This is a genomic window from Streptomyces sp. NPDC056296 (genome assembly GCF_042268605.1).
In the GTDB taxonomy this organism is placed as follows: domain Bacteria; phylum Actinomycetota; class Actinomycetes; order Streptomycetales; family Streptomycetaceae; genus Streptomyces.
On sequence record NZ_JBHJRX010000005.1, the window covers coordinates 56,144 to 102,262 of the forward strand.

General features: G+C 69.7%; 46 protein-coding genes (1 of these 46 running past the window's edge). 24 read left to right on the plus strand and 22 right to left on the minus strand.

Annotation, left to right across the window (positions count from 1 at the left end; translation table 11 throughout):
* Both ACFCZF_RS05190 and ACFCZF_RS05195 read right to left on the minus strand, forming a co-directional pair.
* Positions 1–547, minus strand: partial view of a hypothetical protein gene (locus tag ACFCZF_RS05190; protein ID WP_376670491.1) — the 5' portion only. Its footprint begins 200 nt before the window's first position; only the first 547 of its 747 coding nucleotides appear in the window; its start codon is at positions 545–547; the stop codon falls past the left edge of the window.
* 326 nt (positions 548–873) lie between these two features.
* Positions 874–2,412, minus strand: coding sequence for an alanine/glycine:cation symporter family protein (locus ACFCZF_RS05195; RefSeq protein ID WP_376670492.1), 1,539 nt, complete (start codon positions 2,410–2,412; stop codon positions 874–876).
* Between the two features lie 534 nt (positions 2,413–2,946).
* On the opposite strand from ACFCZF_RS05195, the gene ACFCZF_RS05200 reads away from it, so the two are divergent.
* Positions 2,947–3,723: an SDR family oxidoreductase gene (locus ACFCZF_RS05200; protein ID WP_376670493.1), complete on the plus strand. Its 777-nt coding sequence runs from the start codon at positions 2,947–2,949 to the stop codon at positions 3,721–3,723.
* 87 nt (positions 3,724–3,810) lie between these two features.
* Here ACFCZF_RS05200 and ACFCZF_RS05205 read toward each other — a convergent pair whose 3' ends face one another.
* The 3 genes from ACFCZF_RS05205 to ACFCZF_RS05215 all read right to left on the minus strand — a co-directional run bounded on the left by ACFCZF_RS05205 (position 3,811) and on the right by ACFCZF_RS05215 (position 7,153).
* Positions 3,811–4,710: a LysR family transcriptional regulator gene (locus tag ACFCZF_RS05205; RefSeq protein ID WP_375918718.1), complete on the minus strand. Its 900-nt coding sequence runs from the start codon at positions 4,708–4,710 to the stop codon at positions 3,811–3,813.
* A 209-nt stretch (positions 4,711–4,919) separates the two neighbouring features.
* A complete protein-coding gene (locus ACFCZF_RS05210) occupies positions 4,920–6,149 on the minus strand; it encodes a cation:proton antiporter (protein ID WP_376670593.1) in 1,230 nt (409 codons plus the stop codon).
* 254 nt (positions 6,150–6,403) lie between these two features.
* Positions 6,404–7,153 carry a TetR/AcrR family transcriptional regulator C-terminal domain-containing protein gene (locus tag ACFCZF_RS05215; RefSeq protein ID WP_376670494.1) on the minus strand — a complete coding sequence of 250 codons (750 nt, stop codon included), beginning with the start codon at positions 7,151–7,153 and terminating at the stop codon, positions 6,404–6,406.
* Between the two features lie 141 nt (positions 7,154–7,294).
* On the opposite strand from ACFCZF_RS05215, the gene ACFCZF_RS05220 reads away from it, so the two are divergent.
* Together ACFCZF_RS05220 and ACFCZF_RS05225 are read left to right on the plus strand one after the other, a co-directional pair.
* Positions 7,295–8,254: an ATP-binding cassette domain-containing protein gene (locus ACFCZF_RS05220; RefSeq protein ID WP_376670495.1), complete on the plus strand. Its 960-nt coding sequence runs from the start codon at positions 7,295–7,297 to the stop codon at positions 8,252–8,254.
* A complete protein-coding gene (locus ACFCZF_RS05225; RefSeq protein WP_376670496.1) occupies positions 8,247–8,990 on the plus strand; it encodes an ABC transporter permease in 744 nt (247 codons plus the stop codon). Before ACFCZF_RS05220 ends, ACFCZF_RS05225 begins: the two co-directional genes overlap by 8 nt.
* 180 nt (positions 8,991–9,170) lie before the next feature.
* Here ACFCZF_RS05225 and ACFCZF_RS05230 read toward each other — a convergent pair whose 3' ends face one another.
* A complete protein-coding gene (locus ACFCZF_RS05230) occupies positions 9,171–10,010 on the minus strand; it encodes a 2'-5' RNA ligase family protein (RefSeq protein ID WP_376670497.1) in 840 nt (279 codons plus the stop codon).
* Between the two features lie 532 nt (positions 10,011–10,542).
* Between ACFCZF_RS05230 and ACFCZF_RS05235 the strand changes: the two genes are divergently transcribed.
* From ACFCZF_RS05235 to ACFCZF_RS05245, 3 genes are read left to right on the plus strand one after another with little or no spacing between them, the layout of a single operon-like run.
* Positions 10,543–11,943 carry a UvrD-helicase domain-containing protein gene (locus ACFCZF_RS05235; protein WP_376670498.1) on the plus strand — a complete coding sequence of 467 codons (1,401 nt, stop codon included), beginning with the start codon at positions 10,543–10,545 and terminating at the stop codon, positions 11,941–11,943.
* Positions 11,940–12,638, plus strand: a complete 699-nt coding sequence (locus ACFCZF_RS05240; protein WP_376670499.1) for a DarT ssDNA thymidine ADP-ribosyltransferase family protein — start codon at positions 11,940–11,942, stop codon at positions 12,636–12,638. Before ACFCZF_RS05235 ends, ACFCZF_RS05240 begins: the two co-directional genes overlap by 4 nt.
* A gap of 46 nt (positions 12,639–12,684) precedes the next feature.
* Positions 12,685–14,400 carry an ADP-ribosylglycohydrolase family protein gene (locus tag ACFCZF_RS05245; protein WP_376670594.1) on the plus strand — a complete coding sequence of 572 codons (1,716 nt, stop codon included), beginning with the start codon at positions 12,685–12,687 and terminating at the stop codon, positions 14,398–14,400.
* Positions 14,401–14,417: 17 nt separating this feature from the next.
* On the opposite strand, the gene ACFCZF_RS05250 is transcribed toward ACFCZF_RS05245, so the two are convergent.
* From ACFCZF_RS05250 to ACFCZF_RS05285, 8 genes are all read right to left on the minus strand, one after another.
* Positions 14,418–14,684, minus strand: a complete 267-nt coding sequence (locus ACFCZF_RS05250; protein ID WP_376670500.1) for a hypothetical protein — start codon at positions 14,682–14,684, stop codon at positions 14,418–14,420.
* Between the two features lie 371 nt (positions 14,685–15,055).
* Positions 15,056–16,099 (minus strand): serine hydrolase domain-containing protein, encoded by a 1,044-nt coding sequence (locus tag ACFCZF_RS05255; RefSeq protein WP_376670501.1) that lies wholly within the window; start codon positions 16,097–16,099, stop codon positions 15,056–15,058.
* Positions 16,100–16,192: 93 nt separating this feature from the next.
* Complete coding sequence (locus tag ACFCZF_RS05260; RefSeq protein ID WP_376670502.1) at positions 16,193–17,281, minus strand: glycosyltransferase family 4 protein; 1,089 nt, start codon at positions 17,279–17,281, stop codon at positions 16,193–16,195.
* Positions 17,282–17,304: 23 nt separating this feature from the next.
* A complete protein-coding gene (locus ACFCZF_RS05265; protein ID WP_376670503.1) occupies positions 17,305–17,841 on the minus strand; it encodes a deoxycytidine triphosphate deaminase in 537 nt (178 codons plus the stop codon).
* Positions 17,838–18,377 (minus strand): dCTP deaminase, encoded by a 540-nt coding sequence (gene dcd / locus ACFCZF_RS05270; RefSeq protein ID WP_376670504.1) that lies wholly within the window; start codon positions 18,375–18,377, stop codon positions 17,838–17,840. The genes ACFCZF_RS05265 and dcd overlap by 4 nt, the downstream gene beginning before the upstream one ends.
* Complete coding sequence (locus ACFCZF_RS05275; RefSeq protein ID WP_376670505.1) at positions 18,374–19,612, minus strand: metallophosphoesterase; 1,239 nt, start codon at positions 19,610–19,612, stop codon at positions 18,374–18,376. The genes dcd and ACFCZF_RS05275 overlap by 4 nt, the downstream gene beginning before the upstream one ends.
* The gene (locus tag ACFCZF_RS05280) at positions 19,609–20,925 is read right to left on the minus strand and encodes a UDP-N-acetylglucosamine 1-carboxyvinyltransferase (protein ID WP_376670595.1); all 1,317 of its coding nucleotides are present in this window, start codon (positions 20,923–20,925) and stop codon (positions 19,609–19,611) included. Before ACFCZF_RS05280 ends, ACFCZF_RS05275 begins: the two co-directional genes overlap by 4 nt.
* A complete protein-coding gene (locus ACFCZF_RS05285) occupies positions 20,925–21,365 on the minus strand; it encodes an ATP-binding protein (protein ID WP_376670506.1) in 441 nt (146 codons plus the stop codon). The genes ACFCZF_RS05280 and ACFCZF_RS05285 overlap by 1 nt, the downstream gene beginning before the upstream one ends.
* Before the next feature lie 176 nt (positions 21,366–21,541).
* On the opposite strand from ACFCZF_RS05285, the gene ACFCZF_RS05290 reads away from it, so the two are divergent.
* A complete protein-coding gene (locus tag ACFCZF_RS05290) occupies positions 21,542–22,813 on the plus strand; it encodes a helix-turn-helix domain-containing protein (RefSeq protein ID WP_376670507.1) in 1,272 nt (423 codons plus the stop codon).
* Positions 22,810–23,355 (plus strand): flavoprotein, encoded by a 546-nt coding sequence (locus ACFCZF_RS05295; RefSeq protein ID WP_376670508.1) that lies wholly within the window; start codon positions 22,810–22,812, stop codon positions 23,353–23,355. Before ACFCZF_RS05290 ends, ACFCZF_RS05295 begins: the two co-directional genes overlap by 4 nt.
* Before the next feature lie 217 nt (positions 23,356–23,572).
* Here ACFCZF_RS05295 and ACFCZF_RS05300 read toward each other — a convergent pair whose 3' ends face one another.
* Both ACFCZF_RS05300 and ACFCZF_RS05305 read right to left on the minus strand, forming a co-directional pair.
* Complete coding sequence (locus ACFCZF_RS05300) at positions 23,573–24,289, minus strand: 2'-5' RNA ligase family protein (protein WP_376670509.1); 717 nt, start codon at positions 24,287–24,289, stop codon at positions 23,573–23,575.
* Between the two features lie 203 nt (positions 24,290–24,492).
* Entirely contained in the window at positions 24,493–24,930 is a 438-nt protein-coding gene (locus tag ACFCZF_RS05305; protein WP_003974483.1) for a hypothetical protein, read from the minus strand.
* 563 nt (positions 24,931–25,493) lie between these two features.
* On the opposite strand from ACFCZF_RS05305, the gene hemL reads away from it, so the two are divergent.
* The 7 genes from hemL to ccsB all read left to right on the plus strand — a co-directional run bounded on the left by hemL (position 25,494) and on the right by ccsB (position 33,461).
* Positions 25,494–26,810 carry a glutamate-1-semialdehyde 2,1-aminomutase gene (gene hemL / locus ACFCZF_RS05310; protein ID WP_376670510.1) on the plus strand — a complete coding sequence of 439 codons (1,317 nt, stop codon included), beginning with the start codon at positions 25,494–25,496 and terminating at the stop codon, positions 26,808–26,810.
* 50 nt (positions 26,811–26,860) lie between these two features.
* Positions 26,861–27,508, plus strand: a complete 648-nt coding sequence (locus tag ACFCZF_RS05315) for a histidine phosphatase family protein (RefSeq protein ID WP_375918771.1) — start codon at positions 26,861–26,863, stop codon at positions 27,506–27,508.
* Between the two features lie 199 nt (positions 27,509–27,707).
* Positions 27,708–28,997 (plus strand): hypothetical protein, encoded by a 1,290-nt coding sequence (locus ACFCZF_RS05320; RefSeq protein ID WP_376670511.1) that lies wholly within the window; start codon positions 27,708–27,710, stop codon positions 28,995–28,997.
* 66 nt (positions 28,998–29,063) lie between these two features.
* Positions 29,064–29,759: a TlpA family protein disulfide reductase gene (locus ACFCZF_RS05325; protein WP_376670512.1), complete on the plus strand. Its 696-nt coding sequence runs from the start codon at positions 29,064–29,066 to the stop codon at positions 29,757–29,759.
* Between the two features lies 1 nt (position 29,760).
* Entirely contained in the window at positions 29,761–30,531 is a 771-nt protein-coding gene (locus tag ACFCZF_RS05330; RefSeq protein WP_376670513.1) for a cytochrome c biogenesis CcdA family protein, read from the plus strand.
* Positions 30,532–30,534: 3 nt separating this feature from the next.
* On the plus strand, positions 30,535–32,328 hold the full coding sequence (locus ACFCZF_RS05335) for a cytochrome c biogenesis protein ResB (RefSeq protein ID WP_376670514.1): 1,794 nt from the start codon (positions 30,535–30,537) through the stop codon (positions 32,326–32,328).
* Positions 32,325–33,461, plus strand: a complete 1,137-nt coding sequence (gene ccsB, locus ACFCZF_RS05340) for a c-type cytochrome biogenesis protein CcsB (RefSeq protein ID WP_376670515.1) — start codon at positions 32,325–32,327, stop codon at positions 33,459–33,461. Before ACFCZF_RS05335 ends, ccsB begins: the two co-directional genes overlap by 4 nt.
* A 30-nt stretch (positions 33,462–33,491) precedes the next feature.
* On the opposite strand, the gene ACFCZF_RS05345 is transcribed toward ccsB, so the two are convergent.
* The 5 genes from ACFCZF_RS05345 to ACFCZF_RS05365 all read right to left on the minus strand — a co-directional run bounded on the left by ACFCZF_RS05345 (position 33,492) and on the right by ACFCZF_RS05365 (position 37,552).
* Positions 33,492–34,892, minus strand: a complete 1,401-nt coding sequence (locus ACFCZF_RS05345) for a condensation domain-containing protein (protein ID WP_376670516.1) — start codon at positions 34,890–34,892, stop codon at positions 33,492–33,494.
* Between the two features lie 124 nt (positions 34,893–35,016).
* Complete coding sequence (locus ACFCZF_RS05350) at positions 35,017–35,766, minus strand: TioE family transcriptional regulator (RefSeq protein WP_376670517.1); 750 nt, start codon at positions 35,764–35,766, stop codon at positions 35,017–35,019.
* Positions 35,767–35,818: 52 nt separating this feature from the next.
* Positions 35,819–36,166 (minus strand): hypothetical protein, encoded by a 348-nt coding sequence (locus tag ACFCZF_RS05355; protein ID WP_376670518.1) that lies wholly within the window; start codon positions 36,164–36,166, stop codon positions 35,819–35,821.
* Complete coding sequence (locus ACFCZF_RS05360; RefSeq protein WP_376670519.1) at positions 36,163–36,864, minus strand: DUF6232 family protein; 702 nt, start codon at positions 36,862–36,864, stop codon at positions 36,163–36,165. Before ACFCZF_RS05360 ends, ACFCZF_RS05355 begins: the two co-directional genes overlap by 4 nt.
* Before the next feature lie 61 nt (positions 36,865–36,925).
* On the minus strand, positions 36,926–37,552 hold the full coding sequence (locus ACFCZF_RS05365; RefSeq protein ID WP_376670520.1) for a hypothetical protein: 627 nt from the start codon (positions 37,550–37,552) through the stop codon (positions 36,926–36,928).
* A gap of 113 nt (positions 37,553–37,665) precedes the next feature.
* Here ACFCZF_RS05365 and ACFCZF_RS05370 point away from each other — a divergent pair, with 113 nt between their 5' ends.
* The 4 genes from ACFCZF_RS05370 (at position 37,666) to ACFCZF_RS05385 (ending at position 40,755) form a co-directional block, all read left to right on the plus strand.
* Entirely contained in the window at positions 37,666–38,622 is a 957-nt protein-coding gene (locus ACFCZF_RS05370) for a Scr1 family TA system antitoxin-like transcriptional regulator (protein WP_376670521.1), read from the plus strand.
* Positions 38,570–38,683 carry a DUF397 domain-containing protein gene (locus tag ACFCZF_RS05375; RefSeq protein ID WP_376670596.1) on the plus strand — a complete coding sequence of 38 codons (114 nt, stop codon included), beginning with the start codon at positions 38,570–38,572 and terminating at the stop codon, positions 38,681–38,683. Before ACFCZF_RS05370 ends, ACFCZF_RS05375 begins: the two co-directional genes overlap by 53 nt.
* A 260-nt stretch (positions 38,684–38,943) precedes the next feature.
* Complete coding sequence (locus ACFCZF_RS05380; RefSeq protein WP_376670597.1) at positions 38,944–39,831, plus strand: helix-turn-helix domain-containing protein; 888 nt, start codon at positions 38,944–38,946, stop codon at positions 39,829–39,831.
* 15 nt (positions 39,832–39,846) lie between these two features.
* Complete coding sequence (locus tag ACFCZF_RS05385; protein WP_376670522.1) at positions 39,847–40,755, plus strand: hypothetical protein; 909 nt, start codon at positions 39,847–39,849, stop codon at positions 40,753–40,755.
* 76 nt (positions 40,756–40,831) lie between these two features.
* Here the strand turns inward: ACFCZF_RS05385 and ACFCZF_RS05390 are convergent, their stop codons facing one another.
* Entirely contained in the window at positions 40,832–41,149 is a 318-nt protein-coding gene (locus ACFCZF_RS05390) for a PLD nuclease N-terminal domain-containing protein (protein WP_376670523.1), read from the minus strand.
* Positions 41,150–41,237: 88 nt separating this feature from the next.
* On the opposite strand from ACFCZF_RS05390, the gene ACFCZF_RS05395 reads away from it, so the two are divergent.
* From ACFCZF_RS05395 to mqnE, 5 genes are all read left to right on the plus strand, one after another.
* Positions 41,238–42,695, plus strand: a complete 1,458-nt coding sequence (locus ACFCZF_RS05395; RefSeq protein WP_376670524.1) for a menaquinone biosynthesis decarboxylase — start codon at positions 41,238–41,240, stop codon at positions 42,693–42,695.
* A complete protein-coding gene (gene mqnP, locus ACFCZF_RS05400) occupies positions 42,692–43,597 on the plus strand; it encodes a menaquinone biosynthesis prenyltransferase MqnP (protein ID WP_376670525.1) in 906 nt (301 codons plus the stop codon). Before ACFCZF_RS05395 ends, mqnP begins: the two co-directional genes overlap by 4 nt.
* Before the next feature lie 31 nt (positions 43,598–43,628).
* Positions 43,629–44,309 (plus strand): UbiX family flavin prenyltransferase, encoded by a 681-nt coding sequence (locus ACFCZF_RS05405; protein ID WP_310871876.1) that lies wholly within the window; start codon positions 43,629–43,631, stop codon positions 44,307–44,309.
* Between the two features lie 67 nt (positions 44,310–44,376).
* A complete protein-coding gene (locus tag ACFCZF_RS05410; RefSeq protein WP_121748517.1) occupies positions 44,377–44,835 on the plus strand; it encodes an Lrp/AsnC family transcriptional regulator in 459 nt (152 codons plus the stop codon).
* A gap of 45 nt (positions 44,836–44,880) precedes the next feature.
* The gene (mqnE, locus tag ACFCZF_RS05415; protein ID WP_376670526.1) at positions 44,881–46,044 is read left to right on the plus strand and encodes an aminofutalosine synthase MqnE; all 1,164 of its coding nucleotides are present in this window, start codon (positions 44,881–44,883) and stop codon (positions 46,042–46,044) included.
* Positions 46,045–46,119: the final 75 nt, after the last annotated feature.

Genomic DNA, 46,119 nt, shown 5'->3' on the forward strand with positions numbered 1-46,119 from the left:
GGTTCTTGCCGCCCAGCTCCCAGGCGGCTTGGAAGTCGCGGTTGTTGATGGCCTCGAAGTACGCCGTCACCGTCGCCTCCGGCCCGTTCCCGTCCCCGTCCCCGTCCCCGTCCGTGAACGGGGAGTCGGCGGGATCGTCGGTCGCGTCGCCGGTGGCCGTGCCGTCGGCGGCCGTGTCGTCAGTGGTGTCGTCGAGGGGCGCGTCGGTCGTCCGCTCGTAGGTCCCGTCGGTCGGCTCGTCGGTCGTCCCGTCGTCCCAGGGCGACGTGTCCTGACCGGTCGGGCCGCCCAAACCGTCCGGGTTGGTCCCGTCGTCATCCATCCCGTCCACCCAGTCCGGCAGGGCCCCGCTGCCGTAGAGCCCGTCGGTGGAGGGCGCCCCTTCGTCGCGGCCGGTCGTGGCGAGCACGACGGCCAGCACGACTATGAGGACGAACGGGATCGCGATGACGGTCAGGGCCTGGTTGCGTACGGGTCCGGGCGCGAGTGCTAGCCCTGGTGCGGGGTAGGAACCCCGGGCGCCGGGCGGTACTCGTGTACTACTCATCTGTCACCTCATTGCCGCCGGTATCCGGCTGAGCGGATACGGCACGCGCCCCGAGTGGGCCGATGTGCCTTGTGCATCGCCCGATCCGACCAGGGGCAGCGCTTCCGAAACCAGATTTCTCGGCTTCCGATGCGCTTCCGATCGGCTTCCGCTATGAGGTGAGTTCCGGGCCGGCCGGACCTGGCGCCGAGTTCGGCGCGGCTCCTGCCCACGGGCAGGCTGAAGACGGCGAACGGGCCCGTACTCACCAAGGTGCGAGGTGAGTACGGGCCCTCCCCCAGCCTTCGGCCGGGGGCGCTCCCAAGGAGCCGGTCCGCGTGAGGCGGTCAGACGATGGTCTTCACCGACTCCTGGTCTTCGTCGTCGTCCCCGGTGCTCCCACCGGCGTTCCGGGTGCGGACGAACTCCAGGAAGGTGTTGAGTTCGCGCTTGACGACGGGGGCGAGGAGGTAGAGGCCGATGATGTTGATGACGGCGAGCGAGAAGAGGAAGGCGTCCGCCAGGTCGATCAGGGTCTGCAGCGTCAGCAGCGAACCCGCGATGGCGAAGAGGGTGTAGACGACCTTGTACGTGATCTCGCTGGCCCGGCTGCGGCCGAAGAGGTACGTCCACGACTTGAGGCCGTAGTAGCCCCAGGTCAGCACCGTGGAGATCGCGAAGAGCAGCACCGCGAGGGTGAGGATGTACGGGAACCAGGGCAGGACCGTCTCGAAGGCGTCGGAGGTGATCGTGACGCCGCCGATGTCCTCGCCCGCGCGGGCCTCGCCCCAGCTGTCGGGGTTGGCGATGACGATGGTCAGCGCGGTCATGGTGCAGACGACGACGGTGTCGATGAACGGCTCAAGCAGCGCGACCAGGCCCTCGCTGGCGGGGTGCTTGGTCTTGACCGCGGAGTGCGCGATGGGGGCGGAGCCGAGACCGGCCTCGTTGGAGAAGGCGGCCCGCTTGAAGCCGATGATCAGCGCGCCCAGCACACCGCCGACGACGCCCTGCGGGTTGAACGCGCCCTCGACGATGCGGACGACGGCGTCCGGCACGGCGGTGATGTTGACCAGGATCACGATCAGGCAGGCGAGGATGTAGATGCCGGCCATGGCGGGCACGAGCCTGCTGGTGACGTTGGCGATGGAGCGGATGCCACCGAGGAGCACGATGCCGACGATCGCGGCGACCAGGATGCCGAAGAACAGGGCACCGGCGGAGGAGCCCAGCGCGCCGTCCTCGCCGCCGGCGACCGAGACCAGCTGTGCGTAGGACTGGTTGACCTGGAAGAGGTTGCCGCCGAAGAGGCCGAAGAACAGGATCAGGAAGGAGGCGAGAACCGCGAGGATCTTGCCGAGGGTCTTGCCGTTCTTGCCGAAGCGCTCGGCCAGCCCCTTGGGCAGGTAGTGCATCGGGCCGCCGGAGACGGTGCCGTCGGCGTGCACCTCGCGGTACTTCACGCCGAGGGTGACCTCGACGAACTTGGTGGCCATGCCGAGCAGGCCGCACAGGACCATCCAGAACGTGGCGCCGGCACCGCCGATGGAGACGGCGACGGCCACACCGGCGATGTTGCCGAGTCCGACGGTGCCGGAGACGGCGGCGGTCAGCGCCTGGAAGTGGTTGACCTCACCGGCTGACCCCTCCTCGTCGTACTTGCCCCTCACCACGTCGAAGGCGAGTTTGAACTTGCGGAGCTGGATGAAGCCGAACCAGCTGGTGAAGACCAGACCGGCCACGACGAGCCAGGCGACGATGAGGGGCAGGTCGGCTCCGCCGACGGGGACGGTGTAGAAGACCACCTCCCCCAGCCACTCGGCTATGGGCTCGAAGAATCCGCTGACTGCTTCGTCTACGGACTGGGTGACGGAGTCGAGTGACACTTGGCTACCTCGATGACGCGGGGCTGGCGGGCTGGGGAGTCTCGCCGGGATGAGCGGTCTCTGAGTCTCTGAGCGAACGTCGTTGTCCGGTGGGCGAACCTGTACGCACGGTCCGGTTTCGGACCGTGATCGTTCCGGGCTGCGACGCGTATGCAGGCCGGCCCTCCGCGGAACGGCAGTCGACCGATCCACCTGCGGAGTTGCGTTGTTCTACCACGCCTTTGCCGAACTTTTAGTGATGCAAATCACGTAACGGTTCGTGACCAGCGAATGTCCCAGCAGGTGAGACCGGACCGTTATCCGGACCGCGGGATACGTGGTGTGGGCACGAATATGTGGGCCCGGGGTCGGGGCCCGGCCGAGGCCCGGCCGAGGACAGGGTCGGGACGCCATAGGAATCCCCTATAGCGCCTGCTTGAATTTCGTCTTTGCCTCTCATTCTTTTCCGAACGTACCGTGAAGCAGCTCGACGAAGTACTTCCGTCGAGCAGGATGAATGCGAATGCGAGCGCGAATGCGAAATCGAGAGGAATGATGGGCGTGACCACGATCGGAAAGAGCTCGGAAACGCGAGAACTCGCGGGGAAGCGGGCCCTGGTCACAGGTGGTTCTCGCGGAATCGGAGCGGCCATCGTGCGCCGGCTGCTCGACGCGGGCGCCGAGGTGCTCACGACCGCCCGGTCGGAGACGAGCACGGTGCCGGAGGGAGCCGCCTTCGTGGCGGCCGACGTACGGACACGGGCCGGAGCGGAGGCACTCGCCGCGGCCGCGCAGGAGGTGCACGGCGGGGTGGATCTCCTGGTCCACAACGCGGGCGGGGCGCGACCGCACCAGAGCGCCTCGATCATCCCGGACGAGGAGTGGCAGGACGCGCTGGACCTGAACTACCTGGCGTCGGTGCGGCTGGACTCGCTGCTGGTACCGGGGATGCGGGAACGGCGTTCGGGGGTGATCGTGCACGTCTCCTCGGCGGCCGTCCCCCTCACGCCACCACCGTTCCTGCACTACACGGCGGCGAAGGCGGCGCTGGAGAACTACAGCCGGGGACTGGCCTCGGAGCTGGCCCCCTTCGGAATCCGGGTCAACACCGTGACTCCCGGCAGAGTCGCCACCCCCGGCGGCGAACTGACGCGGGAGCAGTGGGCGCGCCTGGACCCGGCACAGGGCCAGAACGGCACCGCCGTGCCGCTGGGGCGCGACGGCCGGCCCGACGACATCGCCCACGCGGCGCTGTTCCTCATGTCCGACCGGGCGAGCTGGCTGACCGGCAGCAATCTCGTCGTGGACGGCGGTGAATTCCCCAGGGGCTGACGCCGGCGAATTTCCGCAACGCCAGTATCCGAATAGGAAAACAAAGAATCCAGGGCACCTGTCTCCCCGTCTCCTTCCTTCCCGCCGTCAGGAAACCGGCGAGAAGAAAGCGGATGTGTGCCAGGTCTCCTGGCGCAGGAGTTCGAGCAGGGCCGTCTCCGCCGCGCCCGCGCCGTGCCGGAGCGCGGCGACGACGGGCTGGGACACGACCGGGAACACCGGACGCACGAGGTGATCGTGCCCGTGGGGCACCGCGGACGCCGGAACGAGCGTCACCCCCAGCCCGTGGGTGGCCCAGCGCACGGCCGTCGCCGTCTGGGACACGCGGGCGACCGTGGTCGGAGTCAGCTCGTTGTCCCGCAGCACGTCCCGCAGGACGCCGTCGAGCGCGCTGTCGCGGTCGAACCTCACCCACGGTTCCCCCTCCAGTTCCCACAGCTCGACCCGGTCCGCGGCGAGCAGCCGGTGCCCGGCGCCCAGCACCACGACGAACTCCTCGTCGCCGAGGTGGTGGGCGTCGGCGGCACCCTCCTCGCACGGCGCGGCCACCAGGGCGAGGTCCACCACGCCCCGGCGCCCCAGCCGCTCCAGTTCGGCCGGGTTCGGCTCCTCGAAGACGGTGACCTCCAACCGCGGGAAGCGGCGCCGCAGCGCGCCCAGGGCGCCCGGCAACTGTCGCGCGCCCAGGCCCTCCTGCACGGCGACCACCAGCTCGCCCACCAGCTCACCGGCCCCGGCCCGCGCGGTCGCCCTCGCCCGCCGCGACGCGCTCACCGCGACCTCCGCCTCCCGCAGGAACGCGCGGCCGACCACCGTGGGCACCAGCCCGGTGGGCGTGCGGCTGAACAGCTCCACGCCGAGTTCCCGTTCCAGGCCGCGGATCTGCTGGGACACGGACGGCTGAGCGACGTGCAGCAGCTCCGCCGCCGCCGTCACCGAGCCCTCCTCGGCAACGGCCAGGGCGTACTCGTACTGACGAAGGCTCATCGGGCCCGGTCCCCTCCCTGCGGTGGACCGCGGTCCATCCCGTCGTGGTGATGAGTCCCACAACACGGGAGGCGGGGTCTTTACTCCTTGCCCGCGACTCCTTGCCCGCGACTCCTTGCCCGCGACTGCTTGCCCGCGATCGTGCGGTTCCGCGGGACCACGAGACGAAGCCGCGCGAGGTCTTCGCGGACCGAGCGCGTCCGCGCCGCTCACCACGCCTCCGAGTCGTCCACCGTCGGTGGGGCGGGCCGGGGTCCGTCCCGGGTCGCCCCGCCGCGTGCCGCCCGCAGCCGCATCGCGAGCAGGGGCAGCAGGAGTACGGAGATCATCGCGGCGCCGACCAGTGAGGCGGCCCGTTCCGTGCCGAGAATCCTCTGGTCCACGCCGATGGTCGTGATGGCGACGACGAGGGGCAGGCAGGTGGAGGCGAACAGCGCGAGGGCGGCCCGGTCCGTCCGGGACAGGTCCTTCGGGGCGAGGAGGTACACCGGTCCGCCGCGCACCAGCAGGCACAGCAGCAGGAAGCCCGGCACGAGCAGCAGGGTGACCGGGTCGTCGAACAGGGCGTCGAGGTCGAACTCGATGCCGGTGACCACGTAGAACAGCGGCACGAGGAAGCCGAAGCCCATGGCCTCCACCTTGCCGAGCACCTCTCCGCCGACCGCTGGGACGGACCGGTGCAGGATCAGCCGGGTCAGGACGCCGGCGGCGAAGGCGCCCAGCAGTACGTCGAGGCCGAAGACCTCGGCGAGGCCCAGCATGCAGGCCAGCAGCAGCATGACGAACCGGACCGCGAACTGCGCGCTGCTGTGCAGGGTTTGCTCGGTCAACTGGCCGAACCACGCGGGCCGGGGCCGAAGCGCCCAGAAGACGGCTACCGCCGTGATCGCCCCGAAGGCGACCAGCAGGGCCGCCGACTCCGCCGGCCGGCGTCCGCTGAGCAGCAGTGCCATGGCCACGACGGGGCCGAACTCGCCGACCGCGCCGAACGCCGACACCACCGTTCCGAAGCGGCCCTTCAACTGCCCCCGGTCGCGGAGCATCGGCAGAACCGTGCCGAGCGCCGTACTCGTCAGCGCCGTGCCGACGACGAACGCCTCGAACACCTCACCGCCGCTGATCAGGAAGCCCATCGCGATGCCGAGGACGAGCGAGAGGGGCCAGGCCCACAGGGACCGGCGCAGGGTGTCGCCGCGGACGGCGGCGAAGTCGATCTCGTAGCCCGCCAGGAAGATCAGCATGGACAGCCCGAGATCGGCGAGCGTGTCGACGACCTCGTCGGGATGCGCCCAGTCCAGCACCTGCGGGCCGATGAGGATGCCGAGGGCGATCTCGAAGATGACCAGCGGGACGCGGACCCGGCGCCCGGTGACGTGGACGAGGAGCGGCGCCAGTACGGCCACGGCGAGGATGAGGACGAGGGTGCCGGGGTGGGTCATGAGCGGCCGCCGGCCGCCGGGGGAGGGGGTGCCGAGGAGAACCGCGCGCCGGGAGACTTCTGGGGCATCGGCGCCTCCCTCGCGGACGGGCATGCGGAGGCCGTCTGTGCGCGCCGCCAGTGCCACTCTCACTCGCCGGGGCGGCCGGGACTACCCGGTGTACGCCGTCGGGAGGAAGAAGGAGAGGTCGCCTGGCCACGCGCCGTGATCACCGCCGGATGGCGTCCTGAGCAAGGCGGTGATCCGGACACCCCCTAGTCGCGCCGCGCGATCAGCGCCGCCACTCCGTCGAGCACGACCTCGAGTCCGAACTCGAAGTCGGCGTCCGGCTCGTCCGCCTGGTCCAGGGCGTTGGATTCGAGGACGCGCGTGACGGCCGGGTGGCGTTCGGGGTCGGTGAGGGTGGCGAGGGTGCGCCGGTAGCGGCGCATGACCTCTTCGGGGCTGTGCCCACGCGCCGTGATCGCGGCGTCCAGGTCGGACATCAGCATCGCCTCGTTGCGCACGTAGCCGCTGACCAGCATGAGCACGCCGAGTTTCGTGGCCTCGTCGAGCCCGGTGCCATCGAGGACCGCGAGGCCGTGCTCCATCCACGCCACCGACTTCGGGCTCGCGGGCGGCCCGGAGACCGGGATGCGCAGGAGCCACAGGTTCTCGTGGAAGACCGCGCGCTGCGCCCGCGCCCAGCGGGTCAGCCCCGTGCGCCACTCGGCGCCGTCGGGCAGTGGTCCGGGGGGCGCGGGCATGACGGTCTCCTGCATCAGGATGTAGAGCTCGTCCTTGGCGCCGACGTACCGGTAGAGCGACATCGGCGAGGCGCCCAGCTCCTTGGCGACGCGCCCCATCGACACCGCCCCGATGCCCTCGGCGGCCGCGACGCCCACCGCGGCGGCCACGATGCGGTCCAGGCTGAGTCCCGGCTTCGGCCCCTTCGAGGGACGGGCCTTGAAACCCCAGGCCGTCGCGAGGCTCGCCGGCAGGCCGGTGTCCTCGTCCGCTGCCATCCGCGTCGCCTCCCTCTGCGCCGAGGCCGCTCCTCGGGCCTCCGCCTTGACGTACATCCTAGTTCTGCGTAACCCTTACACAGTAATGCGTATGGATTACGCAGTAAGCAGTCAGGGAGAGGCAGTCAGGGAGACGTGGCCATGTCCGACGCACCCGCCATCGAGGCCACCGGCCTCCGCAAGACCTACGGAAAGGTCGAAGTCCTGCGCGGCCTCGACCTGACGGTGCCGCGCGGCACCGTGCACGCCCTGCTCGGCCCGAACGGCGCGGGCAAGACCACCACCGTGCGCATCCTGGCCACGCTCACCGAACCCGACGGGGGCACCGCCAGGGTCGCCGGGTGCGACCTGCGTACCGAGCGGGCCCGGGCCCGCCGCGCGATCAGCCTCACCGGCCAGTTCACGGCGGTCGACGAGATGCAGACCGGCGCGGAGAACCTGCGGATGATGGCCCGGCTCGCCCGCCCCCGCGGCGGCGCCCGCGCCTCCCGCGCCGCCGCACGTACCCGGGCCGTCGAACTTCTCGACCGTTTCGACCTCACCGACGCCGCCGACCGCCTGGTCAGGACGTACTCGGGGGGCATGCGGCGGCGCCTCGACCTGGCCGCGTCCCTGGTGGGCGATCCCGAGGTGATCTTCCTGGACGAGCCGACGACGGGCCTCGACCCGCGCAGCCGCCAGGAGCTGTGGAGTGTGGTGCGCGAGCTGTCGGCGCGGGGCACGACGGTCTTCCTGACCACCCAGTACTTGGAGGAGGCCGACCGCTTGGCGGACCGTGTCGCCGTGCTGCACGGCGGCGAGCTGGTCGCCGAGGGCACCTCCGAGGAACTGAAGCGGCGCGTCGCGGGGCACCGCCTCGACGTCGTCCTGACCGACTCGGCCGCCTATCTGCGCCTCGCGTCACAAGCGGTGTACAGCGAGCCCGAGACCCGCACCCTGGGCTTTCCCACCGACGGCGGCGCGCCCCAGGTACGGGCGCTGCTCGACGCGCTGGACCCCGACGGCACAGCGATCGAACGGTTCTCGCTGCACACGGCCACCCTCGACGACGTTTTCCTGGCCCTCACGACACCCGCGCACCAGGAGCCCAGCCATGTCTGACGCACTCATCATGACCGGCCGCTCCGTCCGGCTCAGCCGCCGCAACGTCGACGCGCTGATGACGGCCATGGCGCTCCCGGTGATGCTGCTCCTGATCTTCGTGTACTTCTTCGGCGGAGCCATCAACACCGGTACCGACTACGTCACTTACGTCGTCCCGGGCGTTCTGCTGCTGTGTGCCGGCTTCGGCTCCGCAAGCACCGCCGTGGCCGTCACCGAGGACCTCAAGAACGGCATCATCGACCGCTTCCGGTCCCTCGACATCGGCGGCACCCCCATCCTGGCGGGCCACGTCCTCGCCTCCACGGCCCGGAACCTGATCGCCACCGCCCTGGTCCTCGCACTCGCCTTCGCGATCGGATTCCGCCCCTCGGCCGGCCCCGGCGGCTGGCTCGCCGCGATCGGCCTCCTGGTCGCCTACATCGCGGCGCTCTCCTGGCTGTCCGCGGCAGTGGGCCTGCTCGTCAACTCCCCGGAAGCAGCCGGGGGTTTCACCTTCTTCGTCAGCTTCCTGCCCTACCCGAGCAGCGCCTTCGTGCCGACCGACACCATGCCGTCGTGGCTTCAGGGCTTCGCCACCCACCAGCCCATCACCCATGTCATCGAAGCGGTGCGCGGACTGCTGCTCGGGCAGCCGGTGGGCTCGACGGGGTGGGTGGCGCTCGCTTGGTGCACGGGCATCCTCGCCGCCTCGGTGGCTGTCTCGGGAGTGCTGTTCAAGCGGCGCGCGGTCTGAAGGCCGTCCCCTCACCGGGCATCGGAGGGCCGGCGGGGGAGATGCTGGTGCTTCCCTACGAGTGACACTGCGCTGCGGCGGCCCCGCAGGGCCCCGGCCGCAGCGGCATCCTGCGCCTGGCGCCCCCGCTCACCATCACCGAGACCGGCGTCACGGCGGCCCTCGCTGCCGGGATCGCACTCACCCGCCGTGCCGACCGCACCACGGAGCCGGCCGAAGCGGCGAACCCGCCCGGCGGGCACTCCGCTGCGCATGGCCGGCGTTGTTCTTGTCTCTCGACTCGATGGCTGGCGGTGTCCGCGTACCGGAAGCCGCCGCTGAACCCGCCGGCCGAGTCCGACCGTGCGCTGTGGCTCGTACAGGCACGGGCAGGCACTGGCACGGCGGTGGTACGTGGAGATCACCGCCGTCGGCAAGGCGGTCATTGCCGTCCTGCCGCTCAGGCCACCTACGATCAGCCAGCGACAGGCTCTTGACGACGTCCCACCGGTAACAGCGGCCCTCGCGCCGCAGCTCCACCAATCGCACCTCTTGGACAGGCAGATCAACCGGGGGAAGGTCCCGGAGCGCGGTGACGGCTTCGAAGACGGGGGCAGCGGGGCGTGACCGGTTGTTGTAGGCCAGGCTCAGGTGCGGGCGGAACAGCGCGGTCGGCTTGCGGGGAGGCAGCCCCGGCGGCGTCATGGCTTCGCCCAGGGCCGCGTGCAGCGCCGGCACGGGGATCCACGGTGCGACCGACAGGCGTACGGCTCCCCGAGAGCCCGCGAGCGGGACGGCTCGCAGCCGGAAGGCCGCCGGGAGCCGGGGCGTCGCCGCACTGATGACGTCATCGAGGCGGCCCGGCGACGCACGCGTCCGCGCCGTCCAGCCGGGCCGGTCCCAGTGATCGACCATGCTCTCCACGGCGTCGAAGGCCGCCTGGTCATGCGCCGCGATCACCGCCGGGTCGGTCAGGTCGGTCGGCGGGCGGGCAGGGAAGGTGGCGGGATCGGCGCTGAGTGGGATATGCGGCCAAGACACCCGGCGAACTCCTTACTGACACCCCGCCTCGGCAGACGGGAGCCGAAAGACCCGCCCAGACCCCGGGAAACCCCAGCTCAGGGCCACACCAGGCAATACGGCTGATGCCCCGCCTCATGCAGCCGATGGCTGAAGTCCTGCCACTCGTGCAGCGATTGAGGGCGGCGGGGCGCTGACCTGGGGCTTCTCGGCGAAGTGTGTGTTGACCTGGGAAAACATGTCTCCCGAGTTCTCACCGGTCAACGCCGTTTCACAGGCTCATGTGCCCCGGATGTGCCCTCGAAAGTGATCGGCTGGCCACGGGGGGTAGGTGCCGCGGTGTGGCTTGCGGGGCGGCAGTCCGCGGTCGTCAGCAGCCCGTGCGAAGGCTGGGGCGAAGCTATGCACCATCCCTGGGCCGAGTTGCCTAATCGCCGAGGGCGCGAGCTCCAGCGGAGAGGGCTGCGGCTTCGTCGGTTGGTGGAGGCCCAGTTGAGGGACCGGTCCGTGGATCATCTGTACCAAGTGGCCATGGACGCGTCATAATGGCGCGATGGGGCTTTCGTTACCTGACCCGAAGGGTCACCAGCGGGACGTCGTCTTCCTGAACGAACGCGGTCACTGCGTCGTTCTGGGCACGGCGGGCAGCGGCAAGACGACGATGGCGGTCCACCGGGCTCATTATCTGGCCACGGCCCCGGGTATCGGAGGCCGTACCCTGTTGGTCACCTTCAACAAGGCTCTCGTAACCTACCTCAGGGGTATGAGCGCCGCGTCTACGAACTTGCAGATCGAGACCTACCACACCTTCGCGCGCGGCTATCTCGCGCATCGCACCAAAGCGCCGGTGCGCATATGCAAGTCCAAGAAGCAAATGGTTGAGCGGGCGGTGGGGGAGGCTCGTGAGCGCCACCCCTCCCGGGCCGTGATTCACCGCCCGCTCGATTTCTTCCTGGATGAGCTGCATTGGATGGTCGGGCACGGCATAGTCGACCAGCAGACGTATGTGGAAGGCCGTGCCCGTCGGGTTGGCCGGGGCAGGCCACTTCAGCAGCCCGATCGTGAAGTCGTCTTCGAGGTCTACCAACGGTACGTGCAGTTGCGTGCCGAAGCCGGGTACGAGTACGACTTCGACAACATGGCGTCGACGGTCCTGGCCGCCCTGAAGGTTGATCCCACCAAGCGGCTTTACCGGCATGTCGTCGTCGATGAGGGCCAGGATTTTACGCCCGAGATGATTCGAAGCCTGGCAGCGGCCATTCCTGGCGACGGATCACTGACGTTCTTCGGCGATTACGCGCAGCAGATCTATGGGAGCCGGATGTCCTGGCGCGCCCTGGGCCTTCATGTGTCAAATGTCGTGGAGTTCGCCCACAACTATCGCAACAGCCGTCAGGTCGCCCAACTCGCCCAGTCCCTCTCGGATATGCCGCACTTCAAGGATGACGTCGATCTGGTCCAACCGACCGGTGCGGCGGCCGACGGCCCGAAACCCACGATCCTGGAGACCGCAGGTAAGGAAGAACAGCTCGTTCAGGCGGCGAGCAACGCCCTGGCGCTGGGCGCGGACCGCCAGGTCGCCATTCTTATGCGCACCCGGGACCACGAGGACAAACTAAGGTCTCTCCTCGACCGCGGTCGTGTCCCCATTCACCGCCTGCACCGTGAGCTTGCGCGGTGGACGGACGAGCCGGGGGTGTTTTACGGAACCTACTCTGCGGCGAAGGGCTTCGAGTTCGACTCGGTGATCCTCCCATTCTGTGATGCGGATGAGCTGCCGAAACCGAGTGAGGTGGAGGCCCACGGCCTCGACGAGGCCAAGGCGCGCGAGGCCCGGCAGTCGTACGTGGCCATCACTCGGGCTCGTACAGACCTCATCATGCTGCACTCGAGCAAGCTGACCGGTCTGCTGCCGCAGGAGATGTCTGACCTGTACGTGCGGGTGAGCTTGTGAGTGACGTCCTTGAGCAGGCCCGGGCCCGTCGTATCACCCGTCTGTGCCATCTCACCAAGTCGGCCAACCTGTCCCATATCCTCGAAACCCGGCAGATACGTCCCGTGGCCACCCTGCAGACGGCTGCGGACGCCTTTCGGCCTGCCGATACCCAGCGCCTGGACGGCGCACTGGAGTTCACCTTCCTGAGCGTGGAGTATCCGAACACCTGGTACCTGGCCCAGGCAGCGAGCCGGGACCGCCATTTTCAGGACTGGGTGGTTCTCACGCTGGACGTCGATCTGCTCGCCACTTCCGGCGCACGCTTCTGTCCCTACAACTCCGCACGAGACAGGAGCGCCGGCGCCCGGCTAGGTGCCAGCGGCTTCAATGCCATGTTCGCGCCCACGGTGACCGGCAAGGTGACTCTGCGGCGAGAAAGTGGGCACCCGTCTTGGTGGCCCACGGACGACCAGGCAGAGATCCAGATACCCGGGATCATCCCACTGTCCGCCGTACGCTCTGTCATCGTCCGGGACGAGAAGCAGGCAGAGCTGGAGCACTTCAGACATGCCCAGTTCGGGATGGCGGTTCTGCTGCCACCTCTGGTTGTCGCTCCCGTGCTCTTCGACAAGTACGCCCTGAGCCGCTCGGTGCGCTCCGGCAATCGGCCACCGGAGAGCCCGTACATCCCCCGAACAACTCTGGCAGAGTGAACACGTGAACGCTGAGCTTCACCCACGGACCGGCAGAGCCTGCGGCATGCTCCTAGGAGCAGCCGTCGGGGACGCCATGGGCTGGCCCTACGAGCGGCGGGACCGGACTCGCTCACTTCCGCCACTCAGCCAGGTCGCGGGTCGGTTTTTCGCCTGGCAGCGAATGGCAAGCAGCCGTTTCCGCCCGATCCTTGAGGACATCGGGCCAGGCGAGTACAGCGACGACACACAAATGCTCATCGCCGTGGCTCGTGCTCGCCTCACCGCAGGAGACGACTGGCTTACCTGGTTGCAACGAGTCGAGTGGCCCTTCCTCCTCGATTACGAACGTGGTGCCGGGGCCAGCGTCAAGCGTGCCTGCCGCGCCTGGGAGAAGCATGAATCGGCCTGGGGCAAGAGGGCCGACGACCAGGAAAAGTACTTCAGTGCTGGGGCCAACGGCGCGGCCATGCGCATCGCGCCGCACGTCATAGTCCACCACGAGGGTTCCTTCGGCGACCTGGCGCATGACGTGGTCCGCGACGCCGCGACGACACACGGGCACCCGCGAGCCCTGCTGGGTGCCTTGGTGCATGCCTATGCCCTGTGGACCAGTTTGCGGCAACCCGCGCCATTGGCTTACGGCTGGCTCGTCGAAGCAACACTGGACGGTCTGAAGGACTGGCGGGAACCGGTGTGGCAGGGGTTGGACAGGAACTGGTTGGATGCCGCTGCGAAGGCGTTCCCCGGCGGCTACGAACAGGGCTGGGACGACGCCGTGCGGGAGGTGGAGGACCTCCTCACCAGCGCACGGTCCTCACTGAACAGCGGCGCGCTGAGTGCGCCCTCCGCCTTTCTCGAGCAACACGGCCTCACTCGGCCGAAGACGCGTGGGTCGGGGACGTTGTGCGCGGTGGGAGCCATTTACCTCGCGGCCCGTTCGGCCGCCAGCCCGGAGCGTGGCATCGGTGTCCCCGCGCGCCAGGAGGGCGCGGACACGGACACACTGGCATCCATGGCCGCCAGCCTGCTTGGCGCAGGTCTGGGCCAGGAATGGCTGGGCTCGTTCGGGCGAACTGTTCAGGATGCGGCCCTGCTCGTCACGCTGGCCGAGAATCTGCTCACTCCTGTCTCTCCGATCCTGTCCCTGCCTTCTCGCGCCGCGGCCGGCGAAGCTCGGTCGCGGTTCATCGAGAAGCTCGACAAGGCCGACAGCCGAGCTGATCTGCTGCTCCCGGACCGGCGCCAAGCACGCGTGGTCGCAGCTGACACCCTGACGTCCGGCAAGTGGACGGCGCGACGTACACATATCGTCACCACGGACGGTCAGAACCTTTTCTTTATCCGCGGGATCCAGCGGGCGGAAGCGGAATTGGAAGGTGTCGAGGAAGCCCCTCGTGCCGATGCGGAGCCGGCTGACGAGCATCGATCGGTCTGGCCACCGAACCAGGTCCGGCTCCAAGGTGCCTATCTGCCCGTCGCCGACATCGGACGCGTGACGGCGGCCCTGTCCGCCCTCGGGCTGAGCGCGCACCGTCGCGGAAGCGACTGGGTCTCTTACGAGAATCTCGTAATCAGGAAGGCACACACCAGCAAAGTCGCTACGGGCGTTCCGGGCGCCCAACTTCGGGTTGCCATCGACGATGTCCAAGCGGCTTGGGAGCGTCTGCGCAGGCTGGGGTTCGACGGAGCAGTGCAACGCGAGGGCGGCGCCCTCTGGGCACAGATCGACCCGTACCTGATCGTCGCCGTCAACAACGCCGAGCCGCCCGCTCGCCCATGAGCGAAGGGGACCGTAGGTCAGCCCATTTCCTCACGGGCGGCCTTGAGGTCGTCCACCAGAAAGACGTCTTGAGACCACTGCCCTGGCCATGCGGCGAGTACCAGGTCCTTCGAGCCTGCCTGCGCCAGCAGCGCTCGCTTTTCGGTTATCCGCGTCGCCTGCGTAACGACCCCCTTGGCGTCGACCCGGATGAGGGTCACGGTTTGCCCGCGCCAGGGAAACGCGCCCTCCACACCACTCGTGCGGCGGAGGGCAGAGGCGTCGAAGTCAGCAAATCTCGGCATGTCGCGAACTCTAGTACGATATTGTGTGCTTGGAAGTGCTTCCTCTGTCTTCGTGCCCTCGTCCAGGCTCTCGCGGGTGGAGCCCGAAAGCCCCCGCGCGCGAGGAAGGTCCGCTCACGGCCACACCAAGCAATAGCGCTCCGCCTCATGCAGCCGATCTAGACCGGGTGAAATGGGTGGGCTACCTGAGGTGAAGTATTACCTCCGCCGCATGGGCAACATGCTCGTCTCAGCCGCATCGCGCTGCGTTGCTGGTCTTCGTGCGCCGTCGTTGCCCGCGGCCCGGATGCGGTTCTGCCATCTAGCGAAGGGCAGCGTTCCACTTAACACCGAGTGCTGGGCCTCGGGACGCGATGGGTTGCTTTGACACCTCAGTTCAAGGCGAGCTCACGAAAGGTGTTGCGAACCTCGGTCAACGGGTCACGTTCCCTTGTGTAGTAGAGCTTGTTGGTCAGGAGTACCGCCCAGCGGCACCTGGTGGGGGAAATCCACATGCCTGTGCCGGTGAAGCCGTAGTGGACCCAGGCGTCCTCGTCGGCGGTCGTGCCGGGAGCGGGGTGCCAGAACAGGCCGCGAGCGGGTTGGAGATGGCCCGTCTGGATCGTCAGGGAGCGGGTGATCCACTCGCTCTCGAAACCAGCCCGGAACTGGGAAGCGGCAGGGGCGAGCATGTACTGGAGGAAGGCGGCGAAGTCGTCGAGGACGGTGAAGGCGCCGGCGATGCCGCAGACGCCGCCCAGGAGGCGGGCCGAGAAGTCGTGGGCGACTCCCTTGAGGTGGGTGTCGGTGTCCTGGTCCAGTTCGGTGGGCGCGCAGCGCGCCGCGAGGCTGGCGGGCAAGGGACCGAAGCGGGTGGAGGTCATGCCCAGTGGGAGCCAGGTGCGGGCGGTGGCCAGTTGGTCCAGGGGCTGGCCGGAGAGGTGTTCGGCGAGGTATCCCAGGATGAGGGCGGCCCGGTCGGTGTACTCGACTGCCTCACCCGGAGGTCGGTAGAGCTGCTCGTGGAGGACGCCTCGGCGGATCTCCTCACGGTTGGTGCCGTAGAGGTTCTTCAGCTGGGCTCGCAGTGGGACGCCAGCGGTGTGCGTCAGCAGATGCCGGGCGGTGACGGCTCCGAGTGGGTGCCCGGTGACCTCCTGCCAGAAGCTGCCGAGCGGCTGGTCGAGGTCGAGTGTTCCGTCCTCGTACAGGGCGCCGGCGGAGGACCAGACGGCCAGGATCTTGGTGAGGCTGGCGGCGTCGAAGACGGTGTCGGTGCGCATTGGCACGTCCGGCTCGTCGGGGTCGAGGACGCCGGTGGTGCCCTGGGCGAGGGTGCCGGTGGCGTCGCCGAGGGCCCACACGGCGCCCGGGTACACCTTGTCGCGGACGCCCTCGTCCAACAGGGCTTCGATGCGGTCACTGTCGTACGTCATGGTCTCCCTTTTCGCCGGGGCGTCGCGCGGTCAGCGTAGTGACGTTCACAAGGTGGGTCGGGCAGCGACGTGTTGTGCCGCCCGGGAATCACGTCAGGTGAGCTGGCGGCCGAGGTCGTTCAGGGACCGTGCGGTCGCCGAGAGAGGATGGCGGGCCGCGTTCGCGTAGCCCGCCTGTCGCAGGGCGGTCAGCAGCCCAGGCGTCTTCCTCAGCCGCTCGAGGTCGCGCGCCAGAGCGGCGGAGTGGGTGAAGTCCGTGGCCATGCCAGATGTGGCGAGCGCTTCGCTGAGGCCGGGTACGGGCTGGTAGAGGACGGGCAGTCCGCACGCTTGGGCTTCCAGTGCGACCAGTCCCATGGCTTCCAGGGTGGTGGACGGCATGACCAGTACGTCGTGTTCGGTGAAGGCTTTCCACAGCTGTGGGCGGCGCAGCCAGCCGAGGTAGCGGACTCGTACGCCGGCGCGTTGCAGCAGCGGGGCCAGTGCGTGGAACTGGGCTCTGGGCGCGCCGACGCTCAGCTCGACATCGGGGACGGGAGCCAGGCTCTTGATCAGGGTCTCGCCACCCTTTTCGGTGGTCAGGCGTCCTGCGTACAGGAGCCGCAGGTGGCTGGTGGAGGTGAGTGCCGGCCGGGCGAGCGGTGTGGTGAGCAGGTGGTCGGGGATGCCCCAGGGGATGTGGGTAATCTTGCGGCGTTCGATCTGTGGGGCGAGCTTGAGGAGGCGGTCGGCCATTGCGTTGGTCGGGACCACGATGGCGTCGGCGGCCCTGGCTGTCTCGCGCAGCACCTGGAGCTGGTCTCGGTGGGTCTCGGCGAAGATCAGGTCCGTGCCGTGGACGAGGGCGATCCGAGGATGTGCGGGCAGAGCGCGGATGAGGGCAGGAGTGGCGCCAAATGCGAGGTGCTGCAAGTGGAGGACGCCGATCTGCGTGGGATCGAGTATGGCTGTGAGCGCTCTGCGCAGGGTGGCGACGTAGCGGCTGAAGGCCGTTCCTTCCAGACACTTGCCTGCTACGGGGAGCACGCTGAGTCCGGCGGGTGCCCGGGGAGCGTGACCAGGTGGTGCGAGCATGAAGGCGCGTGCCGGGATGAGGGGTTGTCGGCCGGTGTAGAGGTCGATGAAGAGCTCGACGCTGCCGCCGGGGCTTCCGACGGGGAGGTCCAGGAAGGTGGCAGCCATCGGGCCAGTGGCCGAGCGGGCGTTCACCGCGTGCCTCCGTCGATCTCCTCGTAGAGGCGCGAGACGTCGATGCCTTCCGTGGACGCGTACTTGGCGGGCTGATGCTGGTAGCTGGCCGGGGCGCCGAAGGCAGTGAGGAAGACGAGCTTGCCGAAGGTCATGCCCGGATACACGCGCACCGGTCGCGCGGCGCGGATCTCCAGCGTCCAGCGGATCGCATGGCCCTGGTGTCCGAGGGGAGCCGAGACGTGAACCCAGATACCCAGGGACCCGGTGGTGCGGTCACCGTTCAGTAGCTGCGCGTACGTCTCCGAACCGGTCCGCTCCAGCGTGATGCCGAGGTAGAGCAGGCCAGGACGCAGCACGAGGCCGGCGTCGGGGATGGGCTGCTCGGTGAAGGCGGTGGGAGTCGCGGCGTCGAGGTTGCCGTCGCAGACGCGGATCGTGTCGCCGAGCCGCCAGTCGTAGGCGTTGGTGGAGACGCGGCTGGGTTCGTATGGATCGATGGTGATCTCGCCGGCCTGGACGGCGTCGGCGATGGCGGAGCCGGTGAGGATCACGATGCCACCGCCCGGAGTCGGGCGAGGTCTCGCCAGTAGGCGGAAGGCTGCGGTCCTGCGGCAGCCTGGTACTTGCCGCGATAGAGGTCGATGGCGCCGGTGGAGACGAAGAATATGATCTGCCCGATCGCCATGCCGGCGTACACGCGCAGCGGTCGGATCGGGGTGAGCATGAGCGTCCACTGACCGTGGAAGCCGATGTCGCCGATGGGGGCGGTGATCTCGACGAAGAGGCCGAGACGTCCGACGGAGGAGCGACCGAACAGCAGGGGCACGAAGGTGTCGGAACCGACCTCTTCGAGGGTGTGGCCGAGGTAGAGCTCGCCTGGCTGGAGGATGTGCCCGTCCGAGCCGATGCTGGTCTCGCTTGTGGGGCTGGGCCGGTGTGCGTCCAGGACCGTGCTCGTGTAGGTGAGCAGGGTGGAGCCCAGACGCACGTTGTAGCTGTTGGGGTTGACCTGGTCGGCGGCGAACGGGGTGATGCGGAGGCGGCCGTCATGAGCGGCAGCGGTGATTTCCGGGCCGGTGAGGATCATGAGCTGCCTCCTTCCGCGGTGTCGGGAGCGGTGAGGACATGCTGGACGGCCTGGTCCAGGCGCAGGCCGGCCTCATATGTGCGTCCGCCGAGGTAGGTGTCGGCGAGGTAGTCAGTGGTCAGCACGGTGGTGATGGCGTCCGGCAGGGGATTGGGGGCCGTAACGAGCGGGCCGGTCTGAGCGGTCAGATCTGACAGCAGGCCACGGAGGCCGCTGTGTGCCGGCTCAGGTACGTGGGCGTGTACCAGCTGGTTGGCGAACGGCTCGATGGAGAGCAGGTCGCCCTGGGTGAGTGTGTCGCCGAGCGGGACGGCACGTAGTGCCGTCTCGTTGAGGATGACCGCGTCTGCCCCGAGTGCCGTACGCAGGCGGGCGGTGAGGTCCACGAGCAGGCTGCGCCGGTCGAGGGGCTGGTGGCGGTACGCCGGACTGATCGGGCCGAGGACGGCGGTCAGCTGCTGCTTGACGTCGTCGATGGGGGAGCGTAGATCCGCAAGCTCCATGGGAACGACGCTCGGGGCCCGATTTGGGAAGGATGTAGTGCCCGCACCCCATCCCGTGCCCACGGGCGTGGCGATCGCATAGCCGTCGGCGAGTTCCCGGCCCTTGACGACCAGGGTGCCGTCGACTCGGACCGGCCCGTACTGATCGCTGTGGCAGTGCCCGGCGAAGACCACGTCGAGGAACGGACAGGCCGCCGCGAGTTTCCGGTCCTCGTCGAAGCCGGAATGGCTGAGCAGGACCCAGCTGTCCACCTCGTGGTGGTGAGCGAGAATCACCTCGCGCAGGGACGGCAGGGGATCGGTGACGCATTGGCTGACGCGCTGGGCGGCCGGGATCGAGTGGAAGGCTTGCTGGCTGATCACAGCGGTTACGCCGACGCGCCGTCCATCGATGTCGGCGATGTACAGGCGGCGGAACAGAGCGTCGCCGGTGTAGGCATCCACGGCATTGGTGCAGACAGTGCGCCGGTGAAGGCCAGGTTCGAAGTGGTGGAGCCAGCCGTGGTTGCCGGGGGCCAGCACGTCGTACAGCCTGAGCAGGATCTCCCGCTCGATCGTGCCGCGGGCGAGGCGGTAGTACCCGCTGCCTTCGAAGAAGTCGCCGCAGTCCACGATGAGTGAAGTCGGCCGCAGCGAGTGGAGGTGGGTCAGGAACGGCGCGGCGTTGTCGAAGGCGGAGTGGACGTCCGTTGTGGCGACGATCTGGCGCAAGTTGCGGCCGTGGGTGGTCATGGGGTGACCTCGCAGATGTCGGCGCCCAGGCTGTGGAGCTTGCCGGGCAGGTCGGCGTGGCCGCGGCGGAGTTGGTCGAGGCCACCGAGGGTGGTGACGCCCTGGGCGGTGAGGCCGGCGACCATGAGGGCGGATCCGGTTCGGATGTCGGTGGCCTCCACGCCCGTCCCGGTCAGCCGTTGAGGACCGGTAAGGCGGCACTCGGTGGGGGAGGTCTCTTCGATGTCCGCTCCGAGGCGGGCCAACTGCGGCAGAAGATTGCCATGGCGACCCGGGTTGATGGCGTCGGCGAACAGGTGGGTACCGGGCAGGCCGAGGGCCAGTGCCATGAGTGGTGGTTCGAAGTCGGCGTCCAAGCCGCCCGGGCTGAGCGAGGCGGTGGCCCGTAAGGGGCGGCTGACCAAGCGGCCGTCCTGGGTGTTCACGGTGAGAGTGTCCGCCTCGCTGACGGTGGAGATGCCCAGTCGGTGCAGGGCGGCCACGAGGGGGCCCAGGTCGTCGGCTCGCGCGCCTCGGATGCGCGCGCTTCCGCCGGTGGTGGCGACTGCACAGGCGAGTGTCCCTGCCTCCACCTTGTCTCCCGGCACTACCCATGCGGCGTCGCTCGGTGCCGAGGGGGGCGGCGAGAGGGCGAGCAGGCGCTCGCCGACCCGGGTTTCCCAGCCCGCCGCCTGCAGGGCCTCCAGCGCATACAGCACTTCCGGCGAGAGATTGGGCTCGCCCAGCCGCAGAGGCCGGCCGGTGGTTACGGCTCGAAGCAGGGCGGCCACAGTCGCCCCGCGCGAGCGGAACGGCAGCACCAGGGACACGGTGCCATAGCGACGTCTGGCGGCCTCGACGCGATATCCGGAGTCATCCAAGACACTCCGGTCGCCGAATGCCTCGTACACCTTGAAGTGCAGATCCATCCCGCGTGCGCCGATCCGGCAGCCTCCCGGCCATGGCAGCCGTGCCTCTCCGTGCCGGGCGAGCAGGGCCGGCACCAGGTAGTACGAGGCACGGATACGCGCGGCCTGGGGCAGGTGGGGGCGCACGGGCTGGTTTTCAGTCGGCAGAATCACCGCCGCAGTCGGCTTCCCGACCGGCTGCGCAACGTGCCAGCCCGACTCTTGGAGCAGCGCGAGCATGGTCTGCACGTCCGTGTTGGCAGGAATGTTGCTCAGCCTCACCGGACAGCCGAGGGCAGCCGCGGCGGCCACCAGCGGGAGCGCCGCGTTTTTGGAGCCGTCGACAGTCACAGTGCCGGTGAGCGGTGGGCCCGGACGTACGGCGATCACCTCGGCGGCCACGCCGGGGACGCGAGTGGTCGTCATCAGCAACTCCTCTGTGTAACAAGGGGGGACACGATCGGATGGTCCGGATGGGTGGGCAGTGCGATCTCGGCCCAGCAGCACTTCCCGACCGCCGTCGGCTCGACGCCGTATCGATCCGCGAGCGCGGCCACGAGGAACAGACCTCGGCCGCTCTCGCTATACGGATCTGGGAGACCCGGCCGGGGCAGCTCCGGGCAGTCGTCGCAGACTTCGATCCGCAGTGACTGCTCGTCGAGACGGACGGACAGGGAGACCGGGCCGGCTTCGGCATGCCGGACCGCGTTGGTGACGAACTCACTGATCACGAGCTCGGCGGTGTGCACCACCTCGTTGCCCAGCACCGTGTCCCAGCCCTCTATCGCGTCCACGGCCCAGTGTCGGGCGGCGGTGACCGCGGTCGGTGTGGCGGATACGGAGAGTGCGAACTGGTGCGCTTTCACGAGCTGCCTCCAGGGTCGGTGCGGCTGCTCCAGGCAACCGCTCCGGAGGCAAGCGGGACCATGCCGTGTGCTGGGGCCGCATCACTTATGCAGGAGCTGCATCGCGGCCAATGGACGCTCGGTTACGCTCGATTGAGCAGGCAGGATCGGCGACGGCAGAAGGGGCCGTGGCACAGATGGCCGACGCACAGAGTGAAGCCGGACGGATCGGCGAAGTCATCCGTCAGGCACGCGTGTTACAGCGGCGCTCGCAGAAGGACGTTGCCACCGCACTGGGCTACCACCAGTCGAAGGTGAGCCGCCTGGAGAACGGCAGGGGCACGGAGGACGTGCGCGTGCTGCGCGAGATCGCGAAGGTACTGGACATCCCACCGCAACGCCTCGGCCTCGCCGCTGCCCCCGACGCCAGCCCCAGCGATCCCGGAACCGAGGACATGCACCGCCGCACCTTCCTTGCCGCGAGCGTCGCCGCGCTGGCGGCGACGCCGACGCCGACCGTGGCGCACCACGACCTGATCCAGGTCCTGCTGCCGGGACCGAGCCCCGCCGCCACCTGTGACTCCTCCGGTATCGACGAGCTGCGGGAGCGAGCGCGGACCGTGCGCCGGCTGTTCTGCACGTGCGACTACGCGAAACTGGAGCAGGCCCTGCCGGGCCTCATCGCCGACCTGCGCCAGGTCGTCGGCGGCTCCTCCGGTTCGGCGGAGGCGTCCGGGTTGCTCGCGACCGCCTACCAGACGTCGGTGAGCCTGTTGCTGAAGCGAGCCGACCAGGGCAACGCCTGGCTCGCGGCCGGCCGCGCTATGGCCGAGGCGGAAAGGTCCGGGGACCCTGTCGTCCTCGCCGCCAGCGTCCGCGTTCATGCGCACGTGCTCGTACGGGAGAAGCACACAGCCCAAGCCGTGAACATGGTGCGCCACACCGTCGACCAGCTCAGCGGCTCCTACGACCAACGCTCGCCCCGATACCTGGCAGCGGTCGGCCTGCTGCTGCTCCGCGGAGCAACCGCCGCAAGCAGAAACGGCGACCGCGACACCACTCAGGGCTTCCTCACTGAGGCCAAAGAGGTGGCCCGCTACGTAGCATTCGATCGGCCGGACGACTGGGCGAACTTCAGCTCGACCAACGTAGCCCTGCATGAGATCAGCGCGGCTGTCTCATTCGGCGACGCCGGTATCGCCCTCCATACTGCTCGCCCCCTCATGCGGCGGCACATCCCCGTCCCTGAGCGACGGGCCGCGCTCTGGGTAGAGGCCGCCCGCGCCTACAGTCAGCAGGGCAGACTCGCCGACGGCTACCAGGCGCTACGCATCGCCGAGAGCTGCGCAGCACAGGACGTCCGCCGCCCGGCCGTACGTGAACTGGTCGCCGACATGGCAGCCCGTGACCGTCGCCGGGCACTGCCCGAGCTCCACCACTTCAGCCGCCAACTGGGAGTGCCCGCGTGAGTGACCAGCACGACAAGCCGTTCCTCCAGATCGTGGTCTGCGCGGCCGGGGTCGCCGCCGACGTCGGCCGGCTGATCACGGCAGCACAGGAACGGCACTGGGACATCGGCGTCGTAGCCACCCCGCAAGGAGTCGGCTTCCTTGATGCCGAGGCGGTCGAGGCCCAGACCGGCCGCCCCATCCGCTCGGCCTGGCGGTCACCGGGTGAGCCACGCCCGAGCCGGCCTGCGGATGCGATCGCGGTCGCCCCGGCCACCTTCAACACGGTCAACAAGTGGGCCGCTGGAATCTCCGACAATCTGGCGCTGGGCATCCTGTGCGAGGCGCCCGCCATGGGCGTTCCGGTCGCCGTGTTGCCGTACCTGAACTCCGCCCAAGCCGCCCATCCTGCGTACCGCCGGAGTCTGGACCTGCTGCGAGAGATGGGCGTCCTGATCGGCTCCTATGAGCCTCACCGGCCGAAGGCGGGCGGCGGGGCCCACCGCTACCGCTGGGAGGAACTGCTGGAGCTGCTTGCCCCCAGGCTGTCCCTGCGGTCGTGATCAGCGCCCCCATGCTCGCGGCTGCGGGGACGAGACGGTGACCACCTCGTGGGCCGGAGTGTTGGGTGCTGACCTGGGCTTCCTTGCAAAAGTACGCCGCCGCCTGACCTGCCCTGGCCGGTCGGCGCGAGCTGCTGGCCCCGGCGGCGGTGGTACGTGGAGACCACCGCCGCGGGTAAGGCGGTCGTTGCCGTCCTGCCGCGCATGCAGTCGGCTGTCAGTCGAGCGGCACGCTTCTGATGACGTCCCACCGATAGGCACGTTCCTCGCGCCGCAGCTCCACCAACTGCACGTCCTGAACACGCAAATCGACCGATGGAAGATCCCGGAGGGCGGTGACGGCCTCGACGACCGGGACAGCAGGGCGTGGCCGGTTGTTGTAGGCCAGGCTCAGGTGCGGGCGGAACAACTCGGTCGGTTTGCGGGGAGCCAGCCCCAACAGAGCCATGGACCCGCTGAGGGCCGCATGGAGCGCGAGTACCGGGCCCCATGGCGCAACTGTCAGGCGTACGGCCCCCCGAGAACCCGCGAGCGGGACCGCCCGCAGGCGGAAGGCTGCCGGGAGAAGCGGGGCCGCCGCGCTGATGACGTCATCGAGACGACTCAGCGGCAGCGTTGCGGCGGAAGCGAAGCGTGTGAGCGTGACGTGCAACCTGTCGTCCGGGACCGGATCCAGGCCGAGCGGCGCGAGGTACTGCTGACAGCGACGGGCGAGGTCGGCCAGTGCTGGGCTGTCGGGGAAGGTGAGCATCCAGTAGTACGCCCGGGTCTGCGCCGTCCAGCCGGGCCGGTCCCAGTGATCGACCATGGTCTCCACGGAGTCGAAGGCCGTCTGGTCGTGCACCGCGATTACCGCCGGGTCACTCAGGTCGGCCGGTGGGCGGGCAGGGAAGGCAGCGGGATCGGCGCTGAGCTGGATGTGCGGCCAAGGCACCCGGCGTCTCCTTCGCGATCATCCCGCCTCGGCAGGCGGGAGCTGACAGCCCCGAGCGCGGAGCTGTTCGCCATACTCGCGCACGGCCGACCGGGTTCGCCAAGGGGCTACTCACACCCGGGGGAGCCGCGCCCGAGCTGAGCTGCGGATGCGATCGCGGTCGCCCCGGCCACCTTCAGTACGCAGCCCTGAACCAGACCGGCTCAGGGCCACACCAGGCAATACGGCTGATGCCCCGCCTCATGCAGCCGATGGCTGAAGTCCTGCCACTCGTGCAGCAACTGGTACACATTGAACGCGTCCCGCGGCCCGCCCCGGTCCGGGACCGTCGACCAGATGAAGGCCGCCGCGCCGACCGCCTCCTCGCCGATGCCGCGCAGGGGGTCGACGACGGTCATCGGGAGTTTCACGACGGCGTAGTCGGGGTGCAGGACGACCAGTTCGAGGGGCGGGACCTTGTGCAGGGGGACGCCCTCGATGCCGGTGAGGACCATGGCGGCCATGGTCTCCGGCTTGATCTTGGTGAACATGCCGTTCATCCCGAGCTCGTCGCCGCCGAGTTCCTCGGGGCGCATCGAGATCGGGACGCGGGCCGCGGTCGCGCCGTCGGGCGCGCCGAAGTACTTGTAGGTCACCCCCACCCGACCACCATTCCTGCTCCCCGCCCCCAGCCGGTCGGCCCGCCCGTCGAGCCGGTTCGGCTCGTCCGGGGTGCCGTGTGCCTGACGTGCTTCGGTCGATTCCTCCGCCTCGCGTCGGTGCCTTCCCCGCCGGGCACGTCGAGGACCCAGGTCGTCGGTCCCCTCGCCCAGTCCGCCACCGCGATGCATATCTCCACCCGACTGCTTTTCTAGGACGCGTGGCCCCCGCCGCGCAACCCGATCATCGTGTCAGTGACCTCCCCCACGGCCGCTCGCCGAAACGTGCGGTCGGACATATGCCGGGCGTACGTCCGCCGTACGCCCGTCGCATGTCCGTCGTCCGTCCGCGGAACGGCCGGCAGCCCTTCTCCGCGCCGCCCGTGTGAGCTGCGTGGACGGGCTCCAGTCTGGCAGACGGCACGGCGGTCGGGCGGGTTGTCTACCCTGAATGAGGTCTCCCAGGGCAACCAGGGGCCGAGCGGGAGCCGAGCAGGGGCCGAGCCAGGTCCATGCCGGGTCCGAGAAGTCGGAGAAGGTCGAGAAGGTCGGAGAAGTCGCAGGTCATGAGCGAACTGGCATACCCATACGAAGCACCGGCCTCGCAGGCTCTGTTCGACCGCGCGGCGGCCGTCACGCCCGGCGGCGTGAACTCCCCGGTGCGGGCCTTCCGTGCCGTGGGCGGCACGCCCCGGTTCATGGTGTCCGGCACCGGGCCGTACCTGACCGACGCCGACGGCCGGGAGTACGTCGACCTCGTCTGCTCCTGGGGGCCGATGATCCTCGGGCACGCCCACCCCGAGGTGATCGCCGCCGTGCAGGACGCGGTCGCGCGCGGGACGTCGTTCGGCACGCCCGCCGAGGGCGAGGTCGCCCTCGCGGAGGCGATGGTCGAGCGGGTCGCCCCGCTGGAGCAGGTGCGGCTGGTGTCCAGCGGGACCGAGGCCACCATGTCGGCCATCCGGCTCGCCCGCGGGTTCACGCGGCGCACCAAGGTGATCAAGTTCGCCGGGTGTTACCACGGTCACGTCGACTCGCTCCTCGCGGCGGCCGGCTCCGGCCTCGCCACCTTCGCGCTGCCCGACACCCCCGGTGTCACCGGCGCCCAGGCGAGCGACACGATCGTGCTGCCGTACAACGACATCGACGCCGTGCACGCCGCCTTCGCCGCCCACCCCGGCGAGATCGCCTGCGTGATCACGGAGGCCTCGCCCGGCAACATGGGCGTCGTGCCGCCGCTGCCCGGGTTCAACCAGGGGCTGAAGGACGCGTGTGCGGCCAATGGCGCGCTGTTCGTCTCCGACGAGGTGATGACCGGGTTCCGGACCAGCCGGGCCGGGTGGTACGGGGTGGAAGGGGTCGTTCCCGACCTCATGACCTTCGGGAAGGTCATGGGCGGTGGGTTCCCCGCCGCCGCGTTCGGCGGGCGGGCCGACGTCATGGCGCACCTCGCCCCGGCCGGGCCCGTCTACCAGGCCGGCACCCTCTCCGGGAACCCGGTCGCCACCGCCGCCGGGCTCGCCCAGCTGCGGCTCCTCGACGACGCCGCGTACGCCAAGGTCAACGCCGTGTCGCAGCAGATCCAGGGCCTCGTCACCGAGGCGCTCGGCAAGGAAGGCGTCGCGCACACGCTGCAGACCGCCTCCAACATGTTCTCCGTGTTCTTCACCGACCGGCCGGTCACCGACTACGAGGGCGCCAAGGCGCAGGAGTCCTTCCGGTTCACCGCCTTCTTCCACTCGCTGCTGGAGAACGGCGTCTATCTGCCGCCGTCCTCCTTCGAGTCCTGGTTCGTGTCCACCGCGCACGACGAGCGGGCCGTCCAGCGCATCGCCGACGCCCTCCCGGCGGCGGCCCGCGCGGCCGCGGAGGCCACCGCGTGAGCGCCGGGGACGACAGGGACGACAGGGACGACATCACCGTCGTTCACGTGATGCGGCACGGCGAGGTCGAGAACCCCACCGGCGTCCTCTACGGCCGGCTGCCCGGCTATCACCTCTCCGAGCTGGGCCGGCGCATGGCCGACCGGGTCGCCGAGCACCTCGCCCCGCGCGACGTCACCTACGTCGTGGCCTCCCCGCTGGAGCGGGCGCAGGAGACGGCGACGCCGATCGCCAAGGCGCACGGACTCGACCTCGGCACCGACGCGCGGCTCATCGAGGCCGGCAACGTCTTCCAGGGCAAGACCTTCGGCATCGGCGACGGCGCGCTGCGCCGGCCCGGCAACTGGAGGCACGTGGTCAACCCGTTCAAGCCGTCCTGGGGCGAGCCCTACGTCGACCAGGTCGTGCGCATGATGGGCGCGCTGGACGCGGCCCGGGACCGGGCCCGCGGGCACGAGGCCGTGGTCGTCAGTCACCAGCTGCCGATCTGGACGCTGCGGTCGTACGTCGAACGGCGGCGGCTGTGGCACGACCCGCGCAAGCGGCAGTGCACGCTGGCGTCGCTGACGACGTTCACGTACCGGGGCGACCGGATCGTGTCCGTCGGCTACACCGAGCCCGCCCGTGACCTCGTCCCGGCCCACCTCCTCGCCGGGGCCAAGCCGGTCAAGGGGCAGGGCAAGGCGTACGGGGCCTGACGGCTGGCCCGGCGGTCGGTCCGACAGCCACGGGCGGCGGTCGGTCCGACAACCACGCGCGGCGGTCGGTCCGACCCCCACGCGCGCAAGCGCCCGTACGTGACGCTCGTTACGGAATCCGCACAGATTTCCGGAACCCGCACGTTCGTCACGTCCTCTGACTGAGTGACCACCAGAGGACGTGACGAACGAGGTTGCGATGCGCACTTCTACCCGCACTCTCACCCGCAGGGGGATGCTCGGACTCGGCGCGGGCGCCGCGGCCGCGGTCGGGCTCGCGGGCTGCGGTTCCGGCTCCCACACATCGTCGGACGGCTCGCACCAGGCCGGCGGTTCCGGGAAGCCGTCGCCTTCCGGCAGCAGCAAGGCCCCGGCCCGGCCCATCGGCGACGGCTCCACGTCGTACACCGGCAAGCAGCCGCACCAGCCGGACGCGCCCGTACCGCTGGAGCCCGGCCAGACACCGCCGCAGTTCGTCGTCTTCTCCTGGGACGGGGCGGGGGAGGTCGGCAACGGGCTCTTCCCGCGCTTCCTCGACCTCGCCCAGGAGCACGGCGCGCACATGACCTTCTTCCTCTCGGGCCTGTATCTGCTGCCCGAGTCGAAGAAGCGCCGCTACGAGCCGCCGAACAACCCGCGCGGCGCCTCCGACATCGGCTACCTCACCGACGCCCACATCAAGGACACCCTCAAGAACGTCCACCGGGCCTGGCTGGACGGGCACGAGATCGGCACCCACTTCAACGGCCACTTCTGCGCCGGCGGCGGCACCGTCGGCAACTGGACGCCTGCGCAGTGGCGCAGCGAGATCGACCAGGCGAAGTCCTTCGTGAAGGAGTGGCGGACCAACACCGGCTGGACCGACCTGCCGTCCCTGCCCTTCGACTACGACAAGGCGCTCGTCGGCGGCCGCACGCCCTGTCTGCTCGGCCAGGACAACCTGCTGCCCACCGCCCGCGAGCTCGGCTGGCGCTACGACGCCTCCTCGCCCGGCGGCCGTCAGGTGTGGCCGGCGAAGAAGGACGGGATCTGGGACCTGCCGTTGCAGCAGATACCTTTCCCCGGGCACTCCTTCGAGGTGCTGTCCATGGACTACAACATCCTCGCCAACCAGTCGGTCAACTCGACGAAGGCGCCCGCGCACAACTACCCGGGCTGGCGCGAACAGGCCACGAACGCGTACATATCGGGCTTCAAGCGGGCGTACGAGTCGAACCGGGCACCCTTCTTCATCGGCAACCACTTCGAGGAGTGGAACGGCGGCATCTACATGGACGCCGTCGAGAACGCCCTCAAGCACATCGCGCGGGAGAAGGAGAAGGGCGAGGACATCCGGCTCGTCTCCTTCCGCCAGTTCACCGACTGGCTGGACGTGCAGAAGCCGGAGGTGCTGGCAAAGCTCCGCACCGTCGAGGTGGGGCAGCAGCCGGCCGGCGGCTGGAAGACCTTCCTCAAGGAGGCACCGGCTTCCTCCGGAAGCGCCGCCTGAAATGCGGGTTTCCGCCCGTGAGGGGGGTGCGCAAGATCCCCGGAACGGACATGCGAAACTTTTCACATGAGTGCCGCCAGCCGCGCCCCCCTGCGCTCGAACCGCACCGCCGCCCGCGTCCGTCGCCGCGTCGCCCTGACCACCGGCGTCGCCGCGGTCGCGCTGCTCGCCACCGCCTGCGGCTCCGGCGGCACTTCGGGAGGTGGCGGCAACACCGGCTTCGTCACCGGCGCGGACGGCATCTCCACCGTCGACAAGGGTGAGCGGGCCGACGCCCCCGACCTGTCCGGCGAGACGGTCGACGGGGGGCAGCTGGACGTCGACGACTACAAGGGCAAGGTCGTCGTGCTCAACGTCTGGGGGTCCTGGTGCCCGCCCTGCCGCGCCGAGGCCAAGAACTTCGAGAAGGTCTACCAGGACGTCAAGGACCAGGGCGTCCAGTTCGTCGGCATCAACACCCGCGACACGTCCACCGGCCCGGCCCGCGCCTTCGAGGAGGAGTTCGGGGTCAGCTACCCGAGCCTGTACGACCCGGCAGGCAAGCTGATGCTCCGCTTCGAGAAGGGCACCCTCAACCCGCAGGCCATCCCCTCCACGCTCATCATCGACCGGGAGGGCAAGGTCGCGGCCCGCACCCTCCAGGCGCTCAGCGAGGAGAAGCTCCGCAAGATGCTGGAGCCGTACCTCAAGGACGCCTCCGCCTCCTCCGGCTCCTCCGCCTCCTCCGGCTCCTCCGCCTCCTCCGGCAAGTCGGAGACGTGACGTGTCCGCAGTGACCACGCTCGCCGCGGAGGGCTTCAACGGCACGGTGCTCAACGGCGCCCTGCTGGTGGCCCTGCCCATCGCGCTGCTCGGCGGCCTCGTCTCCTTCTTCTCGCCCTGCGTCCTGCCGCTGGTCCCCGGCTACCTCTCCTACGTGACCGGGGTCACCGGCACCGACCTGGCCGAGGCCCGGCGCGGTCGGATGGTCGCGGGCGCGTCGCTCTTCGTTCTCGGCTTCACCGTCGTGTTCGTCTCCAGCGGGGCGCTGTTCGGCTTCTTCGGCGAGACGCTCCAGGAGAACAGGGGCGTCCTGACCAAGGTGCTGGGCGTCTTCATGATCCTCATGGGTGTCTTCTTCATGGGCCTGATGCCCTGGCTCACCCAGCGCGAGTTCCGCTTCCACAAGAAGCCCGTGAACGGCCTGCTCGGTGCCCCCGTGCTGGGCGCGCTGTTCGGCATCGGCTGGACGCCCTGCATCGGTCCGACGCTCTCGTCCGTCCTCGTGCTCTCCGCCGACCAGGGCACCGCCGGCCGCGGCGCCATACTGACCGTCGCCTACTGCGTCGGCCTGGGCCTGCCCTTCGTGCTCGCCGCGGTCGCCTTCCGCAAGGCGCTCGGCGCCTTCGGCTGGATCAAGCGCCACTATGTCTGGGTGATGCGGATCGGCGGCGTCATGATGATCGCGACCGGCCTGCTGCTGCTGACCGGCGTGTGGGACAGCATCGTGCAGGACATGCAGACCTGGTCCAACGGCTTCACTGTAGGGATCTGACCGATGAGCAACACCACAACGGACAAGACCCCGACGGCGGGCGAGGACCAGGACCTCGGCGCCGCCGGCTCCCAGCTCTCCACCGCCCCCAAGGAGGAGGCGCCCAACCTCCCCTCCCTCGGCGTCATCGGCTGGGGCCGCTGGTTCTGGCGGCAGCTCACCTCGATGCGGGTGGCGCTGCTGCTGCTCCTGCTGCTGTCGCTGGGCGCGATCCCCGGCTCGCTGATCCCGCAGGAGGGCGTCGACGCCCTGAAGGTCGAGGACTTCCGCGAGAAGCACGACCTCCTCGGGCCCCTCTACGACAATCTGGGCCTCTTCCACGTCTACAGCTCGGTGTGGTTCTCCGCGATCTACATCCTGCTGTTCGTCTCGCTCATCGGCTGCATCGTCCCGCGCACCTGGCAGTTCGTCGGCCAGCTGCGCGGCCGCCCGCCCGGCGCGCCCCGTCGGCTGACCCGGCTGCCCGCGTACACCACCTGGCGCACCGATGCCGAGCCCGAGCAGGTCCGCGAGGCCGCGCTCGCGCTGCTGAAGAAGCGCCGCTTCCGCGCCCACACCGTCGGTGACGCCGTCGCCGCCGAGAAGGGCTACGCGCGCGAGGTGGGCAACCTGGCCTTCCACATCGCGCTGATCGTGATGCTGATCGCGTTCGCCTGGGGCCAGCTGTTCAAGTACGAGGGCAACAAGCTGATCCTGGAGGGCGACGGCTTCTCCAACACCCTCACCCAGTACGACGACTTCAAGTCCGGCAACCTCTTCGACCCGGACCACGACCTCGCCCCCTTCAGCTTCTCCCTGAAGAACTTCCGCGGCACCTACGAGGCGACGGGCCCCAACCGCGGCACCCCGCGCATCTACGAGGCCGCGGTCGACTACAGCGAAGGCGCCTACGGCGACGAGAAGACGACCACCATCAAGGTCAACGAGCCGCTGGAGATCGACGGCTCGAAGGTCTACCTCGTCAGCCACGGCTACGCGCCCATCCTCACCATCAGGGACGCCAAGGGCAACGTCGTCATGGACAAGGAGGCGACCGCCCTGCTGCCGCTGGACTCCAACGTCACCTCCTCCGGCGCCGTCATGGTCCGCGACGGCTACCGCAACGCCGAGGGCGAGAAGGAACAGCTCGGCTTCAACGCCTTCTTCCTGCCGACCTACGGCGGCGAGGGCAGCACGATGCTCTCGACCTTCCCCGCGCTGATCAACCCGATGCTGGCGCTCTCCGCCTACCACGGCGACCTCGGTGTCGACGCGGGCTTCGCGAAGAGCATCTACCAGCTGGACAAGACCAACCTGGAGGAGTTCAAGGACTCCGACGGCGAGCTGTTCAAGAAGCAGCTCAAGGTCGGCGAGACCATGACCCTCCCGAACGGCGCCGGGACCGTCACCTTCGACGGCGTCAAGGAATGGGCCGGCTTCCAGGTCACGGAGCAGCCCGCCAGCGGCTGGGCGCTCGCCGGTTCCGTCGCCGCCATCCTCGGCCTCGCCGGATCCTTGTTCATCCAGCGCCGCCGCGTCTGGGTGCGGGCCGTCAAGGGCGACGACGGCGTGACGGTCGTCGAGATGGCCGGCCTCGGACGCAGCGAGTCCGCGAAGGTCCCCGAAGAACTCGGCGACCTCGCCGGAACCCTGTACGAGCAGGCCCCCGACGCACCGGAAGCCCCCGACGCACCAGGCGCATCCGATGCACCCGAAGCGCCCGACGCCCCCGACGCACCCGAAGCGCCGAAGAACGACGACGACACCCCCGATTCCCCCGACACCCACGTCGTACCTGCCGAAGGGTCTGAGAAGTGACTCTCGCCGCCGCAACCGATCTGGCCGCCGCGACCAACGAGAACCTCGCGAACATCAGCAACACGCTGATCTACTCCGCGATGGCCGTCTACACCCTGGCGTTCTTCGCCTATATCGCCGAGTGGCTCTTCGGCAGCCGCAGCAAGGTCGGCCGCACCGCCGCCGCGCTCACCGCGAACAGCGAGGCCGAGGCGAAGACCGGCGGCCCGGCGGTCACCGTGAAGAAGGCCGGCGGCACCGCCGTGATGGAGCGGCCGAAGGTCGTCGTCCGCGCGGCGACCGGCTCCCGCGACGTACCCGACGGGCCCGGCGCGCACGGCGGCACCGTCCAGGGCGACCTGTACGGGCGGATCGCCATCTCGCTCACCGCGCTCGCCTTCGCCATCGAGTTCGGCGGCGTGCTCACCCGCGCCCTGTCGGTGCAGCGGGCGCCGTGGGGCAACATGTACGAGTTCAACATCACGTTCACGACGACCGCCGTCGGCGTGTACCTCGTGCTGCTCGCCCTGAAGAAGAACGTCCGCTGGCTCGGCCTGCCCCTGATCACCACGGTCCTGCTCGACCTCGGTCTCGCGGTGACGGTCCTCTACACCGCCAGCGACCAGCTGGTCCCGGCGCTGCACTCGTACTGGCTGTACATCCACGTCTCCACGGCCATCTTCTGCGGCGCGGTGTTCTACGTCGGCGCGGTCGCCACGATCCTGTACCTGTTCAAGGACAGCTTCGAGAACAAGCTCGCGGGCGGCGGCACGCCCGGCCGCTTCGCCAGCTCAGTGCTGGACCGGCTGCCCGCCGCCGCCTCCCTCGACAAGTTCGCCTACCGCGTCAACGCCGCCGTCTTCCCGCTGTGGACGTTCACGATCATCGCGGGCGCGATCTGGGCGGGCGACGCCTGGGGCCGCTACTGGGGCTGGGACCCCAAGGAGACCTGGTCCTTCATCACCTGGGTCGCCTACGCCGGCTACCTGCACGCCCGCGCCACCGCCGGCTGGAAGGGCCGCAAGGCCGCCTACCTGGCCCTGGTCGCCTTCGGCTGCTGGCTGTTCAACTACTACGGCGTCAACATCTTCGTCTCCGGCAAGCACTCCTACGCGGACGTGGGCCTGGGCGCCCTCCAGTCCGTCGGGTTCTGACGTACCGGACAGGAGGGCCGGCCGGCGTCCCTAGGGCCTGGAACGGGCGACGCTCGTCACGACGTCCCGCAGTCGCTCCACGTACAGCCGCAGGTTCTTGTGCGCGACGTCGGTGTCCGGGTACCGGGCGGCGAACCACAGGCCCTCCGGGAGCCGGGTGACCCACGCGCACACCTGGTCGCCGTACGACACCCTCAGCAGCGCGTACGCCGACAGGTCCGGCCAGCGGCCGGCGCCGGGGACGTCGCGGGCGTCGACGTAGGACACGATCGAGTACAGGTCGGGGGAGGTGGGGCGGAAGTCCGTGCCGAGCAGCCGCAGCACCCGGTCGATCGGCATGCGGGACAGCCGCCGGTTGGCCTGCAGTTCGGCGCGGACGGTGCGCAGGGCGGCCGGGAAGTCCTGGGCCCGCGACGCGGGGACCTCGATCGGCGCGCCGCCCACGTACCAGCCCACCGACTCCGACCACTGGGACCGCGACCTGGTGTGAAACGGCACGACGGTGCGGTAGACGGGCTCCCCGCCGATCTCGTGGACCACCAGCGCGGTGGCGGCCAGGACGCCGACCAGGCTGCCGCCGTAGGGACGGCAGTACGCCTCGAACGCGGCGGCGTCGGCCGCGTCCACCAGCGGCTCGCGCAGCAGTTTCTGCTCGGGCAGCGTCCCGCCGGGCTCCACGCCCAGGTCGAGCGGGAAGGACGGCAGCCGCCCGTCGCACCGCCGGATGAACTCCCGCCAGCGGGACACGACGTCGTGGCCGCCGTCGATCCGGTCCGCGTCCGCCCGCTCGGCCTCGCAGAAGTCGACGTAGCTGCCGACCCGCGGACGCGGCACGGTCCGGCCCTCGACGCCGGCCGTGTACAACTCGTGGATCTCGGCGGGGATGCGGTAGATGGAGTAGGCGTCGACGTTGCTGTGGTCGAAGGCCATGTAGACGCTGACGCCGTCGTCGCGGACGACCGCCGTGTAGATGAGGTTGGGCCAGCGCAGCGCGTCCGCGACGCCGTCGAAGCGGTCCCGGAGGTGGCGGGCCAGTTCCGTCGCGTCCGGGAAGTCGCCGACGTCCTCGCGGTGCAGGGACACCGCGTCCGCCGCCAGCGTGAACCGGCGCATCGCGTCCCCGGTCCCACCGCTCCAGCGGAAGCCGCTGCGCAGCGTCTCGTGCCGCAGGGTCCAGGCGCGCAGCGCCTCCTGGAGCGCGTCCAGGTCGACCGGGCCCGGGATGTCGAAGGCCGCGCCGAGCCAGGTCGGCACGAACAGGCCGTCGTCGCGGACCGACCGGGCCGTCCGGATGTGCGACTCCTGGATGTACGCCGGTGGCCGCGCGTCCTCGGGCAGCCCTGCCGCGACCTCGACGGTCGCCGGACTGAGCGTCCACTCGACGAGGCGCCCGGGCCGGATCTCGCAGCGGTGGATATCGGTCAGTCGCACGAGGGGTCTCCGTTCGCAGATGTACAGACCCGACCAACTGAATGCCGAGCCCGTGGCCGCGCACCTGGTGTGTCGGCACGGTTCAACGGAACGGATGGCCTCTCGAACGGCGGTACGCCCCCCGCTACCGGGCCGTCGTTTCCTCCAGGTAGGCGTGCAGCGCACCCGCTCCCGCGAGCATCGCCCGGGTCCGCGCGGTGAGGAGCTGCCCGCGCGCCTCGACCGCCGCCCGCAGCGCCTCACTGCTCCCCTCCCGCCGCAGTCCGTCCAGGACGGGGCGGATCTGGTCGAACAGGTAATGGCTGCGGCGCAGCGTACGCACGAGCCGCGCGTCGCGGACGTCGGCGGGTCCGTACACGCGGTACGTCGTGCCCCGCTCCCGCCCGGGCGCGAGCAGCCCCGCCGCCTCCCACACCCGCAGCGCGGACGTCCGTACGCCGATCAGCGCGGCGACCTCGCCGATGCGCAGACCGTCGGCCGAGCGGGCCGAGCGGGCCGGGCCGTCCGACGGCTCGGGCTCCTCCCGTGCCAGCGCCTCCAGCGCCTCCAGCGCCTCACTCGCGGCCCGCAGCGAGCCCCGCTCCTCGTGCAGTGCGGCGTGCGCCGCGTCGACGAGCGCGAGTGCACCGGACACGTCCCCGTCGTGCACGGCCCGCATGACCCGCGTCGCCGTCACCGGCTCGTACCCCTGCCGCAACGCCCGGTACGTCGTCAGCGCGTGCCGGTGCACCTCCCCGAAGACGCGGTACCCGGACCCGGTCCGCCCGGCCGGGGGAAGGACCCCGGCGTCCTCGTAGTTGCGGATCTGCTGCGTCGAGAGACCGGCCGGGCGGGCCAGGTCGACGGTACGGAGACGGCGCTCGTCGCTCTTCATCGGCCCGCAGCCTATGCGCGGCCAACGTCCTCGCCCCGTTACCGTCCGTCCGCTACTGCGCGCCCAGGAGCTGGAGGATCGTGTTCACCGCTTCCACGATCGGCACGCCCAGTGCCCCGGCGGTCGCGGCGACGCCGGCGACGGCCATCAGGGCGCGGGCGCGGGTCTGCGGCTGGACCACGGCGTCGGGGGCCAGGACCGGCAGGGACTCGTCGATGGTCTGCGCGCCCAGGGGCGGCACCTGCGCGCGCAGTTCCTGGAGCTGTGCCGTCAACCCCTCGATGGCGGCGCGCAGTTCGGGATCCATGGCGGTCGGCGCCGCGTTCTTCACCATGCCGGTGTTGTTGGTCCCGCCGTACATGTTGACGCTGTCCCCGTAGTGGTAGCTGTCGCCGCTCATGCCTTCCCCATCCCCACGTTGCCCGATCCGCCGTACATGTTGACGTTGTCGCCGAAGTGGTAGTTCCGGGGGTTGATCGCGAGCGTCTCGACCGTCACCTGGAACTCGGCCTCGGGGTTCTCGATCGCGTTCACGACGTGCCCGACGAGCTGGTTGAGGTGCTGGGTGTCCGTGCTGGTCACCAGGGCCGTGGACGCCCCGGACGTCTCCACGGCCAGCACCCAGTGCGAGGCCGCGGTCAGGACCGACCCCAGAACTGCGGCGCAGTAGACCAGCGCCACGACGGCGCCGATCCAGACGAACGTGATGAACCCTTCCGCGGCCGCGCGGTCACCGCCGAAACCGGTGATGCCGCCGAGGATCGTCAGGGCGATGGCCACCGCCAGGATGATCCCGAGGCGCTTGAAGAAGAGGAGGGTCGCCTCACCGCGCCGCGGGGTGAGCAGGAACGTGTACACCCGCGTGATGTTCCGCACCGGGTAGGCCGCGCCGCCGACCCACAGCAGCCGCTTGCCGACCCGCAGTTCGACACCGCCCGCCAGGTGCGGGGGCAGCGGAGGCGGGGGCGGGGGAGTGGCGCCCCGGTTGTGCCAGGGTCTGTCGCCGCCGGCCGCCTGGGACGGGAAGGCGGGCGGAGACTGCGGTGGCGGCTCCGGTGGCCGCTGTGGCACGGTCTCCGGCTTCTCGGGTCTGTCCATGCCCTGTCGATGCCCCCTGCCATGTGATGGGTCGTCACTGAAGGACGAACATTAGCGACCCTCAGGCACGGCACTCCAGCACCGCGTAGTCGGCGAAGCAGCGCCGGTAGCGGGTGTGCCTGGTCTCCTGGGTGTGCCCGCGCTGCCACTCCTCGACGTCCGCCGGGGTCTGGCGGGGCCCGGACGTGGCGCCGCAGTCGGCGTCGTCGCCGGACACGCAGTGCGCCTGGTACTCGGGCAGTGCCGACGGGTCCTGGACGATGGCGAACGGTACGTACCGGAAGAGCCGGCGTCCACGGTGTTCATGGCGCTGGTGCCGGGCCAGCAGCACGTCGGCGTCGGTCTCCGCGCTGCCGTCCCCGGCGGCCCGTGCGTGTGCGCGGCGCTCGGCCAGCCGGGCGCAGGAAGCGCAGCCGGTGACCGGCACGGGCGGCGGCCCCACGTCGACCAGCGGCGGTGCCGCCAACAGGCCGCCGCAGGAACGGCCATTGGCCGCCCGCACGCCGGCGCTCAACCGTTCCTCGGCCGTCGCCGTCCGGATCAGCGCCGGGTCGGCCTGCCACTCCCGGCCGCCGCCGACGGGGCGCAGCATCGCGCAGGGCCCCGCCTCGCCCCGGTACTCACCGACCTTGCGGGTGCGCGGGTCGTAGACGAGCGTGCCGGGTTGCACCGCTTCCACCGGTTCCATCCTCAACCTCCGTCACTCTGGGTGTATCGAGAGTCGCCGAGGGAAACCTTCGGTATCAACGCTTGACGCGTGACACACGTCCACTGTCACGAAGGGGAGGGGAGGCGGGGGCCGTGGGACGACGCAACGCCGGTGGTTCGGGCGTGAGTACGGCCGCCGTGTTCGGCGAGGTGCTCCGCCACTTCCGGGAAGCCGCGACGCTCACGCAGGAGGGGCTGGCGGCCCGCATCCCCTGCGACCGGTCGCACATCGCCCGGGTGGAGGCGGGGACGCGGGTGCCGCAGGACATGTTCGCGAAGACGTGCGACGAGCTGCTGGGCGCGGGTGGGGTGCTGGCGCGGCTGTGGGGGCGGATCGACTGGTATCCGGAGGTGGAGCATCCGGACTGGTTCCAGCGCCGGGCCGACATGGACGCGGAGGCGGTGGCGCTGCGGGAGTATCAGGAGCGGGTGGTGCCGGGGCTGTTGCAGACGGAGGGGTATGCGCGGGCGTTGTTCTCGCGTCTCGTCAGCGGCGAGGTGCTGGAGGAGCGCGTCCGTGCCAGGTTGAGTCGGCAGCGGCGTTTGTGGTGTGACGACGGTCCGCTGTACGTCGTCGTCCTCGACGAGAGCTGCTTGCGCAACATCATGGACGGTTACGCCGTCATGCGCGATCAGTGCGCGCACCTGCTCCGCATCGGGCGTCGGCCCAACGTCCGTATCCAGGTCGCTCTCGCCGACCGTCCCGGGCTGCTGCGACCCAGCGGCTCAATGTCTCTGCTCCGGCTGCCTGATGGCCACGAGTGGGTGTACTCGGAGTCTCTTGACCGTGGCCATTTCAATGACGATCCAGCCGTCTACGCCCGCCATAGCCAGACATATGATGTGCTCAGGGCGGATGCTTTGTCGGCCCCCGAGTCCGCCGCCTTGATCAGCGACGCGATGGAGAGGTACGAGGGTCATGGACAGGCACGAACTCAGCGCGGCGACCTGGATCAAGAGCAGCCACAGCGACGCCAACGGCGGCAACTGCGTCGAAATCGCCCCCGGTTTCCCCGCCGTCGTCCCCGTCCGGGACAGCAAGAGCCCTGACGGTCCCGCCCTGTTCGTCGGCCACTCAGCCTGGTCCGCCTTCACCTCGGCCCTGCGCTGACACCGGAACCCGGGTTCTCGTGTTCCGGGGTTGCGGGCGACCCCTATAAGGACCACTTGGGGAAAAGAACCCCACCAAGCCCCACCCCCCCGCCCACGGCGTCGACTCACTCGCCTGGGTGAACATCCCTGGTTGGGCTGGCGTTCAGGGCCCCCAACTCCCTTACTCTCAGCGCAATAACCGCTGACATATGTCAGCCCCCGTCGGTGAGTAGCGTCGCCGACGAGGGCCTGACCACCGAGGAAGTTAGGCCCTTCCTGATGGATACCCAAGACCTTAGCGTGCCCTCGCGCGCCCAGTCCGCCGTTGGCGACAACCACCCCCGTTCGGGCGTCATCCACGACAACGTCCGCCACACCGCCAGCTTCACCGTGGTCGGCAACCACCTTGCCCAGCACCCGGACCTCTCCCTGGTGGCGAGGGGCCTGGGCCTGTACATCCAGTCCGTGCGCGGCGGCACCTCCGTGGACATCAAGAGCCTGGCCGCCCGCTTCAAGGAGGGCGCGGCCCGCATTAGCGCGGCCCTGCGCGAGTTGGAGACCCACGGCTACCTCCGCCGGGAACGCAAGCGCGCGACCGACGGCCGTGTCGTCACCCGCACCGTCTCCTGCAACGATCCCCGGGCCCGACGCCGGGCGACAGACGCAGACTGTCCCGGGCGGCCGACGGGTCCGGCCCGGCCCACAGGCACGGGATCGGGGCGCATGTCCCACCCGCGCCGGACGGGACGCAAGGCGCTCCCCGCCGTACCGCAGCCGAGTAGCAAGGCCTCCGCGCTCCTCCAGACGGCCATCGATCTCCTCGCCGACCTGCGGCGACACGATTCCCGGCTGCTGCTCTCCGCGAGCGACACGGCTCATCTGGCGCCCGGCGTCGCCGCCTGGCTGGAGCGGGACATCCGCCCCACAGCCGTACGCCAAGCCCTGACGACCGACCTGCCGGACGAGCCCCTACGCCGCCCGGCCGCCCTCCTGGCCCACCGCATCGCCGACCGGCTGCCGCCCCCGGCCCCGTTCCGGGCCCCGGCGTCCGACCCACCGCCGCCCCGGCACTCACTGCGCAACTGCGACGGCTGCGACCGGGGTTTCCGCGCCCCCGAGCGCGAAACCCTCTGCAGTGACTGCCGAACAGCCGCCGCCCACCTTTGACCCGAACGGAACCCCATGGTCAGCCCATCGCACGAGGCGATGCACCGCATCTTCCAGCACGACCCGGGACTGTTCAGCCGCGTCTCACGCTTCCTCGACGTCGACATCCCCAAACCCATCGGGGCAACGGCCCTGCCGACCGACCTCACCGAGGCCAGCCCCGTCGAACGCCGCGTGGACACGCTCCTGCGCTTCGAGACGGCAGAGCAGGGCCCGTTCCTCCTGGCCGTCGAGGCCCAGGGCAAGAAGGACCCGGACAAGCCCGCGAGCTGGGCGTACTACGTCTCGTACCTGTGGACGAAGTACCGGCTCCCCGCCGCCCTCCTGGTCGTCTGCCAGGACCACGCCACGGCCAAGTGGGCCCAGCGGTCGGTGAGCAGCGGCCCGCCCCAGCTGCCTACCCTCACCCTGCGGCCCGTGGTCGCAGGCCCGCATAACATGCCGGTGATCACCGACCCCGAGGAGGCCCGCGCCGACCTGGTGCTGGCGAGCCTGGCGGCCATCACACACGCCGCCGAACCAGTCATCAATGCGATACTGAAGGCCCTGTCCACCGCATTGCGGGACGCGCCCGAAGACGTCGCGGACCCCATCGTCGAATTCACCGCACAGGGCATGGGCAACCGCCCGGCCAAGCACCTCTGGAGGAACCTGGTGGCCGCGGACCTCTCCTTCTACAAGTCGTACATCTCCGAAGAGATCCGCGAGCAGGGCCGCGAGCAAGGTCTCGAAGTAGGTCTCACAAAGGGACGTGTCCAGCGCGGCGCCGAGGACGTCCTTCTTGTTCTCGAGCAGCGTGGCCTCGACGTCTCCGACGCTGTGCGCGGGCGTATCACGGCGTGTTGCGACCCTGAGGTCCTTCGGCAGTGGCTCACACGTGCTGTCACCGCCCTCGGGGCCGAAGACATCTTCGAGGACGAGTAACCCGCTGTTCAGGGCCCGTCGCACGCGGCAATCGCGGACCGGGGTCGAGAAGTTCACCGAGTCCGCCCGCTGACGGTCAGTCGCCCTTGGGGTCCTCGTCCTTGTCCTTGTCCCGCTTCTTGTCGTCGTCGAGGGACTTCAGGAACTCCGGATTGTCGTCCGGCGCCACGAACTGCCGCCGCCCGCCGCCCTGCCGGGGCGAAGCGCCCGCCGGCTGCCGCTTCTTGCCGGCGATGAGCCAGGAGATCGAGCCGACCAGCGGAAAGAGCAGCACGAGGATCGCCCACAGCGGCTTGGGCATGTGGCGGATGTCGGCGTCCTTCGTGCTGATGCAGTCGATGAACGCGTAGACGCTCAGTGCCAGTGGCACGAGGAACATCAGCACCCGGAGCATGGGCCTCTCCAGCGGAAGCGGTGGGCTGGGGACGCGTCACGGCCCCCAGGTACAGGGCCAGGGTAGCCGCTCGGGGATACTGGACCGCATGGCTTACGACGATCTTCGCTCGCTGCTCAGGGCGCTGGAGCGCGAGGGCGACCTCAAGCGCATCAAGGCCGAGGTGGACCCGCACCTGGAGGTCGGGGAGATCGTCGACCGGGTGAACAAGGCCGGCGGCCCCGCCCTGCTCTTCGAGAACGTGAAGGGCTCCGACATGCCCCTCGCGATGAACGTCTTCGGCACCGACCGGCGCCTGCTCAAGGCCCTCGGGCTGAAGTCGTACTCCGACATCTCGGACAAGATCGGCGGGCTGCTGAAGCCCGAGCTGCCGCAGGGCTTCGTCGGCGTGCGCGAGGCCTTCGGGAAGCTCGGCGCGATGACGCACGTACCGCCGAAGAAGGTGAAGCCGGGCAGCGCGCCCGTGCAGGAGGTCGTCCTCACCGGCGACGACGTGGACCTCGACCGGCTCCCCGCCCTCTTCACCTGGCCCGACGACGGCGGCTCCTTCTTCAACCTGGGCCTCACCCACACCAAGGACCCCGAGACGGGCATCCGGAACCTGGGCCTGTACCGCCTCCAGCGCCACGACAAGCGCACCATCGGCATGCACTGGCAGATCCACAAGGACAGCCGCAACCACTACCAGGTCGCCGCCCGGCGCGGCGAGCGCCTGCCGGTCGCGATCGCCTTCGGCTGCCCGCCCGCCGTGACCTACGCCTCCACCGCCCCCCTCCCCGGCGACATCGACGAGTACCTCTTCGCCGGGTTCCTCCAGGGCAAGCGGATCGAGATGGTCGACTGCAAGACGGTCCCGCTCCAGGTACCGGCACAGGCCGAGGTCGTCATCGAGGGCTGGCTGGAGCCCGGCGAGATGCTGCCCGAGGGCCCGTTCGGCGACCACACCGGCTTCTACACGCCGCAGGAGCCGTTCCCCGCCCTGAAGATCGACTGCGTGACGATGCGGAAGCGTCCGCTGCTCCAGTCGATCGTCGTCGGCCGCCCGCCGACGGAGGACGGCCCGCTGGGCCGGGCCACGGAGCGCTTCTTCCTGCCCCTGCTGAAGATCATCGTGCCGGACATCGTGGACTACCACCTGCCCGAGGCCGGCGGATTCCACAACTGCGCGATCGTCTCGATCGACAAGAAGTACCCCAAGCACGCGCAGAAGGTCATGCACGCCATCTGGGGCGCCCACATGATGTCCCTGACCAAGCTGATCGTGGTCGTCGACTCCGACTGCGACGTCCACGACCTGCACGAAGTCGCCTGGCGCGCGCTCGGCAACACCGACTACGGCCGTGACCTCACCGTCGTCGAAGGCCCGGTCGACCACCTCGACCACGCCTCCTACCAGCAGTTCTGGGGCGGCAAGGCGGGCATCGACGCCACGAAGAAGCTGCCCGAGGAGGGGTACACGCGGGACGGGGGCTGGCCGGACATGGTGCTGTCCGACCCCGAGACGGCGGCGAAGGTCGACCGCCGCTGGAAGGAGTACGGACTGTGACGTCGGCTTCCGCCGCGCTGCCGCAGCAGCCGGGGCGCACCAAGGCGTTCCTGCGCCTGGTGATGATCGAACACTCGGTCTTCGCGCTGCCCTTCGCCTACATCGCCGCCCTCACCGCGATGTACGAGTGGGACGAGAACATCCACTGGGGCCGGCTGCTCCTGGTCACCGTCGCCATGGTCGGCCTGCGCACCTTCGCGATGGCGGTCAACCGGATCATCGACCGCGAGATCGACGCCCGCAACCCGCGCACCGCCCACCGCGAACTGGTCACCGGCGCGATGTCGGTCAGGCACGCCTGGACCGGCGCGCTGATCGCCCTCGTCGTCTTCCTCGGCGCCGCCGCCCTGCTCAACCCGCTCTGCCTCGCCCTCGCCCCCAACGCGGTCGTCCCGATGGTGGTCTACCCGTACGGCAAGCGGTTCACGAACTTCCCGCAGGCCATCCTGGGCCTCGCCCAGGCGATGGGCCCGATCGGCGGCTGGCTGGCGATCACCGGCGAGTGGTCCTGGGAGGCCGTGATCCTCGGGCTCGCGGTCGGCATCTGGATCGGCGGCTTCGACCTGATCTACGCCTGCCAGGACGTCGAGACCGACCGGCAGGTCGGCGTGAAGTCGGTCCCGGCCCGCTTCGGCATCCCGGCGGCCATCTGGGGCGCCCGCGTCTGCCACACGGTCACCACGGCGCTGTTCGCCTGGTACGCCGTCGCCACCGACGCCGGCGTCCTCTTCTGGCTCGGCCTGCTGATCGTCGCGGGCGCCTTCGTCTACGAGCACACCATCGTGCGCCCACACGACCTGTCCCGCCTGAACAGGGCGTTCTTCTCGGTCAACGGCTTCATCGGTATCGCCCTGTTCGTGTGCGCGCTGCTGGACCTGCTGGTGCGGGGCCTCACGGTCTGAACACCATGAGCCTGCGACTAGGCTCGGCATCATGAAGCCAGGACAGACGCAGCGCGCGCCTTGGATCGTGGGGGTGTCGGGGGCATCCGGTACGCCGTACGCGGCGGCGGTACTGCGTGCCCTGCTCGCCGCCGGCGAGAGCGTCGACCTGGTGGTCAGCCGGGCCTCGCGGCTCACCCTGCTCGACGAGACCGGCATCTCCTTCCGTGACGCCCACTGGCGGACCGACCTGCACACCTGGCTGTCCCGGGGCGCCGACGGCAAGCCCGGCACCTTCGACGTCGACCTGGCCGGCGACCGGGTACGGCACTGGAGCGCGGGCGACCTCGCGGCCGGGCCGTCCTCGGGGTCGTATCCGGCCAAGGGCATGCTGATCGTGCCCGCGTCGACGGCCTCGGTCGCGGGCGTCGCGCTCGGGCTCTCGAAGGACCTGTTGCAGCGGTCGGCGAGCGTGACCCTGAAGGAGGGGCGCAAGCTGGTCGTGGCCGTGCGGGAGACCCCGCTGGACGGCCGGACGCTGCGGCACCTGGTGACACTGGACGACGCGGGCGCGACCGTGGTGCCCGCCTCGCCGGCCTTCTACGCGGGGGCGACGCACATCCAGGACCTGGTGGACTTCGTCGCCGGACGCGTCCTCGACGCGGCGGGCGTCGAGCACGACCTCTACCGCCGCTGGCGCGGTGACCTCGGCGGGGCCCGCCCCACCACCTGAGCACCACCTCCCCCCACACGTTTGTTACCCACATCTTCAGAACTCTTCAGTGGAAGGCTTCGATCGCATGGACGCGGTGGACAGGCAGCTCATCCAGGCCCTGAGGGAGAACGGCCGGGCCTCCTACGCGGAGCTGGGGCGCCTCGTCGGACTGTCGGGACCCAGCGTCACCGACCGCATCAACCGGCTGGAGGCGGCCGGCGTCATCACCGGCTACCGGGCCACCGTGGACGCCGCCTCGCTCGGCCTCGGCGTCACCGCCCTGATCGGCGTCTCGCTCTCCGACGCCGCCGACCACGAGGACGTGGCGCAGCGCCTGCGGGACCTGCGGGAGATCGAGGACTGCTGGTTCATCGCCGGTGACGACTCCTACATGCTCAAGGTGCGCGCGGCCGACGTGGACGGCCTGGAGAGCATCATCCGCCGGCTGTCGGGCACGAAGGGCGTGTCCAGGACCCGCACCACCATCGTGCTCTCCACCAAGTGGGAGAACCGGGTGGGCGAGCTGCCGGAAGAGGTCCAGTAGCAGGGGCGTACGGTTTTACGAGTCAGTCTCAGAAAGAGGTATCGCATGGACGCCGGGCTCAAGCGGGAGCTGGAGCAGAAGGTCCGCTCCGGGGAGCGGCTGACCCGCGAGGACGGCATCGCGCTGTACGAGTCGGACGATCTGGCATGGCTCGGCGGCCTCGCGCACGAGGTGCGGACGCGGAAGAACGGCGACGTCGTCCACTTCAACGTCAACCGCCACCTCAACATGACCAACGTGTGCACCGCCTCCTGCGCGTACTGCTCCTTCCAGCGCAAGCCGGGGGAGAAGGACGCGTACACGATGCGCATCGAGGAGGCGGTGAAGCTCGCCAAGGCGATGGAGGGCGAGAACCTCACCGAGCTGCACATCGTCAACGGCCTGCACCCGAACCTGCCGTGGCGCTACTACCCGCGCTCGCTGCGGGAGCTGAAGGCCGCGCTGCCCGACGTGTCGCTCAAGGCGTTCACGGCCACCGAGATCCACCACTTCGAGACCATCTCCGGGATGTCCGCCTCCGAGATCCTCGACGAGCTGATCGACGCCGGTCTGGAGTCCCTGACCGGCGGCGGCGCCGAGATCTTCGACTGGGAGGTGCGGCAGCACATCGTCGACCACCGCACCCACTGGGAGGACTGGTCGCGCATCCACCGCCTGGCGCACGAGAAGGGTCTGAAGACCCCGTGCACCATGCTCTACGGCCACATCGAGGAGCCGCGCCACCGCGTGGACCACGTACTGCGCCTGCGCGAGCTCCAGGACGAGACGGGCGGCTTCCAGGTCTTCATCCCGCTGCGCTACCAGCACGACTTCGTGGACATGCAGGACGGCAAGGTCCGCAACCGGCTCCAGGCCCGGACACAGATGGCGACCGGCGCGGAGGCGCTGAAGACCTTCGCGGTCTCGCGCCTGCTCTTCGACAACGTTCCGCACGTCAAGGTCTTCTGGGTCATGCACGGCGTCCAGACGGCCCAGCTGGCCCTCCAGCACGGCGCCGACGACATGGACGGCTCGGTCGTCGAGTACAAGATCACGCACGACGCGGACGACTTCGGCACGCCGAACAAGCTGACCCGCGAGGATCTGCTCGACCTGATCCGCGACGCGGGCTTCCGGCCGGTGGAGCGGAACACACGGTACGAGATCATCCGGGAGTTCGAGGGGCCCGACGCGGAGCGTCGGGAGTCGCCGCAGCCGATGCGGGTGTGATTTTGCGGTAGTTCTCCGGCCGCGGGCCGGTGGGGGTTGTTTGTGGCGTTTCCCCTACCCCCCCCCCCGCCCTAA

Coding starts and splice junctions, on each gene's coding strand:
- ACFCZF_RS05200 (WP_376670493.1), top strand. CDS start 2,947: ATGGGCGTGACCACGATCGGAAAGAGCTCGGAAACGCGAGAACTCGCG.
- ACFCZF_RS05205 (WP_375918718.1), bottom strand. CDS start 4,710: ATGAGCCTTCGTCAGTACGAGTACGCCCTGGCCGTTGCCGAGGAGGGC.
- ACFCZF_RS05210 (WP_376670593.1), bottom strand. CDS start 6,149: ATGACCCACCCCGGCACCCTCGTCCTCATCCTCGCCGTGGCCGTACTG.
- ACFCZF_RS05215 (WP_376670494.1), bottom strand. CDS start 7,153: ATGGCAGCGGACGAGGACACCGGCCTGCCGGCGAGCCTCGCGACGGCC.
- ACFCZF_RS05220 (WP_376670495.1), top strand. CDS start 7,295: ATGTCCGACGCACCCGCCATCGAGGCCACCGGCCTCCGCAAGACCTAC.
- ACFCZF_RS05225 (WP_376670496.1), top strand. CDS start 8,247: ATGTCTGACGCACTCATCATGACCGGCCGCTCCGTCCGGCTCAGCCGC.
- ACFCZF_RS05235 (WP_376670498.1), top strand. CDS start 10,543: ATGGGGCTTTCGTTACCTGACCCGAAGGGTCACCAGCGGGACGTCGTC.
- ACFCZF_RS05245 (WP_376670594.1), top strand. CDS start 12,685: ATGCTCCTAGGAGCAGCCGTCGGGGACGCCATGGGCTGGCCCTACGAG.
- ACFCZF_RS05250 (WP_376670500.1), bottom strand. CDS start 14,684: ATGCCGAGATTTGCTGACTTCGACGCCTCTGCCCTCCGCCGCACGAGT.
- ACFCZF_RS05255 (WP_376670501.1), bottom strand. CDS start 16,099: ATGACGTACGACAGTGACCGCATCGAAGCCCTGTTGGACGAGGGCGTC.
- ACFCZF_RS05260 (WP_376670502.1), bottom strand. CDS start 17,281: ATGGCTGCCACCTTCCTGGACCTCCCCGTCGGAAGCCCCGGCGGCAGC.
- dcd (WP_376670504.1), bottom strand. CDS start 18,377: ATGATCCTCACCGGCCCGGAAATCACCGCTGCCGCTCATGACGGCCGC.
- ACFCZF_RS05275 (WP_376670505.1), bottom strand. CDS start 19,612: ATGACCACCCACGGCCGCAACTTGCGCCAGATCGTCGCCACAACGGAC.
- ACFCZF_RS05280 (WP_376670595.1), bottom strand. CDS start 20,925: ATGACGACCACTCGCGTCCCCGGCGTGGCCGCCGAGGTGATCGCCGTA.
- ACFCZF_RS05290 (WP_376670507.1), top strand. CDS start 21,542: ATGGCCGACGCACAGAGTGAAGCCGGACGGATCGGCGAAGTCATCCGT.
- hemL (WP_376670510.1), top strand. CDS start 25,494: ATGAGCGAACTGGCATACCCATACGAAGCACCGGCCTCGCAGGCTCTG.
- ACFCZF_RS05315 (WP_375918771.1), top strand. CDS start 26,861: ATGCGGCACGGCGAGGTCGAGAACCCCACCGGCGTCCTCTACGGCCGG.
- ACFCZF_RS05320 (WP_376670511.1), top strand. CDS start 27,708: ATGCGCACTTCTACCCGCACTCTCACCCGCAGGGGGATGCTCGGACTC.
- ACFCZF_RS05325 (WP_376670512.1), top strand. CDS start 29,064: ATGAGTGCCGCCAGCCGCGCCCCCCTGCGCTCGAACCGCACCGCCGCC.
- ACFCZF_RS05335 (WP_376670514.1), top strand. CDS start 30,535: ATGAGCAACACCACAACGGACAAGACCCCGACGGCGGGCGAGGACCAG.
- ACFCZF_RS05350 (WP_376670517.1), bottom strand. CDS start 35,766: ATGAAGAGCGACGAGCGCCGTCTCCGTACCGTCGACCTGGCCCGCCCG.
- ACFCZF_RS05355 (WP_376670518.1), bottom strand. CDS start 36,166: ATGAGCGGCGACAGCTACCACTACGGGGACAGCGTCAACATGTACGGC.
- ACFCZF_RS05360 (WP_376670519.1), bottom strand. CDS start 36,864: ATGGACAGACCCGAGAAGCCGGAGACCGTGCCACAGCGGCCACCGGAG.
- ACFCZF_RS05365 (WP_376670520.1), bottom strand. CDS start 37,552: ATGGAACCGGTGGAAGCGGTGCAACCCGGCACGCTCGTCTACGACCCG.
- ACFCZF_RS05380 (WP_376670597.1), top strand. CDS start 38,944: ATGGATACCCAAGACCTTAGCGTGCCCTCGCGCGCCCAGTCCGCCGTT.
- ACFCZF_RS05385 (WP_376670522.1), top strand. CDS start 39,847: ATGGTCAGCCCATCGCACGAGGCGATGCACCGCATCTTCCAGCACGAC.
- ACFCZF_RS05390 (WP_376670523.1), bottom strand. CDS start 41,149: ATGCTCCGGGTGCTGATGTTCCTCGTGCCACTGGCACTGAGCGTCTAC.
- ACFCZF_RS05395 (WP_376670524.1), top strand. CDS start 41,238: ATGGCTTACGACGATCTTCGCTCGCTGCTCAGGGCGCTGGAGCGCGAG.
- ACFCZF_RS05405 (WP_310871876.1), top strand. CDS start 43,629: ATGAAGCCAGGACAGACGCAGCGCGCGCCTTGGATCGTGGGGGTGTCG.
- ACFCZF_RS05410 (WP_121748517.1), top strand. CDS start 44,377: ATGGACGCGGTGGACAGGCAGCTCATCCAGGCCCTGAGGGAGAACGGC.
- mqnE (WP_376670526.1), top strand. CDS start 44,881: ATGGACGCCGGGCTCAAGCGGGAGCTGGAGCAGAAGGTCCGCTCCGGG.